The sequence below is a fragment of the Promicromonospora sp. NPDC050249 genome, assembly GCF_040656015.1.
GTDB lineage: Bacteria > Actinomycetota > Actinomycetes > Actinomycetales > Cellulomonadaceae > Promicromonospora.
The window spans coordinates 1-57671 of the sequence record NZ_JBFAKY010000024.1 but is presented as its reverse complement, the minus strand read 5'-3'; the positions used below and the strand labels follow the sequence as shown (position 1 = coordinate 57671).

Here is a 57671-nt window from a genome sequence, read left to right as displayed (position 1 = left end):
ACCCGGCCGAGGTGGACGACATGGCGCTGCCGCCGTGCCACGCCCTGTTCCAGTTCTACGTCGCGGACGGCAAGCTCAGCTGCCAGCTCTACCAGCGGTCGGCGGACCTGTTCCTCGGTGTGCCGTTCAACATCGCCTCCTACGCGCTGCTCACGCAGATGGTCGCGGCGCAGGCCGGCCTCGAGGTCGGCGAGTTCGTGTGGACCGGTGGCGACTGCCACATCTACGACAACCACGTGGAGCAGGTGCGCACCCAGCTCGAACGGGACCCGTACCCGTACCCCTCGCTGCGGTTGGCACCGCGGGAGTCGATCTTCGACTACGAGTTCGAGGACGTCGAGGTGCTCGGCTACGTCTCGCACCCCACCATCAAGGCACCGATCGCAGTCTGATGATCGGACTCATCTGGGGACAGGCACGCGACGGCGGTGGGCGGCCCGTGATCGGCGCCGGCGGGGACATCCCGTGGCGCGTGCCCGAGGACTTCGCCCACTTCAAGCGCATCACCGCGGGGCACCCGGTAGTGATGGGGCGGCTCACCTGGGAGTCGCTGCCGAAGCGTCCGCTGCCCGGCCGCACCAACGTCGTCGTCTCGTCGCGAGGCCCGGACAGCGTGGCTGAAGCGGACGCCGTGCCGGCCACCACCATCGGCGAGGCGCTCGAGATCGCGGCGAACGCGCCTGGCGGGGACGAGATCTGGATCATGGGCGGCGCACAGATCTACAGCGAGGTGCTGCCTGTCGCCGACGTGCTGGAGGTGTCCGAGATCAACAAGGAGGTCGAGGGCGACGTGTTCGCCCCCGAGATCGGCCCCGAGTGGGCGGTCACCGCGTCGACCGAGTGGACGACGTCGGCGTCCGGTCTCCGGTTCCGGCACCTGACCTACACCCGCACCTGACCGATCAGGGCGTCGCGCGGTAGGCGGCGTGGAAGTTCCTGGCGTGGCCGGCAGTTTCGCCGAACACCTGCGACTGCACGGCCAGGGTGCCGTCCGGTGCCCAGGCGAGGCGGGTGCGCCACGTCGTCAGGTTGTCGCCGAGCAGCGAGCAGCGCACGTCCAAGGTGTCAGGGCTGGTCCAGCCGGCCGTGACGACGGCGGGCTGGTCGTCGACGGCGGTCCGTACCGGGCGGTCGAACCGCAGCTCGACGTCCCAGTCGGATGCGGTACGGCCGTCGGCACCGGCCGGGCCGTTGGCGCCGGTCAGCTGACCCCCGCCGTCGTCCAGCGAGAGCACGAGCTCGGCGGGGCCCGGGCCGTCGGCGACGTTCGCGTACCGCTCGGCGACGCGCCGTGCGTGTGCGGCGACGTGACGAGGCGCGGGCCAGGGCAGCTCGACGGCGGTGCCTGGCGTGCCGCCCAGGGTGCGGCCGGTATCGACCTCTTCGACCAGTGGACCGATCAGCAGGTCGAGCACGTCGTCGATGAACCGGTCCCCGCTCGGGCAGGCCTGGGAGTCCGCTGTGACCACCACCGCGAGCCCGCGGTCAGGGTTGCCGTAGACGAGCTGACCGCCGAGCCCGAACATGAGCCACCATCCCGGACGGGGGAGCCAGAGCTGGTAGCCGTAGCCGCCACGCAGCGCGGCGGCGGAGTTCTGCAGGGTGGTGTCCGCCTGCGGGCTCGTGGCGGCGCGGAGGTAGTCGGCGGGCAGGAGTCGGACGCCGTCGTGCACGCCGTCGTCGAGCAGGAGATGCGCCAGGCGCAGCAGGTCGCGCGGGGTGCAGACCAGTCCCGAGCCGCCGTGGGCGATGCCCTCCGGCCCGGTGAGGAACCGCAGGTCAGGGCTGATGCCCAGCGGGTCGAACAGGCGCGGCCGCAGGTAGTCCGGGAGGGACGTGCCGGTGAGCCGCTCCACGAGCGCGGCGAGCGTGTACGAGGCGCTCGTGTCGTAGGTGAAGAGCGTGCCCGGCGGGTGTGTCGGCGGCACGCGGAAGTAGGACTCCAGCCAGCCGTCGTCCGTGCGCTGGTACGTGGTGGAGGAGTGCGGCCCGCGCATGGCGAGCATGTGCCGGAGCGTCGTGGCCTCGAGCCACGGATGCACCGGGCGCATCTCCGGTCCCATCTCGGGGAAGTGCTTCGTGACGGGGTCGTCGAGGCTCAGCAGCCCCTCGTCCGCGAGCAGCCCGATCGCCAGGCCCGTGACCGTCTTGGACACGGAGTACATCCGCTGGGGCATGTCCAGGCCGGCCGGCTCGCTGACGGCGTGCGCGACGGTCTCGCCGCGGACGCTCACCTGGACGGTGTGCAGGGCGATGTCGAGCGCATGTGCCCGGCGGCCGAGCGCGGCGATCAGGTCGCCGACGAACGTGTCCGGCACGCGTACCTCCTCAGGGCAAACCCAGGTTCGCGGGGTGTGTTGCGCAGCGTAGACGTTGTCCACGCTGCGCAACACACCCCGCGGACGTACTAGTTCTCCGGCCTGCTCGACCGCCCTGGCGGAGCCGCGTTCTGCGGTCAGACCAGGTCGCGGACCGCTGCGTACTGCTCGCGGATCGCTGGCTTCGGGTCGGCGTCGAGCGTCGTGGCGATGGTCGTGGACCACTCGGGCGCCGCGGCGTCCGGGTCGCTCGCGGCGGCAAGGACCCAGGCGGCCTGGCGCGCGGCGCCGTCGGCCACGTACTCGCCGGGCTCGGGGATGCCGATCGGCAGACCGAAGACCTGCGGGGCGATCTGCTGCACGGCCGGCGACTGCGCAGCTCCGCCGATCAGCATCACGCGGTCCACCGAGACGCCCTGCGCGCGCAGCGCGTCGAGGCCGTCGGCGAGCCCGCACAGCATGCCCTCGATGTAGGCCCGGGCGAGGTGCGCGCGGGTCGACGTCGCCAGGCGGATGCCGTGCAGCGTGCCCGTAGCGTCGGGGCGGTTGGGCGTGCGCTCACCCTCCAGGTACGGCACGAGCACCAGGCCGTCCGAACCGGGCGGCGCCTGCAGCGCGAGCTCGGCGAGGTCGTCGAAGTCGACGTCGAGCACCTCGCGGGCGGCGTCCAGGACGCGCGCCGCGTTGAGGGTGACGGCGAGCATGAGGGCGTTGCCGGTCGCGTCGGCGAAGCCGTTGATCGCGCCCGACCCGTCGGCGGTGCGCTTCGGCGCGACGGCGGAGACCACGCCCGACGTGCCGATCGAGATCGCGATGTCGCCCGGCGTCATGCCGAGCCCGATGGAGGCGCCCGCGTTGTCGCCGGCGCCGGGACCGACCAGGGCCCCGCCCTCGACGTCCGAGCCCGCGACGGACGGATGCGCGACGGCGCCCGTCTCAGCGACGCCGACCACGTGCGGCAGCGCGACGTCGGTCCGCCCGAGGGCGCGTTCCAGCAGGTCAGGCCGGTACTGGCCGGTGGAGGCGTCGTAGTACCCGGTGCCCGACGCGTCCGACCGGTCGGTGAACAGCTTGTCCAGCCGCGGGCCCAGCGGGGCAGTGGGGTCGTCGGCGGGCCCGTAGCCCGCGATGCGCCAGGACAGCCAGTCGTGGGGGAGTGCCACCGCGGCGACGCGCGCCGCGTTCTCCGGCTCGCTGTCGTGCAGCCAGCGCAGCTTGGTGACGGTGAGGGACGCGACGAGCACGGAGCCGACGGCGTCGGCCCAGGCCTGGGCGCCTGTGTCGCGGTCGCCCTCGCCCAGCTCGGTGATCAGCGCCTCGGCCGACGGCGCGGAACGGTTGTCGTTCCACAGCAGCGCGGGCCGGATGACGTTGCCGTCGGCGTCGAGCACGACCATGCCGTGCTGCTGACCGCCCACGGAGAGCGCTGCGACGTCGGCCAGGCCGCCCGCTGCGGCGGCTGCCTCCTGGAAGGCGTCCCACCAGTGCCGCGGGTCCACCTCCGTGCCGTCCGGGTGCTTGGCGGAACCGGTGCGGACGAGCGCTCCGGTCTCGGCGTCGCGCACGACGATCTTGCAGGACTGCGTGGACGTGTCCACGCCGGCGACGAGGGGCATCGGTGCTCCAGGAGATGTGGGAAGGGACGCGGCGGCCACGCTACCGCGCCGGCCAGGGGCGTTCCGCGAAGTAGAGCGGGCGTCCGGACGCCCGCTCTACTTCGCGGAGCTGCGTCAGCCGATCAGGTGCTTCAGCGCCAGCTGGTGGAGGCGGACCAGGCCGTAGTCCTTCTCGGCCAGCGCGTCGACGTCGGGGTCGGCCTCGGCCAGGAACGAGTCGAACGTCTCGCCCTCGGCGAGGGTCGACTGGCCCAGCTCGAAGATGCCGGCGTGCTCGAACGCGGCCTGCACCTCGGAGTCGGCACGGTATGCCGCGGCCTTGGCCGCGAGCATGTCGTAGGTCTCCATGTTGGCCTTGGCCGACTCCCACACGCCGTCGAGGTACTCGGTGCGCGACGGCTTGTAGTCGAAGTGGCGCGGGCCCTCGTAGCGGGGACCGCCGTTGGGGAACCCGTTCTCCAGCAGGTCGACCGTGAAGAACGCGGACAGCAGGTCGCCGTGACCGAACACGAGGTCCTGGTCGTAGCGCGGCCCGTGCTGGCCGTTCAGGTCGATGTGGAACAGCTTGCCCAGGTGCAGCGCCAGGGCGATGCCGTGGGTGTAGTTGAGGCCCGCCATCTGCTCGTGGCCGGTCTCGGGGTTGAGGCCCACGATGTCGCCGTTGTCGAGCGAGTCGATCAGCGCGATGGCGTGACCGATCGTCGGCAGGAAGATGTCGCCGCGCGGCTCGTTGGGCTTGGGCTCCAGGGCGATCTTGAGCCCGTAGCCCTTCTCCTTGATGTACGAGGCGACGGTGTCGATGCCCTCGGCGTAGCGCGCGTGCGCGGCGTTGAGGTCCTTCGAGTTGTCGTACTCGGTGCCCTCGCGGCCACCCCACATGACGAACGTGGAGGCGCCCATGTCGGCGGCCAGGTCCACGTTGCGCAGCACCTTGCGCAGGCCGAAGCGGCGCACGTCGCGGTTGTTGGAGGTGAACGCGCCGTCCTTGAAGACGGGGTGCGTGAACGTGTTGGTCGTGACCATCTCGCACACCAGGCCGGTGTCGGAGGCGGCCTGCTTGACCGAGTCGATGTGCTTCTGGCGCTCGGCGTCGTCCGAGCCGAAGGGGTAGACGTCGTTGTCGTGGAACGTGAAGCCCCAGGCGCCGAGGTCCGCGAGCTTGCGGACGGACTCGGCGGGGTCGAGGTCGGGGCGGGTCGCCGTGCCGAACGGGTCGGCGCCGGGCCAGCCGACGGTCCACAGGCCGAACGAGTACTTGATGTCGCTCACGGGGTCTCCTCATCGAGGCGGCCCCGGCATGCGGCGCCGCATTTGTTGTACGGATGAACTATTGCGCGAGGTTCGGCTACAGTCAAGGCGTGACCACCGCCGGGACCGCACGCGAGAGCACCACGTGGACGGGCCCTGGCGCGTCCAGGCAGCACACCCTGCGCGAACGCAATCTCGAGCTGGTCGCGCGCGCCGTGTTCGAGGTCTCCGAACCACTTTCGCGCGCCGGTGTCGCCGCCGCGACCGGCCTGGCCCGGGCCACCGTCTCGACGCTGGTGGACCAGCTGGTGGCCGCCGGGCTCGTGCGGGAGCTGCCCGCGGTGACCGGCGGGCGAGCCGGCCGGCCCGCGGTACCCCTCGTCCCGGCACCCCGTTCCGTCGTCGGCCTCGGGCTCGAGGTGAACGTGGACTACCTCGGTGCGCGCGTGCTCGATCTCACCGGCGACGTCGTCGCCGAGCGCGTGGTCCCTGGCGCCTTCCACGACAGCGACCCGACGGCGGTGCTCGACCGCCTCGGCAGGCTGGCCCGCGAGGTGTCCGACGGCGTCGCGGCGTCCGGCATGACCGTCGCCGGCGCGCGTCTGGCGCTCCCCGGCCTGGTCGACCCGCGCACCGGGCTCCTCGAGGTGGCACCCAACCTCGGCTGGTCCACGCTCGACCCGGTCCCGCTGCTGGGGCTCGGCGACCTCGAGGTCCGCATCGCCAACGAGGCCAAGCTCGCGGCGCTCGCCGAGCTGGCCGGGGGCTCCGACGTCGCGGCACCCGACTCCTTCATCTTCGTCTCGGGTGACGTCGGTATCGGTGCGGCCATCGTCGTCGACCGCGCGCTGTTCCTGGGGGAGCGCGGGTGGAACGGCGAGATCGGGCACGTCGTCGTCGACCCGGCCGGACCGCGCTGCTCGTGCGGCGCGTTCGGCTGCCTGGAGCAGTACGCGGGCAAGGAGGCGATGATGCGCGCGGCAGGCCTGCCGCCTGACTCCCCGCTGAGCGCGCTCATCGCGCGGCTGACGGAGGACGGCGCCGGCCCCGCCGCGTCGGGCAGTGCCATGGCCACGCTGCCGGCCGGCCGGGCGCTCGGTTCCGCCCTCGCCGACTTCGTCAACCTGCTCGACGTCGCCACCATCGTGCTGGGCGGCGCCTACACCGAGCTGCTGCCCTGGCTCCGGGCCGACGTCGAGGAGGTCCTCGCCGACCGGGTGCTCGCCGCGCCGTTCGTCGACCTGGACGTCCGTGCCGCGCAGGCCGGGCCGCAGGCGGCGCTCACGGGCGGGGCGCGCGAGGTGCTGCAGGCGGTGCTCGCCGACCCGGCCGCCTGGGTCTGACCCTCGGTCGACGAACGCGTGGTGTGTGCGCCTGGGCAGACTCGAACTGCCGACACCCGCTTTAGGAGAGCGGTGCTCTATCCACTGAGCTACAGGCGCTCGCGCCTCTCCGCGAGGGAGGAGCGCGTCCGGCGTCGGGCAGAGCCCGGACCGGCGCACACAGCCTAGCGGCTGGCGGCCCCCGCGCGCGAAATGCCCTCCACCGGTCCGACGTCACATTTTGGCAACTTGCCTCCCAAACCTTGACTGGCCGGGCAAAAGGGCAGAACGATGCTCAGCAACCCGAAGCGACGGCGCGCCGGGTCCGCACGACGGCCGTGCGGTGGACGAGAGGATCAATGATGTTCCTTCGACAGACCAGGTCTCGGGGCACATTGGCCCTTGCGACGGCCGCGGTAGCAGGCATGCTCCTCGCCGGCTGCTCCGGCGGCGGCGGTGGGAACGCACCCACGGCCGCGCCGAATCCCTACGCGACCGCCGAGGGGATGGAGTCGGCGACCGAGCTCGTCGGCGAGTACCCCCGCGAGGAGACGCTCTTCACCAGCGGTACCCAGTGGGGCCCGCCCGCATCCTGGAACCCGATTCCCGGTGCCGGTGGCGCCACCGGCCTGGGCGGCCTGCTCTACGAGCCGCTGTTCCAGTTCGACCCCATCACCCTCGAGCTGAAGCCCTGGCTCGCCGAGGGCGGCGAGTGGACCGGCGACGACACCTACGAGCTCACGCTCCGCGAGGGCCTCACGTGGCAGGACGGCGAGACGCTCGACGCCGAGGACGTCGTCTTCACCGCGGAGCTCGGCAAGGTCGACGCCGTGCCGTGGAGCAACCTGTGGACCTGGCTGGACAAGGCGGAGGCGACGAGCGACACGACCGTCGAGTTCACCTTCTCCGACCCCCGCTTCCAGGAGTGGGACAACTGGCTCTACACGACCATGATCGTGCCGGAGCACATCATGGGTGAGTGGTCGGACGACGAGCTGCTGTCCAACCCGAACGAGAAGCCGATCGGCTCGGGTGCGTTCAAGTTCTCCGCCGTCGGGCAGGACCGGATGGTCTGGGAGCGCAACGACGACTGGTGGGCCAAGAGCGAGCTCGGCCTCGAGATGCCGATGAAGTACATCGTCGACGTCGTGAACACCTCCAACGAGGTGGCGCTCGGCCTGATGCTGTCCGGCAGCCTCGACCTGAGCAACAACTTCCTGCCCGGCGTGAACACGCTCGTGGACCAGGGTTCGGTCAGCACCTACTACGACGGCGAGCCGTACATGCTCGCGGCGGCGTCGGCCAACCTGATCCCGAACCAGACGCGTGCCCCGATGGACGACGTCGACTTCCGCCAGGCGCTCGCTCGGTCGATCGACGTCGACAAGATCGTCACCAACGCGTACGGCGGCCTCGTGCAGAAGGCCCACCCGTCGGGCCTGGTGCCGGCGTTCGAGCAGTACTACGACGAGGACGTCGCGAGCGAGCACGGCTTCACGTTCGACGCGGAGGAGGCCAAGTCGATCCTGGCCGACGCCGGCTACGAGGACACCGACGGTGACGGCTTCGTCGAGACGCCGGACGGCGAGAAGATCGACCTCAAGCTCATCGTCCCCGCCGGCTGGACCGACTGGATGGAGGCCGCACGCGTCATCGCGGAGGACGCCTCCGCCGCGGGCATCAAGGTCACCGCCGACTTCCCCGACGCGGGCGCCCTGGACGACGCGCGGGCCACCGGCGACTTCGACCTGCTCATCAACGGCAACGCCGGCGTGAGCAACACGCCCTGGACCTACTACAACTACGCGTTCTACCAGCCCGTCCAGGAGCAGATGCTGGCGGGCAACTTCGGCCGGTACGAGGACGAGGAGGCCTGGGAGCTGGTGCAGAAGCTGTCGCGCACCGAGAGCGGCACCCCCGAGTTCTCCGACGCGCTGTCGCAGGTGCAGGAGAAGTTCATGACCGACCTCCCGGTGATCCCGCTCTGGTACAACGGCGCGTGGGCGCAGTACAACGAGTCGCAGTGGACCAACTGGCCCAAGGAAGGGCGCGAGGACGCGTACTTCCCGGTGATGTGGAACGGGTACGTGCAGATGGGCGGCCTCAACGCGCTGCTCGCCCTCGAACCGGCCTCCTGACGTATGGGCGGCTATCTCGCTCGCAAGACGCTGGTCTACGGCCTGACCTTCGTCGTAGCGGTGACGCTGAACTGGCTGATCCCCCGGCTCATGCCGGGGGATCCGGTTCAGCGGATGGTGGCGCGCACCGCCGTCCAGCACCCCGAGACGATCGTGGCCATGACCGACTACTACGAGCGCATGTTCGGTCTGGACCTGCCGATCTGGCAGCAGTACCTGAACTACTGGGGCTCGCTGTTCCGCGGTGACCTGGGCACGAGCGTGTGGCTGTTCCCCACGCCGGTCAGCGAGGTGGTGCTCGACGCCGTCCCGTACACGCTCGGCATCATGATCCCGGCGATCCTGCTGAGCTTCGTGGTCGGCAACACCGTCGGCGCGATGGCGGCGCGCAGCCGCTGGCTCGACAACGTGGCCCTGCCGGTGGGCTACCTGGTCACGGCGATGCCGTACATGTGGCTGGCGATCCTGCTCGCGTGGGGCTTCGGCGTGGCGCTCGGCTGGTTCCCCGTGGCCGGGGGCTACGACTTCGGCCTCGTGCCGCAGTGGTCGTGGTCGTTCGCGTTCGACCTGCTGCAGCACTGGGTGCTGCCGTTCCTGTCGCTCTTCCTGGTCTCGCTCGGCGGCTGGGCGATCGGCATGCGCAACCTGATCATCTACGAGCTCGAGTCCGACTACGCGAACTACCTCGCCGCGCTCGGTGCGCCCAGGCGGCTCATCCGGCAGTACGCGTTCCGCAACGCGCAGCTGCCGCAGATCACGGGCCTCGCGCTCCAGCTCGGCACGATCCTGGGTGGCGCCCTGGTGACCGAGATCGTGTTCGCGTACCCGGGCCTGGGCAAGCTCGTGCTGTCCGCCATCCAGAACCAGGACTTCTTCCTGCTGCAGGGCACCCTGCTGTTCGTGGTGATCGGCGTGCTGGTCGCCAACTTCGTGATCGACATCGTCTACGTGCTGGTGGACCCCCGCACGCGGACCGGACTGACGGGGGGTACCGCATGAGCCGGAGGTGCAGTGGAGGGTGGGGGCCGAGGTACGAGGCACCCGCCCGTAGCGGAGCCGCAGGCTCATGCGGAAGGAGAAGAGCATGACGGCGACACAGCCCGTTGCGGGGCCGGGGACCGAGGCGACCGAACCCGGTGCGGCGGGCCCGGTAGCGGGCCGCAAGCCGGGCGGCGACGCACGCGAGACGCTGTACTTCGCGCTGCGCAACCCCAAGGTCATCATCGGCATGGTGGTGGTGCTCGGGTTCCTGCTGCTCGGCCTCATCGGGCCGGCGTTCCTCAAGTACGCGCCCATGGACTACGCGGGGCCGCCCATGGCGCCGCCGTCCGCGGACTTCCCGTTCGGCACCACGACGTTCGGCCAGGACGTCTTCGCGCAGTTCGTCGCGGGCCTGCGGTCCACGTTCCTCGTGGGCGTGCTGGGCGGCGCCGTGTCCGCCGTCATCGGCATGACCATCGGGTTCGTCGCGGGCTACCGCGGCGGCCTGATCGACGAGCTGCTGAACATGCTCACCAACGTGGTGCTCGTGATTCCCGGCTTCGTGGTGCTCATCATCATCAACGCCTACCTCGGCGTGCGGAGCGTCCCGATGCAGGCGCTGTACATCGGCATCTTCAGCTGGCCGTGGGTGGCGCGCGCCGTCCGCTCGCAGACCCTGTCGCTGCGCTCGCGGGACTTCATCGACCTGGCGCGGCTGTCCGGTGTGGGGGTGGGCACGATCCTGCGGCGCGAGGTCGCGCCCAACATGTACTCCTACCTCTTCATGACGTTCGTGCTGCTGTTCGGCGGGTCGATCCTGACGGCGGCGTCGCTCGACTTCATCGGGCTCGGGCCCACCAACGCGATGTCGCTCGGCCTGATGATGAACCAGGCCGTGCAGTGGAGCGCGCTCCATCTGGGGTTGTGGTGGTGGTTCATCCCACCGGGGCTGGGGATCACGCTCATCGTCGGCTCGCTCTACATCATGAACGTCGGCCTCGACGAGGTCTTCAACCCCAAGCTGCGGGAGATGTGACATGGCCCTGGCCGTGAACGACCTCAAGGTCTGGTACCGCACCCGCCGCGGCGATGTGAAGGCCCTCGACGGCGTCACCTTCGAGGTGGCGGACGGCGAGATCATGGGCGTGGCCGGCGAGTCGGGGTGCGGCAAGACGACGCTCGGCAAGGCCCTGATCCGCCTCGACACCCGCATGAGGCACGTGGGCGGCACGGTGGTCCTGGACGACGACGAGCTGCCGCTCGCCGACGACGCCGCCATGCGCCGCCACCGCTACCGCGAGGTGTCCCTCATCCCGCAGTACGCGATGTCCGCGATGAACCCGACCCGCAAGATCGGCCGGATGATCAAGGACCTCCTCGGGGCGCACAACGTCCGGTACACCGACGTGCTGCCCGAGCTGGAGCGCCGCCTCAAGCTCGTCGGGCTGGAGCCGGACGTGCTGAAGCGCTACCCGATCGAGCTGTCCGGCGGCATGAAGCAGCGCGTGGTGCTCGTGCTCTCCACGCTGCTGAACCCGTCGCTGCTGATCGGCGACGAGGTGACGTCGGCGCTCGACGTCTCCTCGCAGAAGGCGGTGGCCCGGGCGCTCGTCGAGTTCCGCGACCACGGGTTCGTGAAGTCGATGATCGTCATCACGCACGACATCTCCGTGCTGTTCCAGGTCGCCGACACCATCCTCGTCATGTACGCGGGTCACCTCGCAGAGAAGGCGCCGGCCAGGACGATCATCAGCGACCCCCTGCACCCCTACACGAAGATGCTCATCGGGGCGCTGCCCAAGGTCGGCGACCGGTACGAGGAGCAGCAGCTCGAAGGTATCGAGGGGCGGCCGCCGTCGCTCCTCGAACCGCCCGCCGGCTGCCGGTTCCGCGCCCGCTGCCCCCTGGCGCACGACAGGTGCGCGGAGGCGCCACCCTTCCGCGAAGTAGCCCCTGGACACCACGTCGCCTGCTGGGCGGTGAGCTGATGCTGACCCTCGACCACCTCGACAAGGTCTACCGGACCGGCACCTTCGGCACCTCCGACCTGCACGCGGTGCGGCAGGTGAGCCTCGACGTGCAGCGCGGCGAGGTGGTGTCGCTCATCGGCGAGTCCGGCAGCGGCAAGTCGACGATCGGCAAGCTGGTGCTCCACCTGCTCGACTCCTCGGGCGGCACCATCACGTTCGACGGGCAGGACGTCACCAAGCTCTCGTTCCGCGCCCGCCGCGACTACTACCGCAAGGTCCAGGGCGTGTTCCAGGACCCGTTCTCGTCGTTCAACCCCATCTACAAGGTGGACCGCACGTTCGAGACGCTGCGCCGCTCCTATTTCCCCCGGGTCTCGTCGGGGGAGTGGCGCACGCGGCTCGAGGACGCGCTCGCCGCCGTGACGCTCGAGCCGGACGACATCCTCGGCAAGTTCCCGCACCAGCTCTCCGGCGGGCAGCTGCAGCGCCTGCTCATCGCGCGCGCCCTGCTGCTCGACATCGAGCTCCTGGTCGCGGACGAGATCATCTCGATGCTCGACGCCTCGACCCGGATCGACGTGCTCAACCTGCTGGGCGAGCTCAAGGCGCGCGGCCTCGGCATCCTGTTCGTCACGCACGACCTCTCGCTCGGCAACTACGTCTCCGACCGGGTGGTCATCCTCTACAAGGGGCGGGTGGTGGAGCGGGGCGTGACAAACGCCGTCTTCGACGACCCGCTGCACCCCTACACCCGCGACCTCCTGGCCTCGGTGCCGCACCTGGACCGGACGTGGGACGAGGTAGAGGCCGAGGAGGCGGACCGCACCAGGCGTCTGGCGGGTCGCTGCCTCTACCACGAGGCGATCACCGCACAGGGCCGGGCCCTGGGCGAGGAGGCGGAGGCCGCCGACGGCGTGCCCGACGGCGTCGGCCTGGTCGAGTACGCACCCGGACACTTCGTGGGGTGCTTCCGCAAGGCGGCGGAGGACCCGTGCCCGGCTGCGCCATGACAAGGAGAGTCAGGGGTTGATCAGGACCGGGACGCCAGGGGTCAGGTCGGTGAGTCCGGCGAAGTCCTCAGCTGTGAGCCGGATGCAGCCGTTGCTCACCGCCTGCCCCTGGCCCACGCCCACGTGGATGGCGGTCGCGGCGTAGTCGGTGCCGTAGAAGCCGTCGAGGGTCTCGCTCTGCATCGACAGGAACACCGACATCCCGGTGTTCACCGCCTCCGTGACGGTGAACACCTGGGTGAGCCCCAGCGGCGTCGGCGTGGCGGCCGCGCCCACCGCCGCCAGGAGGCGGTCGCTGGAGCCGTCGGCGTGTGTCACCGTCACCGTGCGGTCGGACAGGTCGACCACCACCGACCGCTTCTCCCGGATCAGCAGGACGTCGCTCCCGCGGAGCCAGCCCGCGGTCCCGTTCACCTTCTCCGGATCGCGCGACGGCAGGGCGCCGCGCCCGTACGGGAGGAGCACCTGCACCCACCCCGGCCGGCTGTCGAGCACGAGCCAGCGCGCCTCGGCGTCGTAGTAGCGGGACTCGAGGGCGAGAACCGGCGCCTTGGTCACGTCGGGGGCGGCCCAGACCGGGATGCGGAACTCGTTCGGCCGCGCCACCGAACCGGGCAGGTCCTCCAGGGACCCGACCTCGGTCTGCGGCAGCGCGCGCGGCAGGATCTTGTCGATGCCGGGCCTGGGCAGCGACCGCAGGGAGTAGGCGGCGGGGGTCGGCGTCGGCTTCGGCGTGCTGGGACTCGGCGACGGCGACGGGCTTGCCGACGGGGTGGCTGCCACCGGAGCGGGCTCGTCGCGGGGTACCAGGCCGCCCCACACCGCGGCCCCGAGCAGCACCGTCCCGAGCAGGACCACGGCCACCCAGGTCCAGACGCGCGCGGCAGGCAGGCGGCGCCGGTCCGGCGTCGCTGATCCGCCGTGTGTCTCCGTCATCCGAAACCCTTCGTGGACGTGGCGTCTACATCCTGCACCGGCCGCATGTCAGCTGCCGTCGACCGTCGAACGGTACCGGGTTGTAACACTTGTCCGATATCTTCGTGTTCGCCCAAACCCCTGGGCACCCGAACTGTTGTTCGATACTCTCGCCCGACAGTCCTCGACCAAGGAGAGATCCCCGTGGCACCCGCCGACCGGACGTTCCCCGTCACGACCGTCCCGACGCGCCGTTCCCGCAGACTGGTCCTCACCGGCGCGATCTCCGTCGCCCTCATCTCGACCGGGTCCGCGTACCTGGCGATGGTCCAGTTCGGCATCGACGTCCTCGCCATGAACCAGGGCACCGCGTACGCGACCGCCGGCGTCTTCGAGCTGTCCCTCGTCACCGTCGCCCTCCTCGCCCGCGAGGCCGCCCGGGACAACCGGCCCGGCGGCACCCTGCTCGCCCTGACCTGGGCACTGTCGTCCGCGTCCGGTGTGTTCGCCGCGTGGCACGAGGCCTACATCGGTCACCCCGTCGGCGCGGTCCTGTTCAGGTTCATCGTGCCACTGCTCGCCGCTCTCATGTGGCACCTCGCCCTGATCGGCGACCGGCACCTCGCCACCGGCACGTCCTGGTCGGCGATGCGGCAGTCCGCGCGCATGCACGCGCTCTTCCTGACCACCGAGGACCTGTTCCGGGCGCAGAGCCTGCACGACGGGTCGCGCGCCGCACGCCGTCGGCTCGCGCGTGCCGAGGCCGGACGCCGCAGGGCACGCTCCGTCGCCCTGCGCACCGTCCCGCCCATGGAGATGCGGGCGCAGGTCGCCGCCTGGTGCGAGGCGCTCGCCGCGGTGGGGGACGGCACCGCCGACGTCGCCCGGCTGCACCTCGCCGACCGGCAGCGGCTGACCGGCATCCTTGCGGACGACGAGCTCATGGACGGCCGCGTGTCGGACACGCGGGACGGCGCGCGCGCCGGCGTCGGGGTAGGCGCGCCCGACTACGAGCGCCGCGCCGCCGACGCCGTCGCCGCGGAGTTCGCCGACGTCCGCCCCGTCGCGCGGGGCCGGGACGGGGAGGCGCTCGGCGAGGACTTCCTCGACCGGGACGTGTACGACGGCGGGGTATACGACGGCGAGGTGTTCGACGGCGAGACCGACCGCCGGACGGCGCGCGTCAGCGCCGCCCTGGACATGCCTCGCCAGGGCGTGAGCGAGCGCGCACCCGCGCCCGAGAGCGATCCCGACCAGGGCGCGGAGGCACCGGTCGCGGAGCCTGCCGAGGCGGCGGACCAGGCCACGGCGAACGTCCGGGAGGCGCTGCCCCCGCGTCGCCGTCCGCGGCGCAACACGGGCCTCGGGACCGAGGACGCCGAGCGCATGATCCAGCTGCGCACCAAGGGTCGTACGTACCGGGAGATCGCGGAGGAGGTGGGCGTCAGCCGATCGACGGTGGGCAAGCGGATGCGCGAGTTCACGGAGACGGGCTCGATCCCGATCGTCAGGGCGCGCTGACCGGAGCCGGCTCGTCCCGGTCCGGCTCCGCCGGTCCTGCCTATTCGCCCGAGTCGGCGTGGGCGATGGTGCCGAGCGACTTCCAGATCAGGATCAGCGTGATCCCGGCGCCCGCGAACCCGAACCAGAACGGGGCGACCAGCCCCCACTGCTCGGCGATGAAACCGCCTATCGCGTTGCCGAGAAGGACCCCGCCGAACACGCTCACCATGTTGAGCGAACCCACGCGCCCCTGGAGGTCGAGAGGCGTGGCACGCTGGCGCACGGCGTTGGAGATGGCGCCCCACACGAACGCGTAGACGCCGAACCCGAGCATCGCGACGAAGGCGCCCCACACCGTCGTGTTGAGCGCCAGCGCCAGGTGCCAGACCACCTCGCAGGTCAGGACCACGCGCATCAGCGTCGCGAACGAGACCCGCTTCTGCAGGCGGTCGAAGAAGGCCGTGCTGAGAAGGCCACCCACGGCGGTGGCGGTGGTCAGCATGCCGAACTGGAGCGTGCTCATCCCCAGGTGTTCCGTCGCGTAGAGCACGAGCACGCCCATGGGCGCGGCGTAGGCGACGTTGAACGTGAGGATGGTGAGCATCAGCGTGCGGACGGCGGGAGTGCGCCACACCCAGCGCAGGCCCTCGGAGATGTCCTGGCGGATATGGGTACGGGTCTCGCGTACGGCGGCCTGGGAGACCGAGATCCGCGAGATCAGCACGATCGCCAGCGTTGCCGTGACCGCCTGGACGGCGAACGGCCAGGCCATGCCTGCGGCGAACAGGAACGCGCCGATGGGCGGCCCCGCGAGCTGGTTCGCCGTCACGAAGCCGGCCATGAGCCGGGCCTGCCCGATCGCCAGGTCTTCCTTGGGGGTCACCATCGGCAGGAGCGTCTGGCTCGCGGAGTCGGCGAACACCTCGGCGATCCCGAGGGCGAGGATGACCGCCAGCACGAGGGCGACGTTCACGACGTCCGTGACGATGAAGGCGCACAGCGCGACGATCACCGCTGCGCGCAGGCCGTTGGCGATCATCACCATGCGGCGGCGGTCCAGACGGTCTGCCAGGGCGCCGGCCCAGAGGCCGAACAGGAGCCACGGCAGGCTCTGGAGCATCGCGGCGAGCGCGACGAGGAACGGGCTGTCGGTCTGCGAGGCGACGAGGAGGGGGCCCGCGGCGAGCGCTATGCCGTCACCGACGTTGCTGGTCCAGGACGACGTCACGAGCCAGCGGAACGACCGGCCCAGCCGGGGAGGGAAGACCGCCTCGATGAGTGCTCTCACAAACGTTCGAGTCTAGGTGCGGCGTCCAGGCTTTTTTCTTCCGGTCGGGTCGGGGCCCGTCGAGGGGGTGATATCGCCGACGCCGGACAAGGCTTTCCGGCCGTCGCGAGGGCCCTGCGGCCGGTGTTCGCGGCGCGGCGGTGGCGACACGCGGGATCGGCGAGATCCTGCGGTCGCGCGAGGGACGGGTCGGACATGGTGGACACTTCGATAACGTTTTTTGTTCGCACGTTTCAACAGTTGGACGATCGTCCGACTCGGTGTTGACGTCCGCCGGGAACAGGTGCAGACTCTCACAAGACGGTGCGCATCGCCCGCCCCCTGCGCGGTGCGCACTGTCATACCCCGTCGGGCTCCGGCCCGTCTGCGAAGCCCCTTCGGACCCCCTGCCGAAGGGGCTCTTGCATTCCCCGACGGCGGTCACCGCCGCCCCTTGTGTCCCGGGCAGGGACTCCGCGTCGTCCGCCCGGCGCGCACCGGGTGACCTGCACGCCGGACACGCCCGGGAGTTCGGAGTACCCGGCGTGTCGCGCGGCGTGGCGTCCAACCCTTGCGGACGCGGCGCGGTTAGCGTGCTGGTGTGAACGCTGCCCGCCGCCAGACCGCAGCCGCCTCCGAGAGCTCGGCCGATCTGTCCGAGGAGCTCTCGGCCGCGCTGAAGGACGAGACGACGGACCCGGCCACCGACCTGGCCGTGTCGGAGGCCCCGGAGTCCACACCGGACGGTGTCCGGGACCCCATGGCCGAGTCGGTCGCGCGCTGGCGCGCCGGGCTCGTCCGGCTCGCCGGAGGATCTTCCCTGGCCGACGTCGGCCTGCTGGGCGAGGCGGTCATCGACCTGTCGACCGCCCATCCCTCGGGTGTGGCCCAGCTCTTCGCGGGCCGGCCCACCCGCCTGTCCAACCTGGTGCGGGAGTCCGGCTCGCTGCCGTCGGCCCGCCGCCGGGCACGGGCGGTGGCCGCACGTTCCGCCGAGCACGCGCAGCGCTACGGGGTGTCGCCCACCTACCTGGCGATCGGCGTGGCCACGTGGATCGAGCGGCCCACGACGGGCGGCGACCAGAGCGACATGGAGGCCATCACCCGGGTGCTCGGCCCGGCGAGCACGGTGTCCGCACCTGAGCACGAGTCCGCCGACAGCCCGGCCGACGCGCCTGCGCTCACCGGATCCGTCCCCATCGTGACGCTGGCGATGCCCTCCGGCCGGCCCGTGCCGCCGCCGTCGGACGGGGAGGAGGACGAGCCGCGCGTCGTGCGCGCACCCGTGCTGCTCCGGCCCGTCATGCTCACGCCGCGCAGCGACGGGGAGGGCGACTACGACATCACGCTCGACTCGACGGTCGAGATCAACCCGGTGGTGGCGCGCACGCTGCGCGCCCACGGCGCACTGCTCGACCCGACGGCGCTGGCCAAGGCGACGTTCACGCTCGCGGGCTTCAACCCGTCGGACGTGCTGGACCGCGTGGCGAGCCTCGGGTCGGCGGTGCTCGGCGAGTTCCAGCTCGACCGGCGGGTGCTGGTCGGCACGTTCGTCCACCCCGGACAGGTGCTCGTCGACGACCTCGACGAGCTGGGGTCCGTCCTGGGCGAGCACGAGGTGGTCTCGGCGCTGGGCGGGGTGGACGGCTCGGTGGCCCGGCTGGGCAAGGTCGAGCTCCCGGAGCGGCGCGTGGGTGACGCCGACCCGGCGCACGAGCGCGGTGTCGGCGACCTGGACCCGCACCAGCGACATGTCGTGGACGCCCTGGCCACGGGCAGCCACCTGTTCGTCGACGCACCTGTCGGGTCGGACGTCGCGGGCACGCTGGCCGCCGTCGTCGCGGAGGCGAACGCCAGCGGCAGGTCCGTGCTGTACGTCCCGGGGCACCGCCGTGCCGCCGACGCGCTGGCCGCGCGCCTCGACTCGCTCGGCCTGGGCGGGCTGCTGCTCGACATCGCGCCGGTCCCGACCTGGCGCACGTCGACGGCGCGCCGTCTGCTGGAGGCGATGGCGCCGGCGCAGGAACGGATCGACGCCGACGGGGTGGCCCGGGTGCGGGACGCGCTGATCGGCTCGCGGGCGCAGCTCGCCGGCTACATCGGGGCGCTGCACCGCGTGCGCGACCCGTGGCGGGTCTCCGCGTACGACGCCCTGCAGGCCCTCGCCCGGCTCACCTCCGAGCGCCCCGCCCCGGCGACCCGGGTGCGGCTGGCCCCGGAGACGGTGCTCGTCCTGGACGCGGAGCGTCGCGCCGAGCTCGCCGCCGACCTCGAGCGGGCGGCCGAGCTGGGTGCGTTCACGCTGCGGTCGGCGTCGAGCCCGTGGTTCGGCGCGCACATCCTCACCGACGAGGACGCCCGCTCCGCCCTGGCCCGCGTCACGCGCCTCGCCGATCACACGCTGCCGGAGCTGCGCAAGCAGATCGAGTACGTCGCCCGGGTGACCGGCCTTGTCGAGGCCACCACGGCCAACCAGTGGGGCGAGCAGCTCGCGATGCTTGGCGGCATGCGCGGCACGCTCGACGTGTTCCAGCCGATGGTCTTCGAGCGCACCGCCGCTGACATGGTGCAGGCGACGGCCTCGAGCCGGGCACGGGCCGAGCAGGGTGTCGAGATGGGCTGGCTCGCCCGACGCCGGCTGAAGCGGCGTGCCCGCGAGATGGTCCGCCCGGGGGTCCGCGTGCCGGACATGCACGCCGCCCTCGTCGAGGTGCAGCGGCAGCGCGAGGTGTGGCAGGCACAGTGTCCGCGGGGCGGCTGGCCGACCCTGCCGGAGGGGCTGGCCGCGGTCGAGGAGACCTACGAGGCCGTCCGCATCGACCTCGAGGCGCTCGAGCCGGTGCTGCGTTCCTCGCAGGCTGGCGGCGGGCTGCTCGACCTCGACCTGTTCGCGCTGGTCCAGCGGCTCGCGTCCCTCGCGGAGACCGAGGACGCGCTGACCCCGCTGCCCGAGCGGACCGCGGTGCTGCGCCGGCTGCGCAAGGCCGGGCTCGGCGAGCTGGTCGACGATCTCGGCGACCGCCGCGTGGAGACCGACCTCGTGGGGCCGGAGCTGGAGCTGTCGTGGTGGTCGTCGGTGTTCGAGCAGATCCTGTCGACCGAGCCCGACCTCGCCGGACAGGACGGCGCAGGGCTGGACGCACTCGCCGGCCGGTTCCGCGAGCTCGACCGCCGGCACATCGACTCCCTGTCCGCACCCGTGCGGGCGGCGGTGCGTGCGCACCTCGGTGCGGCGATGCGCGACGAGCGGGAGGACGCCGAGGCCCTCTACGCCACGCTGGTCGAGGGCGGGCTCAGCTCGATGCGCGACCTCGTGTCCGGGCACGGCTCCACCGTGCGGCGCCTGCGGCCCACCTGGGTCTCGACGCCGACGATGGTGCCGCACCTACTGCCCGCCGAGCGGAGCGCGGACCTGGTGATCCTCGACGCGGTGCAGCACGTGCCGGTCGAGGTGGTCGTGCCGGCGCTGGCCCGTGGCCGGCAGATCGTCGTGGTCGGCGACCCGCGGTCGGCGTCGGGCACCGCCGTGCGCGACCTCGCGCGACTGCTGCCGCGCGTCACGCTGCAGCCCGAGCCCGCACGCCGGGACCCACAGCTCACGGGTCTCCTGGCCGCCCACGGGTACGAGGGCATCATGCGGCCGGCGCCCATGCCGCGGACCGAGGCGCTCGTGCACTTCTCGCTCGTCGACGGCACGGGGATGCCCGATCCGGTCTCCGGCACCGTCGAGTCGACGCAGGCCGAGGTGGAGCAGGTGGTCGACCTCGCGATCGAGCACGCGATGACCCGGCCGGAGGAGACCTTCGGCATCGTCACCGTCACCGCCGCGCACGCCGACCGCATCCGCGAGCGGCTGCTCGCCGAGGTCCGCGGTAACCCCGCGCTGGCGCCGTTCTTCGCCGGGTCGCGGCCCGAGCCGGTGGTGGTCGCCGACGTCACGGGCGTCGCCGGCCTGGCGCGCGACACGATCGTGCTGACCCTCGGCTTCGGGCGGACGCCGCACGGCCGCGTGCTGCACCGGTTCGGCGTGCTGGGTGACGGCGGCGGCGACGCGATGCTGCTCGGCTCGCTGGGCGCCGCGCGCAAGCGGCTGCACGTCGTGTCGTGCTTCCCCGCCGCCGACCTCGATCCCGAACGACTGCGGGGCCCCGGGCCGCAGCTGCTGGCGGAGGTGCTGGCCTTCGCCGAGGAGCGCTCGGGGCTCGCCGACCAGGTGGAGATCGGCAACGGTGTGGACGTCGCGCGGTCCGTCGACCGCCTGGTCGTGGACCTGGGGGAGCGGCTGTGGCGCTCCGGTCTCGTGGTCGAGACCGACTACGGTCTGCCCGGCGGCGACCGGATCCCGCTCGCGGTGGGGCACCCGGACCTGCCGGGCGAGCTCCTGGTCGCCGTCCTGACCGATGACGCCGCCTATGTGGCCGAACCCTCCATCCGCGTACGCGACAGGCAGCTCGCCGAGCAGCTCGAACGGCTCGGCTGGGTGGTCGCGCAGGTGTGGTCGGCCGCCGCGTTCCTCGACCCGGACGCCGAGGCGGAGCGGGTGCGCCGCGTGGTGCTGGCCGTGCGGGACGCCCGGGTGGGCGTCTCGGGCGGTGTGTCGCCGGCGGCGGAGCTGGTGGTCCCGCAGGTGCTGGACGACTGATCCCCGGCGGTTCGGGGTCCCGGGCTCTCGTGAGCTCGGTCGGTTGCACGGCTGCGGGGGCTGACTTCGGTCCGTTGCGTGGCTGCGGAGGGTCGACTTCGGTCGGTTGCACGGCTGCCGGGTCGACTTCGGTCGGTTGCACGGCTGCCGGGTGGACTTCGGTCGGTTGCACGGCTGCCGGGTCGACTTCGGTCGGTTGCTCTGAGATCGGTCAATCGATTGACCGATCTCAGAGCAACCGACCGAAGTCACGCTTCCGGCCGTGCAACGGACCGATCTCGTATCCGCACGGGGTGACAATGGTGCCGTGAGCGAGTCCGTGAACCAGTCGTTCGAGCCGGTGTCCTCGGCTGACTCGGCAGCGCCTGCCGACTCGGCTGCGGGCGGTGCCGACTCGGCCGTGGGCGGTGCCGACTCGACAGCCGGGGGTGCCACCCCGCGGCGGCGAGGGCCTCGGCGTGCCGTGCGGCGCGGGACCGAGCGCGAGGCAGTGTTCGGGGCGAGCGCCGACGAGCGACCCACGGGCTGGAGCGAAGGGGCCGACGGTGCCACCGTGGCCGGCACCGGCCACGACTCGAACGATGACCAGCTCCGCCGGGACGTCCCGCCGCACTGGGCCTGAACCCGTCACCGGATCGACGGGCGCCGACGGGCCGACGAGTCGAGAACGGGGTCATGTTCGCAGCACGTTCGCCGCAGAACACAACCCCGTTCTCACGGACCGCCAGAACCCCGCGGCTGCGGTCGTTCCGTGCTCAGCCGGACTGCGACGGGGACTGCGCGCCCGACTGCGCACGCAGCAGGTCGCGGATCTCGGTGAGCAGCACGACCTCCTCCGCGGCGGCCTCCTCGACAACCTCTTCCGAGGTCTTGCGCAGCGACTTCAGCTTGTTGATCGGGAGGATCACGAAGAAGTAGATGGCGCCCGCGATCAGCACGAACATGATCAGGCCCTGGATGAACAGCCCGATCGGGAACTCGGTGGTCTTGCCTTGCCAGTTCGGGACGTCGAAGGCGATACGTGAGAAGTTCGGTGCACCGACGAGCCACCCGACGAGCGGCATGATGAAGCCCTTGACCAGGCCATCGATGACCCCGGAGAAGGCGGCGCCGATGACAACGGCGACCGCGAGGTCGAGCACGTTGCCGCGCGTGATGAATTCCTTGAAACCCTGAAACATTCTGTGTCCCCTGCTGTTGTTCATCTGTGGTCGCGGGCCGCCGGGACCGGCCCGGTCAAGGATTCTGCGGTTACTTCGAACATTCCGCACCTTGAACGGACATTCTGCCGAATTGCGGCGCTGTTTGCCCCGCTATGCCCGGGCGATAGCGTCCGTACCGCCCTACGGCACCAGTACCGCCGTCACCGCGCCCCAGCCCGAGGCCGCCGACAGCTGCGGCGCGTCCTCCGGGACCACCGCGACGAGCGTGACCGGGCGGTCGCCCTCCGACGCCGGCCCCAGCAGCCCGCCCGCGGCCTCCGGCTCGCGTCCGGCCGGGACGGGCAGTACCAGTGCGCCGCGTGCGAGGTACCGGGGTGCTCCGTCCGGTTCGCTGCCCGACGTCGTACCGGCCAGCAGGTCGATCCGGTCGCCGGGGCGCAGGAGGGCTGCGACGGCGTCGTCGGACAGACGGACCGGGACCACGACGGTGCCGTACGGGGCGGCGGCGGAGACACCGTCGTCCGACACGAGGGTGGCGTGCAGCGGCGCGCCCGCAGGCAGCCCGACGACCGTTGCGCGGCCCAGCAGGCTGCGCACGGTGTGCAGCGCGCCGGGCGGGGCGAGGTCGGCGGCGACGGAGCGCATGACGACGTCGTCCCGGGTGAGCGCGGTGCCTGCCGTGACGGGCCGTGCGGTGACCGCCACGTCGATCGTCGGCGGGGGCGGCGGGCGCAGGAGGTGCACCGTCACCGAGGCCGCGAGACCGAACAGTGCGGCAGCCAGTGCGAAGCGCCAGCGCCACAGGATCCGCCGGGCGCGCCGGAGCGCGGCCGAACGGGAGTCGCCCGGACCCGCCCGGCCCGGACCCGCCCGGCCTGAAAGCGACCGCCCTGGACCGAGCCGACCCGGACCCGCCGGGCCTGTCCGCAGCCGGTGCGGCCGGGTCGGCGGGCCACCCGGGCCCGCCGGTCGGTCGGTGGGCGGAACGGTCCCGACTCCCATGCCCCACGGCGTGCGCACGTCGGGGCCGGAGCCGGGCGGCGAACCGCGGCGTGCGGCCGGTTCGGTGATCGAGTCGAGAAGTCCCATGCCCGCGACGTTATGCAGCAGGGGAGGGGGTGCGGCACCGCCGTCGGGCAGCCTGTGCACAAGGGGCGGAGAACACGGCCTGTGGACGCGCTCGCACCGTTGGCGGACCGTCGAACGGGTCCGCGTCGCAGCCGAGAGAATCCGGCCGCAGGATCAGGCGGAGGCGGCCTTCGGCGTGCTCGACCCGCTCGACGACGAACCAGAGGATCCGGACGACCCCGACGAGGAGGACGAGGCCGACGACCCGGAGGACGAGGACGAGGTGCTCGACGAGCCCGAGGAGGACTCCGACTTGCCCGGCTTCACGGTGCTGGTCGTCGACGTGCTGCGCGAGTCCGTCCGGTAGAAGCCGGAGCCCTTGAAGGTGACGCCCACAGAGCTGAACACCTTTCGCAGCTTGCCCTGGCACTCGGGGCAGACGGTCAGCGAAGAGTCGCTGAACTCCTGGTGGATGTCGAACGCGTGGCCGCAGTCGGCACACCGGTACGCGTAGGTGGGCACGTGCACTCCTCTGGGACATCAGGCCGGGCGGAGCGTCGCGCGCTCACTGGAACCGGCTCTGGCACTCGGGGTTTCCGAGTGCCAATAGTAACGGCCCGGCGGCGGGGGATAGTCCCTGGCTCTCCGGCGTGTGTTCACTCCGGTGCGTTCACGCAAGGACAGGGGCGGGCGGTAGTCTCCAGTGCGTGTCCGCGACCACTGCCGCCGAGCCCGTAGAGCCCGCCGAAACAGCCTCCTCCGACGGTGCGGGACCGACCAAGCCCCGTCGGACTCGTACCACTCGTGTCCGCCAGTTCATCGTTGGCACCGCCGTCATCCTGGTGCTCGTCCTCGTCGCTCTGACGACTTTCGGCTGGCTGACCGCACGCCGGCCGCTCCCGGAGTACTCCGGGGAGATCCAGGTCGAGGGACTGAGCTCCGACGTACGTGTCAGCCGCGACGCCCAGGGCGTCCCGCAGATCTACGCCGACTCGGCGGAGGACCTGTTCCGCGCGCAGGGCTACGTGCACGCGCAGGACCGCTTCTTCGAGATGGACTACCGCCGGCACGTGACCGCGGGCCGCCTGGCCGAGCTCGTGGGCAACAACCCCGACGCGATCCAGGCGGACATGGTCACCCGCACGTTCGGCTGGCGACACGTGGCGGAAGAGGAGTTCAACCTCCTCGACGACACGACGCGCCAGTACCTGCAGGCGTACGCGGACGGCGTCAACGCCTACCTCAAGAACCGCAGCCCTACCGAGACGGCCGTCGAGTACACGGTGCTCGACGTCAGCGTCGAGGTGAACGCCCCGGAGACGTGGGACCCGATCGACTCGCTCGCCTGGCTCAAGGCCATGGCCTGGGACCTGCGCGGCAACTACGACGACGAGCTCGACCGAGCCCTGGCCTACGGCACGCTCAACAATGACGCGTCGCGGGTCGCCGAGCTGTTCCCGGCGTACTCGGGCTCAGGCAACGCGCCGATCCTCGACCCCGCAGAGGTAGGCCTCCCGCAGGCGACCCAGCAGACCCCGGCGACCCAGACGTCGTCGGGCACCGGGGGCGCCTATCAGAGCCCGCATCTCACGGAGGCCCTGGAGTCCGCGCAGCGGGCCCTGGACGCCGTTCCGGTGCAGATCGCGCGCGGCGAGGGCACCGGCTCGAACTCGTGGGTGGTGTCGGGTCAGTACACGGAGTCGGGCAAGCCGCTGCTGGCCAACGACCCGCACCTCGACCTCGCGGCGCCCGGTATCTGGGCACAGGTGGGCCTGCACTGCAACCAGGTCGGCCCGGAGTGCCCCTTCGACGTCTCGGGGTTCTCCTTCTCCGGCTTCCCCGGCGTGATCATCGGGCACAACGCGGACATCTCCTGGGGCCTGACGAACATGGGCGCCGACGTCACCGACTTCTTCATCGAGCGGGTCCGCAACGACACGTACCTGCGCGGCGCGGACCAGTGGGTAGAGATGGAGAAGGAGACCGAGGTGATCCGGGTCGACGGCGGCAGCCCGGTCGACCTCGAGGTCCGGCGGACGGTGCACGGTCCGATCGTCTCGACGGTCATGGACGAGGCCACCATGGACGCCGTGCGCAACTCGCCCACGGAGACCGGCACGGAGCTGGGCCAGTACGAGATCTCGCTGCAGTGGACGGCGCTCCAGCCCGGCCGCACCGCCGACGCCGTGTTCGAGATGAACCGCGCGAAGACCCCCGCGGACATGAAGGCGGCGGCCGCGAAGTTCGAGGTCCCCTCGCAGAACATCGTGTTCGCCACCACGGACGGCCACATCGGCTACCAGGCGCCGGGCAAGATCCCGGTACGGGCCAGCGTGCCCGGCGCCGTGGAGTCCGACGGCGCCTGGCCGCGCCCGGGCTGGGACCCCCGCTACGACTGGACCGGCTACGTGGCTCCGGCGCAGATGCCCGGTGTCGTCGACCCCAAGGAAGGGTTCATCGTCGCGGCCAACCAGGCGGTCCTGCCCAGCGGGTCCGGGCCGTTCATCACCCGCGACTGGGACTACGGGTACCGGTCGGAACGCATCCGCACGCTCATCAGCCAGCGGATCGCCGAGGGCCGCAAGCTCACGGCCGCCGACATGTCGGAGTTCCAGCTGGACCAGTGGAGCGTGTTCGCCGAGACCCTGGTGCCCGTCCTGACCGAGGTCGAGCTCCCGGCGGGCTACGACTCGGACGGGCAGAAGCTCCTGGCCGACTGGGACGACTACTCCATGGACCCGGACTCGGCGGCGGCCGCCTACTTCGCGGCGGTGTGGCGCAACCTCCTGGAGATCACGTTCAACGACGAGCTGCCACAGTCCATGTGGCCCGACGGCGGCAGCCGCTGGCTCGCCGTGATCCAGGGCATGCTCGACAACCCGAACGACGCGTTCTGGGACGACAGGTCGACGGTCGCGGTCGTGGAGAGCCGTGACCAGGTGCTCACCGAGGCACTGGTCAGCGCGCGCCAGGACCTCACCGTCGAGCTGGGCAAGGACACCAGCGACTGGGAGTGGGGCACGCTCCACCAGCTCAAGCTGCGGCACCTGGTGCTCGGCGGGCCCGGCATCCCGACGCCGCTGGCCGCGTACATGAACCCGGCGCCGGTCAAGGTCGGCGGCGGCACCTCCGTCGTGAACGCCACCGCATGGGACGCCGCCAGCGGCAGCTTCGACGTGACGAGCGGTCCGTCGATGCGCATGGTCGTCGACCTCGCGGACCTCGACGCCTCCACCTGGGTGGTGGTGACCGGCACGTCCGCGCACCCGGCGTCCGCGCACTACGACGACCAGCTCGAGGCATGGGCGACGGGGGAGACCTTCCCGTGGCCGTCCAGCCCCGAGGCGGTGGCTGCCGCGCAGCAGGACGAGCTGACCCTCACCCCGTGAGGTAGGCCGCCTGCTCGGCGGGAGGCAGGGGCCTAGCTCCCGCCGAGCAGGCGCCAGTCGGTCGTCGTCGCGACGGCGTCCACGCGGATGTCGTGCTCCTCGAGCGGGAGCGGATGGTCCGCGGCGTCGTACACCTCTTCCGGGAAGACGACGGCGATCACCTTCGCCCCCGGTCGCAGGTGGGTGAGCGCACGGTCGTACCAGCCACCGCCCTGCCCGAGCCGCACCCCACGGGTGTCGACCGCGATAGCCGGCGCCAGGACGACGTCGGCCAGCTTGATGGCGTCGGTGCCCAGCGTGGCGCCACCCGGCTCGGGCGGACGGCCCGGTGCACGTTCGAGGAGGTCGTGCGAGCCGGTGTAGTCGGCCCAGTCGCGGGCCAGGCCGGCCCCGAGCACGGGAAGCAGCACGCGGACCCCGCGGTCCATGAGGCGGTCCAAGAGCGGCAGCATGCCGGGTTCGGCGCTCCGCGCCGCGTAGGCCGCAACACAGCCCGCGTCGCGAACGTCGGGAATTGACTCGATGATGTCCGCTAGCGATTCAGCCGCCTGAGCCCGTTGCCGGGCCGACCGGTGGCCGCGTTGTGCGCGGATCGCGCGGCGGAGCTCTTCCTTGGCGTCACCTGTCTCCATCCCGGGTATGACGGGGTAAGGCTGTGGCGTCGGAACAGAGATGCCGCTCATGACCGCTATTGTGCCAAGACTCCGAGACAAGATTGTTACGAACAGCGTACGAAGAAGGCGAGAACATGACCGAGCGGCTGCTCGACGGGTCCTGCACCACCGAGCGTGGTAGACCCGCTCCAACGCCGGGATTCGTCTTGGAACGTGGCAAGGGGCGAACGATGATGCCGTCGAGCAGGTCGGACGTGCCAGAAGGCACGACGGGAAAGTTTGTTAAGGGGTGGACGGTGGCCAAGCCATGGCCGGTGACGCTGCGTGAGGACACGTCGGCAGGTGCGGTCGTACTGCGCCCCCTCCGGCGGAGGGACGCGACCGAATGGTCCCGGCTCCGGGCCGAGAACGCGGCCTGGCTGGAGCGCTGGGAGGCGACGGCGCCCGGTGCGAACCGGTACATCGCCTCGACGTTCGGCGAGTACGTGCGCTCGCTCTCCGCGCAGGCCCGCGCCGGGACGACGCTTCCCTTCGGGGTGGAGCTCGACGGCGCGCTCGTGGGGCAGCTGACGGTCTCCTCCATCACCTGGGGGTCGATGTGCTCGGCGAGCATCGGGTACTGGGTGAGCGAGAGCGTGGCCGGCCGGGGCGTCATCCCCACGGGCGTCGCGATGGCCACCGACTACGCGTTCTTCCTGGGGCTGCACCGCATCGAGATCAACATCCGGCCCGAGAACAAGCCGAGCCTTCGTGTGGTCGAGAAGCTGGGGCTGCGGGACGAGGGCGTGCGCGAGCGCTTCCTGCACATCCAGGGTCAGTGGCGGGACCACCGAACCTTCGCGGTCACCCGCGAGGAGGTCCCGGAAGGGCTGCTGGCGCGCTGGCAGCGCCTGCGGGACGCGCCCTGACGGCAGGACACGCCGCGCGCGGTGACGCTGGGCGCGGCAATGCTCGCCTAACGTCGTGTCGTGGAATCGACTGCAGGACTGACAGCCGCAGCGCTGTTCGTCCTGTGGCTGGGCTACTGGCTACCAAGCCTGGTGCGTTACCGGTCAGAGCTCGCCGACTCGCGGGTGACCGACCGGTTCTCGGCAGGGCTGCGCATCGTCGCGATGAGCGGCTCCGGACGGAAAGGAGGGGCGATGGTTACTGACGGCAAGCCGCGGGGGACCGGGCAGGGTGTGCCGCGCGTCGCCCGCCCGACTCCGAAGGGGCACCCACTCCAGATCATGGTTCGTGGCCGCCCGCTGACGGCGGAGCGCATCCGCCGGGTCGAGCGGCGCGCGCGACGGGCCGCGCGTGCCCGACGTCGTCTCATCGTCTCCGCGTTCCTGCTGGTGTGCAGCATCGCTGCCTGGGTGCTCGTCGGTCTCGACCGGGTGCACTGGGGCATGGCCGTCGCGCCGTCGGGCATGTTGCTGTTCGTGCTGTTCCTGGGCCGCCGTGCGGCACGGGCGGCACGGCGGGCGGACGCCCGGTGGCAGGCGACCGTGCGGGCGGCGCGGCAGCGTGCCACGCAGGCTCGCGTCCTCGCGAACGGCGGGCCCTACGCGCCACGAAACCGGGCGCAGGTCACCGGTCTGGCGACCCACGGCTCGAGCACGCAGACGCAGGCGATCCCACGGGTCGTCCGCAAGGACGTGCTCGACGAGATCCTCGACGGCCCAGCGAAGCCGAAGGTCATCGAGGTGCCCGTCGAGGACGAGGCGCCGGCGGAGCGTCCGGTGGAGGCCAAGGAGCCGGCGAAGCGGGACCAGCTGCCGAGCGGGCGCGCCTGGGACCCCGTGCCGGTTCCGCTGCCCACCTACGTGACCAAGCCGGCGGCGCCGCAGCGCCAGCCGGCGGCACTTCCCGCCTCGTCGACGGTGCCAAGGGGCTCGGCAACGTCCTCCGGTGCGACGGCGGGCGCCCCGGGCCAGCAGCCGGGGTCCGGTGCGGTGCTGCCGCCGTCGATCCCCGTGTCCGGCTCCGCGCGGGTCGGGGGCGACCCTGTTGCCGAGGACGAGCTCATGCGGGGCGAGCCGCCGCGCATGAAGTCCGAGACGCTGGGCAAGCCGCTGGAGGAGATCCTGGCGCGCCGCCGGGCGGCCGGATGACGTTGCTGGTCGGCTGGGGGACGCCGCTGGTCGAGGTCGCGCGGGTCACGTACCCGTGACCCGCGCGACACCGGAAGAAGTTGCGGATCACCTGAGGTGAAGTGCTACTCTTCTGCAGTCCGAGGGGCTATGGCGCAGTTGGTAGCGCGCTTCGTTCGCAATGAAGAGGTCGGGGGTTCGAATCCCCCTAGCTCCACCCGGTGAAGGCCGCTGAACCGCTCGAAAGAGCAGGTCAGCGGCCTTCGACGTTCCTCGCAGGGCACCTAGAGAAGGAATGGTGCAACGAGGATGACACGGTTCGTGACACGGTTTGAGCGCCCACGGGTGCCGCTCAGTGCCCATGGTTCGAGGTGGCTCAAGGTGGCCGCTGGACTCATGAGAGGTATGAGCGCAGAGCCCGAGGAACCACTGGACCGCACCCCGATGTGGACCCTCGACGAGCTCTGCGCGTTCGTGCGTACGACCCCCGCCACGGTCCACACGTGGCGCAAGCACGGCAGGGCTCCCAAGGCGTACAAGATCGGCCGACACCTGCTGTTCGCGGAGGCCGACATTCGAGCCTGGCTGAAGGCGTGCGCTGAGGCTGCCGAGGGTGCGGACGACACCACCGATGGTCCGGGTGCGGGCACCGACGGGTCGGGGTGGTGAGCCATGGGCAAGCACAAGCTGGAGCCGGGCGAGCACGGCGAGATCTTTCTTCAGCGGACCGGCCCGAACACGTGGCGTGGGCGCACGCGGTTGTGCCTGTGGGACGGCTCGGAGACGTGGGTGTCTCGCAACGCGTCGGACGAGGATGTAGCTCGGCTGAAGGTCCAAAAGGGGGTCGTGGAGCGGTTGAGCGCGGCCCGCGGCTCGGACGACCTGAAGCCCACCTCGAAGCTCGGCGTGGCGTGCAGGCAGTGGGTTGCCGAGATGCGAGTGCGTTCGGAGTGGCCGCGCCCGCCGATCCGTCCACAGACTGTGGACGAGTACGAGCGGCTGCTGGGCAACCACGTGGTGCCGAGGCTGGGCAAGCGTCGGTTGAACGAGCTCACTCCCGCCCTGTGCCAGGCGTTCCTGGACGGGATCGTGAAGCTGGGAAAGTCCACGGAGCGTCAGGCCAAGGGGCAGGAGATGGTGACCACCACGCTGCAGGTACGTTCCGCGCTGTGCATGGTGCTTGATCGCGCGGTGGTGCATGACGCCATTCGGGACAACCCGATGCGCAAGACGATCGCACCCCAGAGGAAGAAGCCGGACCCCAAGGCGATGACAGTGATGGACGTCTACCGCTTGCGGGCCGCGGTCCGGGCATGGGAGAAGGACCGAGAGGGCCAGCCCGGGCCGAAGCCGACGGGGCACCTGCCCGCCGCGATCGATGTGATGCTCGGGACCGGGATGCGCATCGGTGAGGTGATGGCGCTGCGCTGGGGCGAGGTGAACCTGTCCCCGGACGGGCTGCCGACGATCGCCGTGGAAGCGACCCTGACGGACGTGAAGGGGCAGGGCACGGTGCGCCAGCCCAAGCCCAAGACCGATGCGGGGGAGCGGGTCATCATCATCCCGCCGTTCGTCGTGGAGTCGCTGGAACAGATCCGCCCCGCAGTGACGAGCGCAGACATGCCGGTATTTCCCTCACGCCGGTTAAAGGACAAGCGAGTGAGGGAACAGACGACCGCCAATCTGCGCCGCACCCTCCGGTCCGCGCTGGCTCTGGCGAAGATGACCGGCGAGGTGCGTCCACACCTGCTGCGCTCCACAGCTGCGACCTTCGTCGCGCGGCGGATGCGGGCGGCGGACGCGGCGGCATTGCTGGGCCACAAGATTGATGCCGGGGTTACCGGGAGGCACTACATCGAGCGGCTGCGCCTGGCACCGGATACGTCGGCGGTGCTGCAGGAGATGGTCGACATCGGCAAGGAAGAAGCGGTGAAGACCACGCAGGGCAGGGCCGCTAATCAGACCGCCGCGGGACAGCGGGCGCGTTCAGTCGCTACCAGATCGGAGGCTGTCCCTCGTTGACGACGCGACCTTGCGCTCCGGTGGGTTTCTGGCGCCGGAGCGCAGCCTGGCGATCGAGGTGGGCAACCTCGCATTCCCGCGCGAGGAGCCGTGTGTATATGCCTGATGGGAGGTTTCACTGCGCGATCTCGCAGTGGCGTAGACGGTGTCGCCGTCGATCGTCTGCCTTGGCTGCCGGCCAGGTAGTCGGACATGGCCCCGCCGCCGTCTCGGGCGAGCATCGATGCGAACGTCCAGACCATGGTGGCGTGCAGAAGTGGTCTGCGACCACATGAAGTTGCCGGGTTCCGCAGTCAATCACACCGCTCGGCCCCAAGGGAAACCCTGAAGTCCGCGATTCTTGCAGAATCAACCGGATATCCGCGGATTTTCACAAACGTGTTGGCTAGATTTGATGGTGCTGCATAGATTACGAGTTCTTCGTTTTTGCGCCACCGGTCCACAGATACTCGCCGGTTCGCAAGCGTCCTGGCCGTTTCAAGCGAGTTGTACGCGTGCTGAGAGGTAGCTACGGCAATATTGTGGGTCCTGCTTTGTCCGCTGTCGGTCTCCTCGACGTTCGCGATCAGGCCAAAGATGTCAGGAGTCTCGAGTCGGAGGCAAATGCGCACAAGATTGGACTCTTGCCCCAGGTCCTCCACTTGCACCTGAGCGGATGCCGATGCGGCGCCTCCTTGCAGTGGATGTAATGCTGCACTGAGCCCTGTGGCCGCGATTTCCACGATGGGGGCGAGCCGTGGCGCGCGATGCAGACGCGAGTCTGCGCCATACGCTTTGAGGATCGCTGCTGCAAACTCACCAGGGTTTAACGGGTCCCAGCCCGGGTCCACGATGCTGATTGTCCTGTCGATGTCCCCAAGCATCCAGTTTCGGATGACGGCATTTATGTGGGCGTCACCAAACGAGTACCCAATGACCGCAAGATGTGTCGCACGGTCGAGTGCGTCCTCGGCGCCACGTAGGAGTGCGAGTGTGGGCCCATCAGTGGCAAGTTTCTCTCGCTCGCCCACGACGATCCAAGGTGCACGCAACCCATCCGCACCGACTCTCTTCTCGTCGGTGGTTGCCAATTCAATGGCTGGTGCTGACGTTTGGTCTCCTTGAGACCGCTGAACCCAATCGAGCGACCCGTGCAGCTTATACAAGTTGATGCGGCCGTCCTCGGGGCTCCATATGAGTCGCCGTCCCGGTTGCCAGCGCTCAATGCCGCAGTCAATTGCTGTAGCGGTCTCTGAGCACATCTTCTCGACCGACAGGTCATAATTGAGTGTGAGGACGTCGAGTCCTCCGCGCTGCTCCCTTGCAAGAGCCGCCAGCGGGGTCAAATATGATACGGATTCGATTCGACCGAGCATGACGGAAAGGTCATTTAGCAAGTGCCGCTCGGCTTCTTCGAATGCGGTCGACACCCCACCGCCCGCCACGGACCGGGCGATATCTGCGATTGCGTCAAGCATCGGCCTCTCGGCGAAGACCGCGTTCTTCGTTACGGCCTCGTTGACAGCTTTGACTGCATTTCGACCGAGCGAGCGGTCCAGCTCAACCGTTCCGACACCGAGCGCGCCAGGTTTCCAGGAGGCGACGAACGGGGCGACTTCGTGGCCCTTCGCGTCTTGGAGAAGTCTCAGAGCGGAAATCAAGCGTTCGATATTTACCGCTTGTCGTGGATTGCTTCCGTCCTCGGATTGGTATCCGACCATGGCGCCGTAGACGAAGTTCAGTGCTCTGACCCAACCGGGCGCGCGATGCATGGATCGATCCGCCGAGTTGGCGCGATCGATGAGGTCTCCTGCGAGTTGGAACGTTAGCGGGAGGCCAGCGTCGGCCGACGCGCCTGCACCCAGCAACACAGCTGTGCGAGCTTCCATGACACTGATGGTGCCGCCTTCGGAGATGGGCGTCCCCTGCGACACCCAGCTGCAGCTGGATCTCACCCGGCCCGATCTCGCACGTCAAGGGTTGACGTCGCTACTGGGCGCTCCACAGCCGACTTCGCCGACGCTAGGTTCTGTCTCTTCTCCCATTGGGTGTGGATGATGCGAGGCGTAATGGAATTGGGTGACCGGCCCGTTGCCGAGAGGGCAAGCGGCATGAGTCGTGCATCGAGGAGATACGCAGCAGCGGCAGGGTTCGCGGAGTGCAAGGCGGTACCGCTAGGCCAGTACGCAGCCAAGCATTGGTGATCGCGGCTTGGTCGCCGGCCTGCCTGGAACTTCGAACGAGCGCATCGAGGGGTTGGTTACCAGAGCGGGGGCTGTCTTCCATTGACGATGGAGTCCTGTGCTCTGGTGGGTTTCTGACGCTGGAACGCTGGGTGGCGCTTGTGGCGGGCGGCGTGGATGCGGGCACAGAGGTGGTCGAGGCGTTCGCTTGCGTGGTGCAGATGGGCAAGTTCGCTGCTGTCCACGGTCGCAGCTAGTGCATCGGTGTCGGCAAGTTTGATCCACTCGTCGAGGTCAGCGACGAGCGCGGCGAGCGGCCGCGCTGTAACCGACTCCGTTGCCTTGCTGCGGGACGGGGACGTCGTAGTGCGTGGTGTCCGTGGTAGGGCGAGAGCTGCTTGCGCGATGGCGGCCAGCTCAGCAGGTTCGTCCTCCCGATCGCTTGTCGGGGCCTCAGTGTCAGTGGCGTTGTGCTCGGCGATCGCCGAGCGGATCTGCTTCCACTGCTTCTCGGGAGAGGCGGCGTTGGTAGTGATGTCGTGCCAGGCGGACTTGGCTAGGGCACGGATGTGTTCGGGCATGCCCGGGTCGTCGCGGGTGTCCTTGATCCGTCCGGTGTGTTCGAGGCGGGTGTAGGACTTGGTCCCGGTAACCATCTGCGCGGCCTTGGCACGTGCGTCCCCGCGCTGACCCGGAACGGGCTCGTCCTGTCGCGGTGCCGTCGATTCGGCGGGACCGTTGTCGTCCCTTTTGCCCCTGCTGTTGGCGTTGCCGTCCTTCCAATCTGCGTTGCTCGAGTTCTTGGTGGTGTTGAAGCGGGTGGCGTTCTGCCGGAGGGCGGCTTGTTCGGTCTCGGCGGCCTTGTACTCGCGGTACAACTCTTCGGCGGTCTCTAGGGGTAGAGGCTCGCGGATGGTGTTCTCGTCGTGTTCGGCGATCAGATCGCGCAGCGCGGACGATGCGCGGCGTACGTATACCGGCACGGTCTTCCAGCCGAGGAGCTTGACGGCTTCAAGGCGTCGCCACCCGCACAGCAGCAAACCGTCGGGTGTGACGGTCAGGGGGCACAGCAGTCCGGCACGACGGATCGAGTCACACAGCGCCTGGAGGTCGCCGAGCTCGCGCCGGTGCCGATGCCCGACGGTGATGGAGTCGACGGCGCGGTCCATACGGAGCCCGTCAGAGTCGTCATGCAGCATGGCCGGCTTCCTCTTGGTCGACGTGGTGATCGAGGTGGTGTGGCGGGGTCAGGTCGTGCGCGTCCTGCGTGATCACCTGGTGCGCGGTGTCGCCCGCCAGTAGGCGGTGCAGCAGGCCGTTGCGGGTCGGGGTGCCCAGTACGGCCGAGACGAGACGTGTCCAGGTGCGCTGGTCGATATCCAGTGCTGCCGCCGGTTGGCGGTCCTTGCGCAGCCGCTCCCTCGCCGCGGGCACTCCATCGGCTGCTGTCAGAGTCGTGGTGATGTGCTCCAGCCCGAGCCTGGCCACGTCGTCTGGCCACCCAACCGCGACAAGGACCGCGACCGTCGCCTGGATCGCGGCGCGGACCCGAGTGACGGCCTTGGCTGTGGCCGGGTTGAGATCGCCCGCTGTCGGAACATCCGACCGTGTCGTCGCCAGCGCGAGTTCAAGCCAGGGCATCGGCTCGCCCGCAGGCGTCGCGTTCGGCGCGGAGGGGTCGCCGATGCGCCATGCCGGTGGTAGGTCGGTGCGGGCCATCATGCGACGGGCCCGGTCCCGGGAGCACAGCAGCTCGTCGGCACGGGCTTCCGCTCGGAGTGTGCGGGCCACCGCTGTCGTGACCACCGCCCATGGGTTCTCGGCGCGCCGTACAGCTGGGTTGCGGAGCGCTTCGAAAGCTGCGACCGCCGCATCGTGCTCGGAGAGATGATGCTTACGCGCCAAGTTCCGGTACCGGTCGGCGCAGAACAGCAACAGCTCTGCTGCCTCCGGGATCGTTGCCCACGCGTGAACTCCCGCCTCGGCGATGCGGTCGAGCAGCGCCCGGAGCCCTTCTGGCGTCGCGAATTCTGGCTGAGACCCGGCGCGGCTCGGGCCTTCGCGGTTGGCAGGAACGGGCTCGGCAGTACCGTCCGGGCGCGAAAGAACCTTGGCGGGCTGGGATTCGGGGTGGCGGTCCGGCCCTGCCGTCCGAACCGCGCCCGTCGTGTCGTCGCTCATCATCGGTCCCCAGCCACGGCCTGCATCGGCGAACCACGGCTTGTGTACCACGGTAGATCCTAGATCTAGAATGTGCAATACCTGCACACCCAAGCCCCGGGTGTTGTGATGGTGCACTCTCCAGATAGCCTGACGCTCATGGGACAACCGACTGAGCCCGAGCGCCCCGACTTGGGCGCCGGAACCAGCCAGCCTGCTGGCGCGCGCATGCACGACGGTGGTCAGGCATGGTCGAGCTCCTGGACCGCGGGCATCGGGGAGCGCCTGCGCTCAGCTCGCCGGGCCGCCGGGTTGACGACGCAGCAGGTCGCCGACCGCACCGCCGCGCTGGGCTACCCCATGGCTCGAGCGAGCATCGCGAACCTGGAGACCAGGCCCCGGGAGAAGATCTATCTGCAGGACGTCACCGTGCTCGCCGCAGCCCTCGGAGTCTCACCCATTGAGGTGCTGTACCCGCTGGAGGTCAGCACCGTCCCGACTGCCACACCTACGCCTGTTGGCGTGGTCCGCCGCGGCGTACTGAAGAACACCAGCACCCAGACACTGCCTGGCCACACCGAACGCACTCCGGTCGCCGCCGCGTGGTTCACCGGCGGATACGGCAGAGTCCTAGAAGCACGCCTGGCGGCCATCACCGCCTACGGCAGATTCGAAGCCCGCGGCCAGCTCCTTGCGATGCTCATCGACGAAGAAGAAGCCGGCGCTCTAGAAGCCAGAGCCCACGCCGCTGGAGCACCCGCACCTGCTCAGTTCATGAGCGTGCTGCGGATGGAGGTCTACGACCTCGCGCGATGGGCCCTCGACGCGATAGCTGCCCACCAGCACCTCGCAGCCAAGGTTGGTGACACCAGGCCGGCGGTCGGCGACGAAGAACGCGAGATCGCCGAGCACATTGCAGCTACGCCCCCGGCTGGGTACATCGAGGACCCGTACGAACGGCCCTACGTGCACGGAGTGCTGACCATCGGTGCCCCCGAACCCGGAGCCACACCCTTCTACCTCCAGGACGACCCTGAAGACCGCTGGACCCCACCTGACCTCACTCGGCCAGCCACCGCGTTCGAGGCCACCTCACAGGAGCCGTCACCGCGAATCACGCCCAAGCCGCGCAGGGCCGAACCCTGGCCTTCGCCAGCCGGCCCACCCCGTGGGCGCGACAGCGGAGGCATCGAAGCGCCCGGGCTTTAGGCACATCGCCGTTCAGTTCAAAGGGGTCCAAAACGCCGTGCTCAAGAGCGCGGTGAAAGCCGGTGCGACAAGGGTGCGTCACGAGCGCGTCCGGCGTGCGCTACAGATGAGTTGGTGTTCTGGGTTCGATGGGAAAGGTACGAGAGCCCGCGCTCCCAGCGGGCTCGCACCAAACCCGGAGCGTGAACCATGCAGGCCCAGACCAGACCCCCAGCCCGCGAGTCGCTGCCCGGCATGTTCGACGCCCTCATCGAGATCCTGGAGACCCTCGGCGAAGAACGCGTCGCAGGCCTGACGATCCTGCGTGGATCGTTACGGATCGAGCCGTCCCGGCTGTCCGACGGCGAGGCCATCGCTCGTGAGCTCGGACTGACCGAAGGCGTCGTCCAACGCCTGGCCACACCCGCCGTTGCTGACTGGTCCGGCACCGTTGCCGGGCTGGAATGCCACGTCCGCTCGCTGGCAGGGACTGTCCGATGACCGGCCCACGCCCCATCGCACTCGGATACGTCGCGGCACGGACCACGCTCGAGATCGACCACCAGCTTCGCGAGGTTGCCGACTACGTGGCAGCGGAAGGACTGGCCCTGGCGGAAATTCTTGACGATAGGCGGGACGGGCTGACGATCAGCCAGGTCACCCAAGCTGCCCGCGCCCATGGCGCGAACGTTGTCGTGGTCCCGTCCGACGCGCGGCTCGCCGAGGCGTACACCCGGTTGGCCTATGAGCTGGAACGCCACGGCATGCGCTGCATCTTGTTGGGTGACGCGCACCCGGTGACGCACCACGGACGCGTCCTGGCCGGCCTTGGGAGCCGGTCATGATCGCCGTCGGTTGCCGCGCGAGCGTGCTCGTTGCGCTCGATGTCGACGGGACCGTCATGTCGTCTGACGGCGCCATCGCTGCTGCTGTCCATCGTTCGATCGGGCTGGTACGTGCGGCGGGACATCAGGTCGTGCTCGCGACAGGACGGTCTCTTGCCGGTGTGTTGCCGGTTGCCGAGCGTCTGGGCCTGGCCGACGGGCATGTCGTGTGCTCGAACGGGGCTATGACGATCCGCCTGGACCCGAGCGCGCCGGGTGGGTACCGGTTCGTCCGCAGCGAGTTGTTCGACGCGACCGCTGTGATCCGTCGCGTCCTAGAGCTTGAGCCCGCAGCCCGGATCGCGGTGGAGGAACCGGGCTGGGGGTGGCTGGTCAACGCGATGTTCGAGCCGGGGCAGGTCAACGGTGAGCAGAAGACCGCCTCCGTCGCCGATCTGTGCTCCAGCCCCGCCACGCGCGTAGCGCTGGCAGCGCCACACGTCGCGAGGCACCTCGACGCACTGCGAGCGACCGGCGCCACCATCACTCGCGCGGGGGAGTCCTGGCTGGACGCAACCGGGCCGGGAACCACCAAGGCGACTGCGCTCGAAGCCCTCCGGGAGAGTTACGGCATCCCGCGGCAAGCGACGGTCGCCGTCGGCGACTCGGAGAACGACCTCGAAGCACTGGCATGGGCCGGGCGGGGGATCAGCATGGGCCACGCGCCGTCAGCCGTGCGCGATGTCGCGGACGAGATCACCGGCACGATAGACGAGCACGGGGTGGCGACAGCGCTCAGTTCGCTACTGCCGGACGTCAACACGACAGGTCTGCCTGATCTTGCTGCCCAGCTCGCCATCGCTGTGGAGTCGGCACCGGGCGTAGCCAAGGTGCGGGTCTGGCACGGGCCCGGTGCCGAGCTAGCGGGAGCCGAGGTCCATTCCGCTGTCGCTCGAACCTGGGCCCGCCGCGCCCCGATCCCCGCCGCCGTCGGCAGCACGATGCTGGGCCTCACCGCCGCCGCCGCCCAGGCCGGTCTTGCGTACCCGTCCACGGACCTTGGACTACGTGCTTGCTGGACCAGGACCGAACACGACAACGGCCCGACCTTCTACGAGCTGCCGCTCTGGCAGCGATGAACTCACCTCCGGATACCCCGATCCGGAGGTGAGGCCGCACACCGCCGTGCGGAACCGCTGGCCGGGACCGTTCTCCCTGACGGTCCCGGCCAGTGCGATGTCCTGATTGCTTCTGCCGCTCTGCGCGTCGACACCGTAGGATCGTGGCCCAGGTCACAGGCCGCACGATCGGGAGGGGAACCGCGTGCGCATTCCACGGACCGGGCTGGCCGAGCGCCGCCGACTGCAGGGGCTGAGCCAGGAAGCCCTCGCGGAGCGCCTCGGGGTAGCGCGGACGACGGTCACGCGCTGGGAAGCGGGCGACGTCGAACCGCTCGCCTGGGTACGGCCCACGCTCGCCAACGCCCTCTTGCTGACGCTCGAGGACCTCGCCGCGCTCCTGGCGCCACCAGACCTCGGGACCGAAGTCGGCACCGCTGTGACGCCAGTACCTGCACCCGCCTCGGCGCAACCTCCGTACCCCCTCGACGACAATGAGCTGCTCGACGTTGCCGAGCGACGATCCTGGTTGGCCTCGCTTGACGTGAGCGCCGCGAAGGTCGACTACCTGGCGCCTGCCGTCGAATGGATCATCGACCAGGACGAACGCATCCCGACCGTCGACCTCCAAGCCAGAGCGCGCGACCTGCGCTCCCACCTCCACCCGTTGTTAAGGGCCCCGCAGAGGCCCGCCACCGCGGCGCGCCTCTTCGCTGTCGCGGCGAACCTGTCGGGCGCGCAAGCCGCGCTCAGCCTCGACCAGGGACACCTGCCCTCAGCCCGCGCGTATGCGGCGGAGGCCTTCGACCTCGCCGAGGCCACCGCAGACCCTGACCTGATGGCCTGGGCGCGCGCCGGGCAGAGCCTCGTCGAGTACTACGCGGGCCACTATCGCGAGGCCCTCGCCCTGGCCGACGACGGCCTCGCTCACTCTCCCCGCGGGCCACACGCGGTCCGCCTGTCGGTCAACGGCCGTGCCCGAGCACTGGCCCGAATGGGCGACAAGGTCGCCGTCGACCACGCCGTCGGGTACGCCTGGGCCGTCCGCACCGAGCACCCCGATCCCGAAACCCCACTGACCGCGAGCCTGACCGCGACCGTCTACTGCGAACCTCGTGCCGCGGGCAACGCCGCGACCGCCTACCTCGCCCTCGGCGACACAGCACGCGTCGAGCAGTACGCGAACCTCGCCCTGGACACGTTTGACGCCGAAGGCTTCACCGGGCCGCAGGCCATGACACGAATCGATGTCGCCACAGCACTCCTGGAACCGGCCGCCGGTGACGTGGAACGTGCCGCGAGCCTGGTCACTGACGCGTACCGGATCGCTGGCGCCGCATCGTTCCCGGTGCGGCAGCGCGTGGCAGAGTTCGTCAACGCTGCGGCGTCATGGGAGGCTCTGCCCGCGATTCGCGACGTCCGGGAACTCATGTCCGGATACACCACAGAGGAGGGCGTGCATGCCGACACCTGAGCTGGACAGCTTCACCGCTCGCTGGGAGGAGTTCGGCCGGCTGGAACGGCTGGTCAACCACTGGTGGTGGCGTCCTGGCTGGTCCGTCGGTCGCTCGTTCTACACCTGGCACCTTACGTTTGATGGGCCTGCTTCGGCACCGCTGCACCAGCTTGTCGGTCGCCTCCACAACGGGCTGGCCGGCGTTGACGGGCTCGATCTCATCCCGCAACGGTGGCTGCACCTGACGATGCAGGGACTCGGCTTTACCGACGAGGTCTCGGACGACGACGTCCAAGCCATCACCAGCGCCGCGACCAAGCGACTGGCGGCCGTCCCGGCCTTCGACCTGACGCTCGGCCCGATCGAGGCCGACGACGAAGCAACCGGCCTGCTCGTGCGGCCCTGGACGGCCGTGGCTGCCGTCCGCGACGGCATACGCGCAGCGATCGCCGACGTCTGGGACGAGGTCCCCGAGAACCCGCAGTTCCATCCACATGTCTCTATCGCTTACAGCAACTCCGACGTCCCGACCGGTCCGATCCGGGAACGCGTCGCTCCACTGCGAGACATCGAGCCAGTGATCATCCCGATCACGGGCGCCCAGCTCATCCGCCTTAACCGCGACAACCAGATGTACGAGTGGGAGACCGTCGCCGACGTCCCACTCGGAGGCGGCTGATCTACCCGGCATCGGTTGTCGCATCTTCGTAGCACCTGCACAGCAGTGGCTCCTGGGCCGAGACGCCCATCGCTCGGGGCCATAGCCTCGACGCGTGGACGAGACACGCGAGGACGAGGTGACGTTGCGGTCCAGGATGCTGGACCGTTTGGCGGAGATGCGCGGCCGCCCACTGGCCGAGGATGTGGCCGGTGCGATGACGGCGGTGCCCCGGCACCTGTTCGTCCCCGAGGTACCACTCGCGGAGGCGTACGGGCTGGGTGCGGTGGTGACCCACCGCGATGCTCAGGGCGTTCCGACGAGTTCGGCGTCGGCACCGGGCACCGTTGCGGGGATGTTGGAGCAGGCCCAGGTCCGACCAGGGCAGAGGGTGCTGGAGGTCGGCGCCGGGACCGGGTACAACGCCGCGCTCCTGGACCATCTGGTCGGGCCTTCGGGTTCGGTCACCACCATCGAGTACGACGCCGACGTCGCGGACGCCGCTCGGACGCATCTCGCAGCCTACGGTGCGGACCGGGTGCGGGTCGTCACCGGCGACGGCACTCTGGGCTCGACTGAGGACGCTCCGTTCGACCGAATCCTCGTGACAGCTGGGGCATGGGACGTGGCACAGGCGTGGGTCGAACAGCTCGCTCCCGATGGGCGTGTGGTGCTGCCCCTGCGTCTGCGCGGACTCACCCGGGTCGTCGCGTTCGAACGCACCGAGACTGGGCTGCGGAGCTTGTCGGTGGAGGAGGACGGCTTCATCCCGATGAAGGGCATCGGTGCCATGCCCGAGAAGAACGTCCCACTCGGACCCGGCCCGGACCTGACGCTGCGGATCGACGACGCGCAGCCGGTGGAGCGTGCGTTGCTGGACGCATTGGACGGCGAGCCAGCAGTGGAGTGGACGGACGTCGTAGCGCCTTGGGCATGGACGCCGGAGCAGGACTTCTGGCTCGCGACGCTGCCCGGCTTCTGCCGGGTGTTCGTCAACGCGGAGGCTGTGGCGGCGGGACGAATTCCTCGGGCGAAGGACCCGTGGGGTGCGTGGGGTGTCTACTCGGGTGAATCGCTGGCATACATGGCTGCGCGGCAGATCGGCGGCACGGATGAGATGCCCATGCTGCAGGTCGGTGCGTGCGGGTTCGGGCCTGAGGGGGCCGACCTCACGCGGCGGCTCACGACCCGGGTCCAGGCGTGGCAGGAGCAGACAGCGGGCGGCGTCGAAGTGACGATCGAGGCGCGCCCGCCCGCCTCGGCACCACTTCCAGACGAGGACGAGGCCTTGTTGGTCGTCGAGAAGGTGGACCACGTGTTCGTCGTGACCGCGGTCCGCACCCCGACGTCCGTCGAGGTTTAGCACGGCACTGAACACACGACATGAAGAAGGCCCCGACGAGCGCGTCGGGGCCTTCTTCACGTCGCGCTGGCCTCAGGCTCACGCGATGAGCAACAGGGCGTCCCAAGGAGTGGTGGTGGAGCGTGCGGAAATCTCGGCGAGTTCGCTGAGGGTCAGTGCCACGCCTGCCGCACCAGTGAGGAATCCCGGGTTGTCGTGGCTGTTCCCGTGCTCGACGTGGGCAACAAGGAATGGCCGTTCGCGGTCAAGGGAGAGCGTGAGTTGGTATGCCGCGTGCTCAGCCATGTCACGATCGACGCCGGTTGTGCAGCGCAGGACTCCGGCGTATCCGTGGCAGAGGGTGGGTCCTTCGGCGTCCCACGCCGCGTGTTGAGCGCCGAGCCACGCGAGGTCTGCACGGGCTGTCTCTGCCAGGGCATCGTCGTCGAGCGCGCGTGCCGCGTGCAGCTGGCTGCGAGCGATCCCGGGCGCGCCGTAGCACCATGCGGTGCGCCGTCCGTGGCGAGTGGGGGTGGCACCATCGGTGAGCTCGCGGCCGGTGGCGTGGTCTGGCCACCCATGGTCGTCGACCCGCCAACGGTCGAGCCAGATGACGGTGTCCCGGATCGCGGTCTCCTGCCCTGCGACGGTGTGTCCGGCGGAGTGAGCGATCGAAAGGAGCGCGAGAGGGCCGGCGACACCGTGCGCGAGCCCCGTATCAGCCGCGCCGGAGCTGTCGAGGCGGGCAGTGACAACTGCCGGATGTCGTTCGGTCGGAACCCACCACCCAGGCAGGGGTTCTCCGTGATCGGTCAGCAACGTGGTCATCGCCGTGAGGGCGGCGACGAGCCCTGGCTCCGCGGAAGCGTGGCCGTCGACCAGTGCAGCGAGCAGGACCCGACCGATCCCGGCCAGGCCGGAGATCGTGTCGTAGATGTGCCACGACGTCCCAGACCCGGCGAAGTTGACCGCCTCAGCGTGGATGGCGGCGATGTCGACGGCGCGAGCGGAGAGCCAGCGGACCGACCGCGCCGTCGCAGTCGCGGTGATCTCAGGGTCGGGCAGATACGCCGAACCGAGGATCAATGAAGCTGACAGCCCTCCGATCGCTCCGTAGACCCCGGGCCCTTGGGCAGGCGCTGAGGCTGCGTGATCTGCGGCGGCGCCCCAGTGGGCGTTGGCTGCCCTTGCGAAGATTGGGTCCACGGCGGACAAGCGCGCATGGAGCAGTGCTGTTCCGGGCAGGCCATCGGCGAGCGTCGCGACTCCGTAGGCCGGCGCGGTTGTCACTACCCGCCCCGGGTCGAGCAAGCGTTCGGCGATGTTCAGAGCGGCCTGCTCCGCGTTCATCGGTGCCGCCGAACGAGAAGCTCCGCGGCCAGCGCACGGGCGACATGTTCCTGATCTCGGTCAAGGCCCAAGCGGTTGGCGTGCATGTGGATCACCGAAGAGGCACAGTCGATGCGCCGAACCTCAGGGACCACTAGTCGGTAGGCAGTGAGGGCCCTGGTGCGTCGATCCCATCGCTCACGGGACGCCGAGTTCAGCAGAGCCGCTGGATCGTCCGGGGCGGCCGCGCGTAACTCGTTGACGCGCCGTCGTTGGGCGCGGTCCAGCCGAGGACGTCCCACGGCAGTGGCCCCGTCATCGGCGAGTCTGCGGGCGAGCTCGATAGCCGAGAGAGCAGCGAGCAGGAGCCGGGCTTCTTCGTCGGGCACGTCCGCCAAGAGACTCACAATGAGGTCACTGTCGGCGTCGAAGACGCGCTCGGCGGCGTCGATCGCATCGGGGCCGCCGTAGCGATCGATCTCCGGTTCGTACGCCTCGATGACCAGGGACCCGACCAAGCCGTGGGCCATCCAGGTGGCGTACCGCTCGGACACGACGGGGAGCACCACCGTGCTCAAGGCTGAGGGTTCGCCGGCGAACCGGACACGTAGGTGTGGGCCGTGGGCAGGACTGTCGTAGCGCAGCCAGAAGCAGCGGTCGATGTCGCCGCCCACCGTAGCGGTGAGGTCCGCGATCTGTGCGAGTAGATCGTCATGGTGTGCTCTCGGCGAAGGGATGGTCAGCGAGAGCCATCTCCCACCCGGCAGGTGAACGACGGGCGGTGTCGAGATCGTCGGTCGATCGGTGGCCTCGACGGCACGCTGCCGGTGGCCTTGGAGCGGGACCACGAGCTCGAGGACGTGTTGTCCGTCCGGGCCGTCCGCGACAGCCTGGACGGCGTCGGCTCCGCCTGGTGGGGCGGTCACCGCGTCCGTGCCACGACGGACGTACCGGCGCAGGAGCTCGCGGTCGCGAGGGTCGTCCAGGTCGAGGGGGAGTCGCTGGTCTGTGTCCTGCGCGATCACGGTCCGCGGCACGGCGGGAACTGCCGCCGTGCGCCACTGGGCGAGCTCGGATTCCCACGACAACTTGTCGGTGACGGCGGCCACGAGCGCGCGGGGGAGGCGCCACCGGGCCGGCGCCAGGATGGTGCGCCGCCAACGCACCTCGGGCAGGAACGGGGCCTCAATAAGTGGTCCCCACGTCCAGGTGTGCCACGGGTGGGAGCCAGCGTTCGCGAGTTCTTGGAGGACCCGGACGGCCGGCGTGATGTACGCGGGGCCGATCCGGGAGAAGAGGGCGGGGGAGATCTCCCGGTCCAGGCTCCGGGACCACAGCACGAGGTGGTGTCCGTTGGAGGCCAGGTCGAGATCGGCCAGGGTCAGATCACCTGGGTCGGGGACGGTGCCGACGCAGATGCGTACCGGTGCGAACCCGGATGGCAACGCCACGGTAGCCAGCGCCGTCAGGCGTGGCCGGACCACGACCTCAGCGCGAAGCGGCGCCCCAGGCTCGACGACCGGAGTGGGGAGGTCAAGGAGCGAGGAAAACCGACCCAACGTCGACCCCGCGTCCTGGGTACTGCCCAGGTACGCGGCTAGCAGGTACTGGCCAGCCGCGAGGTCGCCAGCCGACTTTGACAGGACGCGCGCGTAGAGCTCGCCACTGGTCGGAAGTATCCGCTCGCCCGCCACGCGCAGTGCCGCGATGGCCTTGTCATCAAGCGTGACCGCAGCGCTGTTCTGGGCGGCGGCGTCGGCGATGAGACCGGCCAGCGCTTGTCCACGCGCAGGTTCCTCGGCCGGATCGTGATGTGCGTCGTCGTCCGGGTCCCCGAGACCAGCAACCGGGTCTACGACCGCCATCAACGGCACCCGCCGCCGGATGCCGTACCGGTCAACGAACCGGGAGTGGTAGGTGCCCAGGACCTCGGATGAGGGCGTAATGCTCCACAGGAGGCTTGCGGCGTCGACCGCCTCCGTGACGAGCGGGCGCGGGACCTGAATGTCCGCGTCGAGCGCGACGTCGACCGTGATCGGGCTCTCGTGGCGCGCGAGACGATCGCAGATCGCGCGAGCTTCCGCCAGCGCGGCGAGGCGCTCGTCCGTTCCCGGCGGGTACTTGTCGGCTTCGGCGAGCAGGTCACGCAGTTCGATCAACGATCTGATGACTTCGTGCGATGCAGGAACGCGTGCCAGCAGGTGCTTGAGCGGGTCCTGCGCGACGTCGTCCGGCAGCAGGTCAGTCAGTAGCAGCCCGGTCCGCACCAGCTTCTGCACCGTCGCACGTACGATCTCCGCGGGAACGCTCGGCCAGTGAGCCTCGATAGCCGTGCTCACCTGCGCCAGGCGGGCGGGTGTACGACACGTCTCTAGGATCAGCTGGACAGCTGGTGTCGCGCGCAGCGTCACCCGCTCGGGCTTCCCGGATCCCGTAGCCCATTCGTGCTCGTACCGGTGACCGCGACGGGCGACGAGGTCGTTTGACGTCAGCCGTACGGCGTCGAGCACCTCGGGAATGTCGAGGAGCCGGTCGGCGACATCGCTGAGCCACGCAGCTGAAGGCGTGCTCCGGGCACGATGGTTCTTCCCGACCTCGAAGCGCGCGGCGCTTTCCGTCACCTGGACGACCTGGACGCCGGCGAACGCACCCCGCGGTGTAGCCCGCGTACGAGCGCGATGCTCGTAGGCATGCACCGTCGTGGCGAGCCGCACGTCGGCGTCCAGGTCGTCATCGGTGACCGTGGCGAGGGAGCGCGAGGCGAAGCGCACCGCCTCCAGAAACGAACCAGACAGCGGCCGCACCTGACAGCGGTCTGGATCGTTCGGAAGCAGCGGTAGACGCGCCAGGATCGGGAACCCTGTGTACAGGGTGAAGGTCCGCTCACGCTTCATCGCCACAGCCACCTACTTGCACTTACAGGTAGCCGAGCAACCCACGCTGGGACAGCTCGCCGAGCACCCGTCATTGGTGTTGTTGGTACAGGCCATGGGGACCTGCAGAGTGCGGACGTCCAGGTCGAACAGGTCAGCCGTCAGTCGGTCCAGATCACTCTCGGTACGGTCCAGGACCGCGGTCGGTTCTGTCATGGGATTGCCTCTCGATGTGGAAACGGTTGTCGTCTCCTATCGAAGCCAGAGGCAGGTAGCCAGAACAGAGCATGGCCGCTGCACCCCTGTCGCATCCGCGTCGCACGGTGGAGCTGGGGGCCGTGGATCGGGACCGTTCACACGGTCGTCGGGATCGGGTCGTGGGGCTTCGCCGTAACGTGCGAGGGCTGGCTACGCTGCTCTGGTGATTCGCGCTGTGTGGTTCGATGTCGGCGAGGTTCTGGTGAACGAGACTCGCGAGTACGGGACGTGGGCCGACTGGCTCGGTGTCCCTCGGCAGACGTTCTCCGCGGTCTTCGGTGCCGTGATCGCGCAAGGCCGCGACTACCGGGACACGTTCCAGGTATTCCGGCCAGGGTTCGACCTCGACGAGGAGCGCGAGAAGCGCTCCACCGCTGGGCAGCCGGAGTGGTTTGGCGAGGACGACCTCTACCCGGACGTACGCCAGTGCCTGGCACGCCTGCGTGAGCAGAGTTTGCAGGTTGGCATCGCGGGGAACCAGACCGTACGTGCCGAGGGCATCCTGCGTGATCTGGACCTGCCGTGCGATCTGCTCGGCACCTCAGATTCTTGGGGTGCATCGAAGCCGGATGTCGCATTCTTCGAACGGCTTCTTGTCGAAGCGGCCCTTGCGCCGGAGGAAATTCTCTACGTGGGGGATCGCCTGGACAATGACATCCGGCCAGCACAGAAGCTTGGCATTCAGACGGCGGTGCTACGCCGGGGACCTTGGGGTCACATCTTGCGCGGCGACACGGCAGCGAGGCATCTTGGCCAGGACTGTGAGGCGCTGTGCCTGTTTCAGCTCGACACCCTCGCGGAATTGCCGAACCGTGTCGCGAGCCACAACACCCGCCAGAAGCGCCCCTAAGCGACCTGGAGGGTACGGGCGCGCTCGGTCAGACGGGCACCGTGCGGAGTCTCCTTGAAGCGAGATGTCACGTCATCGAGCCGGTCGACCGCCGCGCTGTACGGCACCGTCTCCAGGAGGGACAGAGCTTCGTCGGCGTAGGCCGCACCTCGGTCCGCGTCCAGGACTTGGTGCGCTGCTGCAAGGTCGAGCAGAACCACCGTGCGCTGCTTGGCTGCCTTCTCGCCCAGCTCGTCGAGGGCTCGTTCAAGCCAGCCGACGGCGACAGCCGACTCTCCTGCGAGCAGCGCGGCATTGCCAGCGAACCCGGCCAGACGGCTGGCGTCGTAGAAGTCGAACCACGTGGGGGCATCTGCTGCCCTTGCAAGCGCCTGCTCAGCGCGATCGGTGAGGCTACGCGCCGTCGCGCCATCTCCGGTCCTGGCGTGCAGCTCGGCCGAAACGCAGCCGACCCAGGACTCGATCAGGCCGTTAGGCCGGCGGCGCAGATGGGCCATGGCGAGATCCAGGTAGCACCGGGCCGCCGTGAGATCGCCGGCGAACCCGGGGACGAAAGCGTGATGGCCGGCGATCACAGCAGCAAGCGATGGGTCACGAGCTTCTGCGGAGGCCGATTCGGCTACAGCGAAGCATCGCTCGGCAAGACGTGTCTGGCCGAGGTCGAACAATGCGACGCGTGCAGCCAGCAGTGCCGTGTGGGCGACGGCAGCAGCCAGCGTCGTCGTCGGTTCACTACCGTGCCTCGATGCGTTCAGCAGCCGGGAGCCTAAGCGGAGGTGGCCCAGGGCTATGTCGAGCATCGCGGGTGCGTCGAGCGTCCAATACAGGTCCCGCTGGACAGCCGTGATCGCGGCGTACGACTTCACTGAGCGTGGGTCGAGCACCGAAGTGGGCGAGGCTGCCGCCTCGACCGCGCCCAGAGTCGAGGCCGCACCGGTCGCTAGCGCCAGTCGCAAGAACTGCTTGCGATCCATCCCATCGGACTCGTCCATCAGGATCCTCCACAGCGATTCGTCATCCAGCCCCACCACGCCAAGAGGCTCCGCTGCCGGTACGACGAAAGCCACCTGTTGCGTCGCGTCCTGGGTGAAGATCATGTCCAGTTCCACGAGCGACAGTCCGAGCGCCTCGGCGAGTCGTGGTCGGACCCAAGGCAGGGGGACGACCTCACCCGATTCCCACCGCGCCACCGTGGTCCGTGCAACGTTCAACTGGGCGGCCAGGGCTTCCTGACTAAGCCCGCGCACCTTACGGCGTCGGGCGATCTCCTCGCGCCGGTTGTCCATCGCGCCTCCCCATGGGCTCGACGACGTTTGTGCAGGCCGCATATCAGGGCCCGCGGATGTCGCGTGTCCCAGCCTGCCGCACGGTCACGGCGATGGGTATCCCACGAACTCGATGCGTCAAAGGTGCTACAGCAATGCCGGGCTTCCGGCGTTGCACGGCAACGTGTCTTGGGATGTCGTCCGTGGCTCTTGACGTGCCGAGGACTCGGGGACCCACCCCGCCCCCCTCCTCTGAGGCCAGACAGCAGGACACAGCCGACGAGCAGCGACGGCGGACACGCGCGCGACAACGCACAGCACGCGACTGACACGGCGGCACGACTGACGCGGCTACGCGGCTAGGGCAGTCGAGCACACAGACATCGGGTCCCGCGGACCGCCCTGGTGAAGGCAACACACCTAATGCACAAGCTGTGAGCGGCCCGAGCCAGCCCCAAGTTGACCCGCTCCCAGCCGTGACCGGGAGGTGGTGGGGGACGTGATGACGGCCCATGTGCTCAGCGCCGGCAGCGGGTACACGTACCTGACGCAGCAGGTCGCCTCCGGGGACGTGCCGCGGGGGCGGGGTATGTCGTTGACGGACTATTACATGCAGCACGGCAACCCACCCGGGCAGTGGGTCGGCACGGGGCTGGAGCAGCTCGGGGTCTCGGGCCTGGTGCTCGAGAAGCAGATGAAGTCGTTGTTCGGGCAGGGTCGGCACCCGGACGCGGACCGGCTCGAGGTCGAGGCGCTGGCCCGCGGCTTGACCAAGAAGGACGCGGAGCGCACTGGCCGCCTGGGGCGAGCATTCCCGGAGTTCAAGGCCAAGGCCGACGACGGCTACAAGCAGGCGTTGGAAGCTGCGTTCGCTGTGTTCGCTGCCGAGAACGATCGTCCGCCGGAGGCGGGGATCGAGCGTGACCTGATCCGCTGGAACGTCGCCCGCGCTCTCGCTCAGCAGGAGCACACCGACAAGGGAGCCTCGGGCGAGGTCTCGGACCAGGACGTCGCCACGTGGTTGGCCAAGCGCGGCCAGCAGCCCCGCAAGGCGGTGGCCGGGTATGACCTCGTGTTCACGCCGGCCAAGTCGATCAGCGTGTTGTGGGGCTTGGGAGACGCGGCCACACGGGAGGCGATAACGAAGGCGCACACCCAGGCCTGGCGCGACACGCTGGCGTGGATCGAGACCGAAGGAGCGCTCACCCGCGGCGGTGCCGGTGGTGTGCGCCAGATTGACACCCACGGTCTGACGGCGGTGGCATTCGACCACCTGGACTCCCGCGCCGGGGACCCGAACCTGCACACCCATGTCGCGGTCTCCACCAAGGTCCTCGGCGTGGACGGGATCTGGCGTGCCCTGGACGGTCGGGTGCTGCTGGCGCTGAAGGTTGCGGCGTCGGAGCGGTACAACACCCGGATCGAGCAGCTCCTGGTCGAGCGTCTTGGCGTCGCGTTCTGCACTGAGTCCCGGGGCCGGGGCAAGCAAGGTGTCCGTGAGATCGTCGGCATCCCGAAGACGCTGCGGGATGCGTTCTCCCGCCGGCGTGCGGCGATCCAGGAGTCCTACGAGAGCCTCCGGGCCGCCTACCGCGCCAAGTTCGGGCACGAGCCGGGCACGAAGGCTGCGGACGGGTTGGCGCAGCAGGCCAACCTGGACACCCGGCAGGGCAAGGGCGCTCCCATCGGGTTACGTCAGAGGCTCCCGCAGTGGGCCCAGATGGCAGCCGTGGTCTTGGGCGGCCCGGAAGGGGTGGCGCGGATGCTCGCGGGTGCGCTCAACCCCCGTCCGGGCACGGGGCAGGTCGTGGTCGACGAGTTCAAGGATCTGTGGCCCGCCGTCGCCCAGGACCTCGCCGGGCGAGGGACCACTCGTTGGACGCCGCAGGACGTCACTGGAGCGGTGGAGCGGCTCGCGGCGGTATGGCCGAGCGCGCAGGTCTTCCGGCAGTTGCGGTGGCGCACACCAACCGGCCGCCAGACCGCCCTTGCGGACCTGGCCGCGCAGGTGCTGGCCCAGGGTGACCTGGTGGACGCTTGCCTGACGAACGTGGCGGGCAGGCGGGCGACGTGGACGACCTACCACCTACAGGCTGAAGCCACTCGCCTCGCTAGGGAGCACGCCCCGACCGGTACCGACCTGCTCGCGTTGGCAGCGGCAATCGCCGGGCACGCAGTCGCAGCCAGTCTGCAGATCACGCCGCCAGATCTGAACGAGCCGCCGGACGCGATGCGCCGCAAGGACGGCGAGAGCGTCTACTTCGTGCACGGCTCAACCCGGTATACCTCCCTGGCCGTCCTGGAAGCCGAAGACCAGCTCCTGACCGGCGCCCGCACCCTGGGTGGCCTGATCGTCGACCCGGGCGTGGTCGAGCGTGCGATCGAGCAGGTCCGGGTAGACAAGGGCCGGGTGCTGAACCGGGGGCAGCGGGACCTGGTGGCGCACTTCGCGGCAAGCACCGTCCTGGCGGCAGGGATCGGCCCGGCGGGGACTGGGAAGACCACCGCGATGCGCGCCTTCGCGGACGCAGTCCAGGACGCCGGGGGCAAGCTCATCGCCCTCGCCCCGTCGGCCGCAGCCGCGGAAGTCCTCGGCGCGGACCTCGGCGAGGGGATCGCCGCGGAGACCTTGGACATGTTCCTCCTGGCCAACCACGGCGCTGGCGCGGAACGCCTGCGGGAGCGCCTCACGGTGGAGCCGGGGACGGTGGTCCTGGTGGACGAGGCAAGCCTGGCCGGCACCCTCGCCCTCGCCGACGCCCTGGCCATCACCGCGCAGGCCGGTGGCAGTGTCCGGTTGCTCGGGGATCCCGCGCAGCTCGGCGCGGTGGCCGCAGGTGGAGCCCTGCGGCTGATCGCCGAGCAGGCCGGTGCGGTCGAGCTGACGCAGATCCACCGGTTCCACACCACCGGTGAGGCCGATGCCTCCCTTCAGATCCGGGATGGGGACCACCGGGGCCTGGACTTCTACGTTACAGAGCGCCGCGCTCAGGGCGGCAGCGCGGCTGCGATGGCGGAGGAGATGTTCGCGAACTGGCAGACCGACTCTGACCAGGGCCACAAGACGATCATGATCGCGGCGACCAACACCCTGGTCACCGAACTCTCTGCCAGAGCCCGACTGCACCGCGTCGCCCGCGGCGAGGTCGAGGAAGACGGCATCACGCTGCACGACGAGACCCGTGCTGGGGTCGGGGACGTGATCGTGACTCGGTTGAACAACCGTCACCTGCGTGCCGAGCACGACGACGGGACCATCGACTGGGGTCGGGACTGGGTCAAGAACGGCGACCTCTGGCGCGTCATCGCCCGTAATGGTGACGGCGCCCTGCAGGCCCGGCACCTGGAGTCCGGGGCCACCGTCATCCTCCCGGCGGACTACGTCGCCGCGCACGTCGAGCTCGGATACGCGGCGACTATCCACCGGGTGCAGGGCATGACCGTGGATACCAGCCACGCGATGGTCGGGGTCGGGATGACCCGCAACGAGCTCTACACCGCCATCACTAGGGGCGCCGCCTCCAACCGCGTGTATGTGGAGACCGACGACGTCCTGGACCTCGACCCGCACCGGCAGCCGGACATGGAGCGGGCCGTGTTGAACGCTCTCAAGGGCGTGCTGGACCGTGACGGCGAGGAGAAGTCCGCGTCCCGGGTGATCGAGGACGAGTGGGATCACGCCCACTCCCTGGCGCGCCTGGTCCCGGAGTACGAGGACGCGTACCTGGCGTTCCTCGAGCCGGACCGTAGTGGGCGCCTGGCCGAGGCCGTGCGGTCGGTCCTGCCCGAGCAGGTAGCCGACCTGGTCCTAGCGGACGAGACATGGCCTGCGCTGGCCAAGCGACTGTCGCAACACGAAGCAGCTGGCACCGATGCCGCGATCGTGGTGCGACGGGCGGTCGAGGGCGGCTTCCAGGGTGCCCGGTCTATCGCGAAGGTCCTCCACCACCGTATCGGCCTACCCCGACCCCACGACGATGGGCGGGGACTGCCGGCCTGGATCACCACGTCGCCCGACACCTCCGACAACATGGCATGGTCCCGCACGCAGCCACTGAGCGTCCCCTCGATCAAGGCCGGCGAACTCGCGTCCACGCGACCTGCCGAACCGCCTACGCCCGTCGACCCGGCCGTCCGGTCACTGGTCGTCGAGATCACGGGGCACGCGTGGGTCTGGTGGAGCGGGCAACGCGCCACCCAGTCGTGGGCTGCCCGGTACATGGCCGGGCGGGGTCTGGCCGATGCCGAGTGGGGTGTTGCTCCCGCGTCCTGGACCGGACTCAGCGAACACTTGCAGGCACTGGGCTATACCGCCGACCAGCTCATCGACGCCGGAGTGACGACCCGGACCAGGAACGGGCGGCTGATCGACCAGTTCCGGAACCGGATCATCTTCCCCGTCCGTGACCAGGCCGGGGTGATCGTCGGCGTCACCGCACGCATCAACCCTGCCGAGACGGACCATCGCACCCCGAAGTATCTGAACTCTCCCGAGACGGCCGCGTACCGCAAGAGCGAGCTGCTGCTCGGCCTCGACCCCGCCGCCATCACGCGCCTCGCCGCCGGGGCGCACCCGGTCCTGGTCGAGGGCCCCACCGACCATGCCGCCCTCCAGCTCGCCGCTGCTGATCTGGCTGAGCGGACGGGTATCGAGATCGTGCCCGTGGCCGCGTGCGGCACCGGCATCACCAGGGCGCACTTCCAAGCCCTGCGCGACGCGACCGGGCGCGACCTGACGGATCTGATCGTCGCACTGGACCCGGACACCGCCGGCCGCACCGCCGCAGCGCGAGTGTGGGACATGCTCACCCCCGACGAAGCCACCCAGGTCAAGGCACTGGACCTACCGACCGGCACCGACCCCGCACAAGCCGCCATCAACACCCCGGACACTCTGGCAACAGCACTCGCCGACACCATCCCGCTGTCGTGGTTCGCGATGGAACCTAACCTGCAATTGATCCGGGACCTGGATCACTTCGGACGGCAGATCCCGCTCCTGCGCGCTCTGGTCGACCACCTCCACGGCCGTATCGAACCCGCGCAGTGGCCTGCCCTGGTCGAGCACGTCGCCCAGATCGTGGGCGTGACGGACCCGACTTCTCGGGAGCGGCTCGCCACCGGTTACGTGCGCCGGGTCATGGTCGAGCACTACGCCGACCGCCTCCTGAACCAGACGAACACCAAGCCCCAGCGGATGGTCGACACTGCGTCTGAGGTGAGCGGCGCAGCCAATAGCCAGGAACGGGCGCAGAGCGATCCGCACGTTCAAGCCTGGCTCACCCGGCAGGCCGACCTCATCTCCACACGCCTGGACCGATTGGTCGATCAAGCGCTCCTCGAACCCGACCTGTGGATGGAGAACATCACACCCCCACCCTCACCAGGCGCCGAACGGGAAGCATGGACGATGGCGCTACGACAGGTGCTGGCCTACCGCGACCGCTACCAGATCACCGACACCAACGACCCACTCGGGCCCGATGTTCAGGGTGAACGCGGGGAGGCGTACATGGTGGCAACCCGAGCCTTGCAGACCATCACCCCGGCCGAGTCCGGCCCAAGCACCCCGACAGCCCCGCGTGGCCCGCGGCGCATGGAACGCGTGCCAGTCGTCCTCGCCGAGGCCCGAAACCGAAGCGAGTACCTGCGCCGTCAGGCCGAGGAACGCGCCCGGCGACACCAGGCAGATCGGCAACGCGACTACGAGACCAGTCGCGGCTGGTAGCCCCGCTCAACGATGACGGCGACCTGAACGGGTGTCATCACCTGGGGGTCTCGGACGCGCCCGCTCGCAGCGACGCTACGTGGAGGCCACACTCCCGGCGCACTATCGGTGGTCCGGTTGTCGCGACTCACTAAGGAGACCGAGCTCGTGCGCCCGGGCGAGTGCTGCGGCGCGCTTGGAGACGCCAAGCTTCTTGTACAGACTGCGGATCTGGCTGCGTACCGTAGTGACGGAGAGGCCGAAGGCGGAGGCGGCCTGTTGAGGGCTCCTTCCGCTGTCCAGGGCCTCAAGGACTGCCTGCTCCCGGCGAGTCAGCCGGACGATCGAGCCCGAGCCCGGCGGGTTCGGGCGGATGGAGATGCGAGCCAGCCTCAGCGGATTGGGCACCCCGGCCAGCCGTGACAGCGTCTCCAGGTCCTCGCTCGTCGCTGAGAGGAAAGGCCCGATGAGTGCCGGGCTCGATTGCAGCCGGACGGCAGTCTCGAAGGCTTGCGCGGCCCGGTCACGGTTGTTCTCGCGCAGGTGCGCGATCGCCAGGACGAGATGAACGCTTACCGTGTCAGGGCCCGAGAGACAGGCCCGGTTCAGTGCCTTTGCCGCGACACGGATGGCCTCCTGGTGGTGTCCGGCGAGCAGGTGAACCCACGCAACCTGGACCTCAAGGGGGTTCTCGTCAGGGTTCTCGCGTGCGAGAGCGAGAATGCGGTGGCCGGTTTGAGCCCGTAGGAGGAGCTTGGCCTCGGCGAGGAGGGTGAGCCGGCCGGCGGCCGTCCCAACGCCCGTCGGCGTGTGTGCGCTGTGGGTGAAGCGCGCCTCCTGCAATCGTTGCAGACCCTGGTGGGGGTCACCAAAGTAGGCGTCATGGCTGGCTTGTGCGAAGGCCGCGAACGGCCACAGCTCGATGGCCTGCGTGGCGGGGCCCACTGTGACCAGGTGGTACGACGCTCTTTCGGCGTCTCCCTCTTCGATGGCGATCAGCGCCCGAGCGATCTTTGCGCCGACGATGGTCAAGTGCTCAATCCAGTCGGGTAAGTCGCCCATCTCGTCTAGCGTCTGGAGCCAGCTGCGGGCGATGTCGAGGTGGCCTTGGAACGCAGCGAGCATCGCCAGGTTCGCCACCGCGTTGGCTCCCGCGTAGTGCTCGGTCGGAGCCAGGCCAGCCTCGGCATGAGCACGCGTGAAATGGTTGACAGCGCTGTCGAAGTTTCCGGCAAGTGTCGCGGTGATGCCGCGCTGGCCCGATAGCCAACCAGGCCGCGCCGCGGTGCTCGTACTGCCCCACGGCAGCATGTGGTTGCCGACCCGTAGCGCGAGCTGCTGGTCGACCCAGGACCCCAGCCGTTCCGAGTCGTCATAGGCGCCACGCAGCCGGGCGGAGATGACCGCGAGCGTCCCTCCGGACAGAAGGTCGCTGGAGTCTCGGTACGCGGAGAGTCGACTGGCAAAGCGACGACCATAGGTGCCGAAGTAGTGGACCACTTTGCGCAGCTCGGTGTCACCCGCGGCGAAGTGCTGCTGACCGTGAGCGAGCAGGGTCACGTGCAGCAGGCGCGGTCGCCGGTCGAACTCATGAGGGCTGAGGCTGCTTGTCGCACTGATGATCTCGGGAGCGAAACGGTCCGGCAGGTCGTACCACAACTGGTCGAACAGGGACTCAAGGGCGTCTAGGTCTCCTGCCAGGAGGACCTGCCGGATCTCCTTACCGCTAAGGGTTCGCCGGTCGTCGAGTGACGTCACCCCCTGATCGTGCCTCTGGAAGCCGAATTTCGCGTTAGCGCAAACATTCGGAGCGGGTGAAAAGTGGCCAAAAATGATGAAGCGGTTGATGAATTTTCTCGCTCCAGCCAGCACCGTTGAAACGAAACCGGTTCTAGTCGACATACATGCGCATCTGTGTGCACGCAGCAGAAGGGGACATCATGCGAACCGGATTCTGGGACAGAACAGGCGTAAACGGCGCCGGTGGCAGGCGGCCACGGCGCGGCGCCTCGGCCCGACACGGACACGGAAGTCCGAGAACCGGGGGAGCGCGCCGCATCATCGCGGGGACGCTCGCGGTCGCGACGTCCGCCATGGGGCTCCTGGCCGCGGCGGCGCCGCCGGCTTTCGCCGATACCGTCTATGAGATCACCGGAGAGTGGGAGGCCGACACACCGGCCGTCGCGTCATCCGGCGACGTCGTCACCGGCGTCTGGCGAGTAAACATCAATGACGATGCCGCGGCGCCGTCGAACGACCCGGTGGACAATGTGACGTTCAGCGTCACGCTGGAGAACGGCGTCTTCGGCGAGCTGCCGGACGCGTGCCTCGCCGACGGCGTCGACCCGGTCTCGGCGATCTCCGAGGACGGCGCGACCCTCACCTGTAACCTCGGCACCAAGGACCAGGGCACCGCCGTCGTGATCCAGACACCGATCGAGGTGCACGGGCCGACCGGGAGCCAGCTCTCGGCGTCGGGCACTATCGCGGGGCTGACCGCCGACCTGAGCCCGATCGACATCGAGAACCCGTTCGGCATGGACATCCGCTGGGGTACGGGTACGTCGCACTTTCTCTATGGCGGCGGGTACTTCGAGATGGACCTCCAGTGGACCCTGAGCAAGGCCAAGCGCAGCGAGCCGGGTCCGCAGACGGTCACCTACGACCTGACGATCGCCTCGGCGCAGGGGAGCGCGATCGAGATCGCGCCTCAGCAGTGCGCGCCGTTCACAGCAGGGGCGGCCGACGGCCACCCGTGGTCCGGTGGTGATCACCCCGCGGACCGGCTGACCTCGTTCGTGGACAGCTGTGAGGTCGTCCAGACCGGCGCCAACACCTTCCGGCTCACCCTGACCGGGATCGACTACGAGCCGACGAACCCGCCGACGCTGGACTCGGCCGGCAACCGGCTGCCGACCGACGAGGTCGCCCTGGCCAGCGGATCGATCTGGATCCGGGTGGTGACCGACGCCGCGGGCTCGGTCCAGCTCACCTCCAGTGCGCCGACCTACACCTCCCCGACGGGGGCGACTGCTCAGGACGATCCCGCCAACAACACCGAGTCCAAGGCGTGGACCACACCCGGCCTCTACTCGTCGGGCTGGGCCCGGGGCCACACCGGCAGTGGCGGCACCACGTGGGACAACACCTACCGGATGGCGGCCGGGACCGAGGTCGCGCAGTACATGCACACGCTCTACCAGCTGCACAGCGGCCGGGC

Annotated in this window: 41 protein-coding genes, 2 tRNA genes and 2 pseudogenes (1 of these 45 running past the window's edge); 28 read left to right on the top strand and 17 right to left on the bottom strand. The window is 69.7% G+C overall.

Translation table 11 applies throughout. The features are described from left to right. Positions 1-392: the end of a thymidylate synthase gene (locus AB0I32_RS19220; protein ID WP_357508853.1), read on the top strand. It extends 412 nt beyond the left edge of the window; the window shows 392 of its 804 coding nt (coding positions 413-804); its start codon lies off the left edge, out of view; its stop codon occupies positions 390-392. Then, the gene (locus AB0I32_RS19215; RefSeq protein WP_357508851.1) at positions 392-898 is read left to right on the top strand and encodes a dihydrofolate reductase; all 507 of its coding nucleotides are present in this window, start codon (positions 392-394) and stop codon (positions 896-898) included. Before AB0I32_RS19220 ends, AB0I32_RS19215 begins: the two co-directional genes overlap by 1 nt. Before the next feature lie 4 nt (positions 899-902). Here AB0I32_RS19215 and AB0I32_RS19210 read toward each other — a convergent pair whose 3' ends face one another. The 3 genes from AB0I32_RS19210 to xylA all read right to left on the bottom strand — a co-directional run bounded on the left by AB0I32_RS19210 (position 903) and on the right by xylA (position 5203). Continuing rightward, positions 903-2318 carry a serine hydrolase domain-containing protein gene (locus tag AB0I32_RS19210; RefSeq protein ID WP_357508849.1) on the bottom strand — a complete coding sequence of 472 codons (1416 nt, stop codon included), beginning with the start codon at positions 2316-2318 and terminating at the stop codon, positions 903-905. A gap of 137 nt (positions 2319-2455) precedes the next feature. Then, a complete protein-coding gene (xylB, locus tag AB0I32_RS19205; RefSeq protein ID WP_357508847.1) occupies positions 2456-3934 on the bottom strand; it encodes a xylulokinase in 1479 nt (492 codons plus the stop codon). 114 nt (positions 3935-4048) lie between these two features. Further along, on the bottom strand, positions 4049-5203 hold the full coding sequence (gene xylA / locus AB0I32_RS19200; RefSeq protein ID WP_357508845.1) for a xylose isomerase: 1155 nt from the start codon (positions 5201-5203) through the stop codon (positions 4049-4051). A gap of 89 nt (positions 5204-5292) precedes the next feature. Here xylA and AB0I32_RS19195 point away from each other — a divergent pair, with 89 nt between their 5' ends. Next, entirely contained in the window at positions 5293-6525 is a 1233-nt protein-coding gene (locus AB0I32_RS19195) for an ROK family transcriptional regulator (protein WP_357508843.1), read from the top strand. 26 nt (positions 6526-6551) lie between these two features. Here AB0I32_RS19195 and AB0I32_RS19190 read toward each other — a convergent pair. After that, positions 6552-6624 (bottom strand) — tRNA-Arg (locus tag AB0I32_RS19190). Between the two features lie 305 nt (positions 6625-6929). Here AB0I32_RS19190 and AB0I32_RS19185 point away from each other — a divergent pair. From AB0I32_RS19185 to AB0I32_RS19165, 5 genes are all read left to right on the top strand, one after another. Continuing rightward, positions 6930-8642: an ABC transporter substrate-binding protein gene (locus AB0I32_RS19185; RefSeq protein ID WP_357508841.1), complete on the top strand. Its 1713-nt coding sequence runs from the start codon at positions 6930-6932 to the stop codon at positions 8640-8642. Positions 8643-8645: 3 nt separating this feature from the next. Further along, the gene (locus AB0I32_RS19180; RefSeq protein ID WP_357508839.1) at positions 8646-9641 is read left to right on the top strand and encodes an ABC transporter permease; all 996 of its coding nucleotides are present in this window, start codon (positions 8646-8648) and stop codon (positions 9639-9641) included. Positions 9642-9726: 85 nt separating this feature from the next. Beyond that, positions 9727-10659, top strand: coding sequence for an ABC transporter permease (locus AB0I32_RS19175; protein WP_357508836.1), 933 nt, complete (start codon positions 9727-9729; stop codon positions 10657-10659). Position 10660: 1 nt separating this feature from the next. After that, positions 10661-11611, top strand: a complete 951-nt coding sequence (locus AB0I32_RS19170) for an ABC transporter ATP-binding protein (protein WP_357508834.1) — start codon at positions 10661-10663, stop codon at positions 11609-11611. Continuing rightward, positions 11611-12603: an ABC transporter ATP-binding protein gene (locus AB0I32_RS19165; RefSeq protein ID WP_357508832.1), complete on the top strand. Its 993-nt coding sequence runs from the start codon at positions 11611-11613 to the stop codon at positions 12601-12603. The genes AB0I32_RS19170 and AB0I32_RS19165 overlap by 1 nt, the downstream gene beginning before the upstream one ends. A gap of 9 nt (positions 12604-12612) precedes the next feature. On the opposite strand, the gene AB0I32_RS19160 is transcribed toward AB0I32_RS19165, so the two are convergent. Continuing rightward, positions 12613-13539: a L,D-transpeptidase gene (locus tag AB0I32_RS19160; protein ID WP_357508830.1), complete on the bottom strand. Its 927-nt coding sequence runs from the start codon at positions 13537-13539 to the stop codon at positions 12613-12615. Between the two features lie 183 nt (positions 13540-13722). Between AB0I32_RS19160 and AB0I32_RS19155 the strand changes: the two genes are divergently transcribed. Further along, positions 13723-15039, top strand: a complete 1317-nt coding sequence (locus AB0I32_RS19155; RefSeq protein WP_357508828.1) for a winged helix-turn-helix domain-containing protein — start codon at positions 13723-13725, stop codon at positions 15037-15039. Positions 15040-15079: 40 nt separating this feature from the next. Here AB0I32_RS19155 and AB0I32_RS19150 read toward each other — a convergent pair whose 3' ends face one another. Continuing rightward, on the bottom strand, positions 15080-16309 hold the full coding sequence (locus AB0I32_RS19150) for an MFS transporter (RefSeq protein ID WP_357508826.1): 1230 nt from the start codon (positions 16307-16309) through the stop codon (positions 15080-15082). Positions 16310-16889: 580 nt separating this feature from the next. On the opposite strand from AB0I32_RS19150, the gene AB0I32_RS19145 reads away from it, so the two are divergent. Next, a complete protein-coding gene (locus AB0I32_RS19145) occupies positions 16890-20930 on the top strand; it encodes a hypothetical protein (RefSeq protein WP_357508824.1) in 4041 nt (1346 codons plus the stop codon). A gap of 307 nt (positions 20931-21237) precedes the next feature. After that, positions 21238-21552, top strand: coding sequence for a hypothetical protein (locus tag AB0I32_RS19140; RefSeq protein ID WP_357508822.1), 315 nt, complete (start codon positions 21238-21240; stop codon positions 21550-21552). A gap of 133 nt (positions 21553-21685) precedes the next feature. Here the strand turns inward: AB0I32_RS19140 and mscL are convergent, their stop codons facing one another. Further along, positions 21686-22111 carry a large conductance mechanosensitive channel protein MscL gene (gene mscL / locus AB0I32_RS19135; RefSeq protein WP_357508820.1) on the bottom strand — a complete coding sequence of 142 codons (426 nt, stop codon included), beginning with the start codon at positions 22109-22111 and terminating at the stop codon, positions 21686-21688. A gap of 162 nt (positions 22112-22273) precedes the next feature. Beyond that, positions 22274-23182, bottom strand: a complete 909-nt coding sequence (locus AB0I32_RS19130; RefSeq protein ID WP_357508818.1) for an SAF domain-containing protein — start codon at positions 23180-23182, stop codon at positions 22274-22276. 175 nt (positions 23183-23357) lie between these two features. Between AB0I32_RS19130 and AB0I32_RS19125 the strand changes: the two genes are divergently transcribed. Then, on the top strand, positions 23358-23528 hold the full coding sequence (locus AB0I32_RS19125) for a hypothetical protein (protein WP_357508930.1): 171 nt from the start codon (positions 23358-23360) through the stop codon (positions 23526-23528). A gap of 14 nt (positions 23529-23542) precedes the next feature. Here AB0I32_RS19125 and AB0I32_RS19120 read toward each other — a convergent pair. Next, positions 23543-23683, bottom strand: a pseudogene (locus AB0I32_RS19120) (FmdB family zinc ribbon protein); the annotation flags it as partial. A gap of 320 nt (positions 23684-24003) precedes the next feature. Between AB0I32_RS19120 and AB0I32_RS19115 the strand changes: the two are divergent. Then, complete coding sequence (locus AB0I32_RS19115; RefSeq protein ID WP_357508924.1) at positions 24004-26550, top strand: penicillin acylase family protein; 2547 nt, start codon at positions 24004-24006, stop codon at positions 26548-26550. Positions 26551-26582: 32 nt separating this feature from the next. Here the strand turns inward: AB0I32_RS19115 and AB0I32_RS19110 are convergent, their stop codons facing one another. Beyond that, the gene (locus AB0I32_RS19110) at positions 26583-27233 is read right to left on the bottom strand and encodes a 5-formyltetrahydrofolate cyclo-ligase (protein ID WP_357453285.1); all 651 of its coding nucleotides are present in this window, start codon (positions 27231-27233) and stop codon (positions 26583-26585) included. 227 nt (positions 27234-27460) lie between these two features. Between AB0I32_RS19110 and AB0I32_RS19105 the strand changes: the two genes are divergently transcribed. The 5 genes from AB0I32_RS19105 to AB0I32_RS19085 all read left to right on the top strand — a co-directional run bounded on the left by AB0I32_RS19105 (position 27461) and on the right by AB0I32_RS19085 (position 31261). Continuing rightward, positions 27461-28072 carry a GNAT family protein gene (locus tag AB0I32_RS19105; RefSeq protein ID WP_357508816.1) on the top strand — a complete coding sequence of 204 codons (612 nt, stop codon included), beginning with the start codon at positions 27461-27463 and terminating at the stop codon, positions 28070-28072. Positions 28073-28132: 60 nt separating this feature from the next. Then, positions 28133-29260 carry a hypothetical protein gene (locus tag AB0I32_RS19100; RefSeq protein WP_357508814.1) on the top strand — a complete coding sequence of 376 codons (1128 nt, stop codon included), beginning with the start codon at positions 28133-28135 and terminating at the stop codon, positions 29258-29260. Positions 29261-29383: 123 nt separating this feature from the next. Next, positions 29384-29456 (top strand) — tRNA-Ala (locus tag AB0I32_RS19095). 188 nt (positions 29457-29644) lie between these two features. After that, positions 29645-29908 carry a helix-turn-helix domain-containing protein gene (locus tag AB0I32_RS19090; protein WP_357508812.1) on the top strand — a complete coding sequence of 88 codons (264 nt, stop codon included), beginning with the start codon at positions 29645-29647 and terminating at the stop codon, positions 29906-29908. Between the two features lie 3 nt (positions 29909-29911). Beyond that, entirely contained in the window at positions 29912-31261 is a 1350-nt protein-coding gene (locus AB0I32_RS19085) for a tyrosine-type recombinase/integrase (RefSeq protein ID WP_357508810.1), read from the top strand. Positions 31262-31554: 293 nt separating this feature from the next. Here AB0I32_RS19085 and AB0I32_RS19080 read toward each other — a convergent pair whose 3' ends face one another. The 3 genes from AB0I32_RS19080 to AB0I32_RS19070 all read right to left on the bottom strand — a co-directional run bounded on the left by AB0I32_RS19080 (position 31555) and on the right by AB0I32_RS19070 (position 35604). Next, positions 31555-33129: an SIR2 family protein gene (locus tag AB0I32_RS19080; RefSeq protein WP_357508808.1), complete on the bottom strand. Its 1575-nt coding sequence runs from the start codon at positions 33127-33129 to the stop codon at positions 31555-31557. 371 nt (positions 33130-33500) lie between these two features. Further along, complete coding sequence (locus tag AB0I32_RS19075; protein ID WP_357508806.1) at positions 33501-34622, bottom strand: ParB N-terminal domain-containing protein; 1122 nt, start codon at positions 34620-34622, stop codon at positions 33501-33503. Further along, entirely contained in the window at positions 34612-35604 is a 993-nt protein-coding gene (locus tag AB0I32_RS19070; RefSeq protein WP_357508804.1) for a hypothetical protein, read from the bottom strand. Before AB0I32_RS19070 ends, AB0I32_RS19075 begins: the two co-directional genes overlap by 11 nt. A 108-nt stretch (positions 35605-35712) precedes the next feature. Here AB0I32_RS19070 and AB0I32_RS19065 point away from each other — a divergent pair, with 108 nt between their 5' ends. The 7 genes from AB0I32_RS19065 to fxlM all read left to right on the top strand — a co-directional run bounded on the left by AB0I32_RS19065 (position 35713) and on the right by fxlM (position 42190). Further along, positions 35713-36792, top strand: a complete 1080-nt coding sequence (locus tag AB0I32_RS19065) for a helix-turn-helix transcriptional regulator (RefSeq protein ID WP_357508922.1) — start codon at positions 35713-35715, stop codon at positions 36790-36792. Positions 36793-37026: 234 nt separating this feature from the next. Beyond that, positions 37027-37272 (top strand): hypothetical protein, encoded by a 246-nt coding sequence (locus AB0I32_RS19060; RefSeq protein ID WP_357508802.1) that lies wholly within the window; start codon positions 37027-37029, stop codon positions 37270-37272. Then, complete coding sequence (locus AB0I32_RS19055) at positions 37269-37616, top strand: hypothetical protein (RefSeq protein WP_357508800.1); 348 nt, start codon at positions 37269-37271, stop codon at positions 37614-37616. Before AB0I32_RS19060 ends, AB0I32_RS19055 begins: the two co-directional genes overlap by 4 nt. Further along, on the top strand, positions 37613-38734 hold the full coding sequence (locus AB0I32_RS19050; RefSeq protein ID WP_357508798.1) for an HAD hydrolase family protein: 1122 nt from the start codon (positions 37613-37615) through the stop codon (positions 38732-38734). The genes AB0I32_RS19055 and AB0I32_RS19050 overlap by 4 nt, the downstream gene beginning before the upstream one ends. 184 nt (positions 38735-38918) lie before the next feature. After that, positions 38919-40187, top strand: coding sequence for a helix-turn-helix transcriptional regulator (locus AB0I32_RS19045; protein ID WP_357508796.1), 1269 nt, complete (start codon positions 38919-38921; stop codon positions 40185-40187). Then, the gene (locus AB0I32_RS19040) at positions 40174-40848 is read left to right on the top strand and encodes a 2'-5' RNA ligase family protein (protein ID WP_357508794.1); all 675 of its coding nucleotides are present in this window, start codon (positions 40174-40176) and stop codon (positions 40846-40848) included. Before AB0I32_RS19045 ends, AB0I32_RS19040 begins: the two co-directional genes overlap by 14 nt. A 94-nt stretch (positions 40849-40942) precedes the next feature. Next, on the top strand, positions 40943-42190 hold the full coding sequence (fxlM, locus tag AB0I32_RS19035) for a methyltransferase, FxLD system (RefSeq protein ID WP_357508792.1): 1248 nt from the start codon (positions 40943-40945) through the stop codon (positions 42188-42190). Between the two features lie 78 nt (positions 42191-42268). On the opposite strand, the gene AB0I32_RS19030 is transcribed toward fxlM, so the two are convergent. Both AB0I32_RS19030 and AB0I32_RS19025 read right to left on the bottom strand, forming a co-directional pair. Next, positions 42269-43519: a lanthionine synthetase C family protein gene (locus tag AB0I32_RS19030; RefSeq protein WP_357508790.1), complete on the bottom strand. Its 1251-nt coding sequence runs from the start codon at positions 43517-43519 to the stop codon at positions 42269-42271. Beyond that, positions 43516-46392 carry a lantibiotic dehydratase gene (locus AB0I32_RS19025; protein WP_357508788.1) on the bottom strand — a complete coding sequence of 959 codons (2877 nt, stop codon included), beginning with the start codon at positions 46390-46392 and terminating at the stop codon, positions 43516-43518. The genes AB0I32_RS19030 and AB0I32_RS19025 overlap by 4 nt, the downstream gene beginning before the upstream one ends. A 400-nt stretch (positions 46393-46792) precedes the next feature. On the opposite strand from AB0I32_RS19025, the gene AB0I32_RS19020 reads away from it, so the two are divergent. Further along, positions 46793-47479 carry an HAD family hydrolase gene (locus tag AB0I32_RS19020; RefSeq protein WP_357508786.1) on the top strand — a complete coding sequence of 229 codons (687 nt, stop codon included), beginning with the start codon at positions 46793-46795 and terminating at the stop codon, positions 47477-47479. Here the strand turns inward: AB0I32_RS19020 and AB0I32_RS19015 are convergent. After that, complete coding sequence (locus tag AB0I32_RS19015) at positions 47476-48765, bottom strand: helix-turn-helix transcriptional regulator (RefSeq protein WP_357508784.1); 1290 nt, start codon at positions 48763-48765, stop codon at positions 47476-47478. The genes AB0I32_RS19020 and AB0I32_RS19015 overlap by 4 nt on opposite strands. Positions 48766-49246: 481 nt before the next feature. Here AB0I32_RS19015 and mobF point away from each other — a divergent pair, with 481 nt between their 5' ends. Beyond that, on the top strand, positions 49247-54472 hold the full coding sequence (gene mobF, locus AB0I32_RS19010; protein WP_357508920.1) for a MobF family relaxase: 5226 nt from the start codon (positions 49247-49249) through the stop codon (positions 54470-54472). Positions 54473-54574: 102 nt separating this feature from the next. On the opposite strand, the gene AB0I32_RS19005 is transcribed toward mobF, so the two are convergent. Then, on the bottom strand, positions 54575-56353 hold the full coding sequence (locus tag AB0I32_RS19005; protein ID WP_357508782.1) for a LuxR C-terminal-related transcriptional regulator: 1779 nt from the start codon (positions 56351-56353) through the stop codon (positions 54575-54577). A gap of 191 nt (positions 56354-56544) precedes the next feature. Between AB0I32_RS19005 and AB0I32_RS19000 the strand changes: the two are divergent. After that, a pseudogene (locus AB0I32_RS19000) lies at positions 56545-57671 on the top strand (hypothetical protein); the annotation flags it as partial.

Excerpts from the sequence above, each read along its gene's own strand:
- AB0I32_RS19215 (WP_357508851.1), top strand. The coding sequence starts at position 392 with ATGATCGGACTCATCTGGGGACAGGCACGCGACGGCGGTGGGCGGCCC.
- xylB (WP_357508847.1), bottom strand. The coding sequence starts at position 3,934 with ATGCCCCTCGTCGCCGGCGTGGACACGTCCACGCAGTCCTGCAAGATC.
- AB0I32_RS19185 (WP_357508841.1), top strand. The coding sequence starts at position 6,930 with ATGCTCCTCGCCGGCTGCTCCGGCGGCGGCGGTGGGAACGCACCCACG.
- AB0I32_RS19180 (WP_357508839.1), top strand. The coding sequence starts at position 8,646 with ATGGGCGGCTATCTCGCTCGCAAGACGCTGGTCTACGGCCTGACCTTC.
- AB0I32_RS19175 (WP_357508836.1), top strand. The coding sequence starts at position 9,727 with ATGACGGCGACACAGCCCGTTGCGGGGCCGGGGACCGAGGCGACCGAA.
- AB0I32_RS19170 (WP_357508834.1), top strand. The coding sequence starts at position 10,661 with ATGGCCCTGGCCGTGAACGACCTCAAGGTCTGGTACCGCACCCGCCGC.
- AB0I32_RS19165 (WP_357508832.1), top strand. The coding sequence starts at position 11,611 with ATGCTGACCCTCGACCACCTCGACAAGGTCTACCGGACCGGCACCTTC.
- AB0I32_RS19160 (WP_357508830.1), bottom strand. The coding sequence starts at position 13,539 with ATGACGGAGACACACGGCGGATCAGCGACGCCGGACCGGCGCCGCCTG.
- mscL (WP_357508820.1), bottom strand. The coding sequence starts at position 22,111 with ATGTTTCAGGGTTTCAAGGAATTCATCACGCGCGGCAACGTGCTCGAC.
- AB0I32_RS19130 (WP_357508818.1), bottom strand. The coding sequence starts at position 23,182 with ATGGGACTTCTCGACTCGATCACCGAACCGGCCGCACGCCGCGGTTCG.
- AB0I32_RS19110 (WP_357453285.1), bottom strand. The coding sequence starts at position 27,233 with ATGAGCGGCATCTCTGTTCCGACGCCACAGCCTTACCCCGTCATACCC.
- AB0I32_RS19090 (WP_357508812.1), top strand. The coding sequence starts at position 29,645 with ATGAGCGCAGAGCCCGAGGAACCACTGGACCGCACCCCGATGTGGACC.
- AB0I32_RS19085 (WP_357508810.1), top strand. The coding sequence starts at position 29,912 with ATGGGCAAGCACAAGCTGGAGCCGGGCGAGCACGGCGAGATCTTTCTT.
- AB0I32_RS19080 (WP_357508808.1), bottom strand. The coding sequence starts at position 33,129 with ATGGAAGCTCGCACAGCTGTGTTGCTGGGTGCAGGCGCGTCGGCCGAC.
- AB0I32_RS19075 (WP_357508806.1), bottom strand. The coding sequence starts at position 34,622 with ATGCTGCATGACGACTCTGACGGGCTCCGTATGGACCGCGCCGTCGAC.
- AB0I32_RS19070 (WP_357508804.1), bottom strand. The coding sequence starts at position 35,604 with ATGAGCGACGACACGACGGGCGCGGTTCGGACGGCAGGGCCGGACCGC.
- AB0I32_RS19065 (WP_357508922.1), top strand. The coding sequence starts at position 35,713 with ATGGTGCACTCTCCAGATAGCCTGACGCTCATGGGACAACCGACTGAG.
- AB0I32_RS19060 (WP_357508802.1), top strand. The coding sequence starts at position 37,027 with ATGTTCGACGCCCTCATCGAGATCCTGGAGACCCTCGGCGAAGAACGC.
- AB0I32_RS19055 (WP_357508800.1), top strand. The coding sequence starts at position 37,269 with ATGACCGGCCCACGCCCCATCGCACTCGGATACGTCGCGGCACGGACC.
- AB0I32_RS19050 (WP_357508798.1), top strand. The coding sequence starts at position 37,613 with ATGATCGCCGTCGGTTGCCGCGCGAGCGTGCTCGTTGCGCTCGATGTC.
- AB0I32_RS19040 (WP_357508794.1), top strand. The coding sequence starts at position 40,174 with ATGCCGACACCTGAGCTGGACAGCTTCACCGCTCGCTGGGAGGAGTTC.
- AB0I32_RS19030 (WP_357508790.1), bottom strand. The coding sequence starts at position 43,519 with ATGAACGCGGAGCAGGCCGCTCTGAACATCGCCGAACGCTTGCTCGAC.
- AB0I32_RS19025 (WP_357508788.1), bottom strand. The coding sequence starts at position 46,392 with ATGAAGCGTGAGCGGACCTTCACCCTGTACACAGGGTTCCCGATCCTG.
- AB0I32_RS19015 (WP_357508784.1), bottom strand. The coding sequence starts at position 48,765 with ATGGACAACCGGCGCGAGGAGATCGCCCGACGCCGTAAGGTGCGCGGG.
- mobF (WP_357508920.1), top strand. The coding sequence starts at position 49,247 with ATGACGGCCCATGTGCTCAGCGCCGGCAGCGGGTACACGTACCTGACG.
- AB0I32_RS19005 (WP_357508782.1), bottom strand. The coding sequence starts at position 56,353 with ATGTCGACTAGAACCGGTTTCGTTTCAACGGTGCTGGCTGGAGCGAGA.